This window comes from Enterobacter cloacae complex sp. 394F7 (genome assembly GCF_057320385.1).
On sequence record NZ_JBXWCS010000014.1, the window covers coordinates 57,672 to 114,411 of the forward strand.

57 protein-coding genes (2 of these 57 only partly in view) are annotated in these 56,740 nt (G+C 53.4%); 33 read left to right on the plus strand and 24 right to left on the minus strand.

Annotated elements, in window-relative coordinates; genetic code table 11:
* A protein-coding gene (locus AC2FAK_RS18905; protein ID WP_058681628.1) for a glycoside hydrolase family 127 protein crosses the window boundary here: on the plus strand, positions 1–1,738 show its 3' portion. It extends 218 nt beyond the left edge of the window; the window shows 1,738 of its 1,956 coding nt (coding positions 219–1,956); its start codon lies beyond the left edge, outside the window; the stop codon is at positions 1,736–1,738.
* A gap of 53 nt (positions 1,739–1,791) precedes the next feature.
* Here the strand turns inward: AC2FAK_RS18905 and AC2FAK_RS18910 are convergent, their stop codons facing one another.
* The 3 genes from AC2FAK_RS18910 to AC2FAK_RS18920 form a co-directional block, all read right to left on the minus strand.
* A complete protein-coding gene (locus tag AC2FAK_RS18910; protein ID WP_013094943.1) occupies positions 1,792–2,196 on the minus strand; it encodes a type II toxin-antitoxin system HicB family antitoxin in 405 nt (134 codons plus the stop codon).
* A 14-nt stretch (positions 2,197–2,210) separates the two neighbouring features.
* Complete coding sequence (locus AC2FAK_RS18915) at positions 2,211–2,396, minus strand: type II toxin-antitoxin system HicA family toxin (RefSeq protein WP_071843252.1); 186 nt, start codon at positions 2,394–2,396, stop codon at positions 2,211–2,213.
* Between the two features lie 210 nt (positions 2,397–2,606).
* Complete coding sequence (locus AC2FAK_RS18920; RefSeq protein ID WP_095455544.1) at positions 2,607–3,347, minus strand: MipA/OmpV family protein; 741 nt, start codon at positions 3,345–3,347, stop codon at positions 2,607–2,609.
* Between the two features lie 117 nt (positions 3,348–3,464).
* On the opposite strand from AC2FAK_RS18920, the gene AC2FAK_RS18925 reads away from it, so the two are divergent.
* Positions 3,465–4,430 carry a LysR family transcriptional regulator gene (locus AC2FAK_RS18925; protein WP_061771396.1) on the plus strand — a complete coding sequence of 322 codons (966 nt, stop codon included), beginning with the start codon at positions 3,465–3,467 and terminating at the stop codon, positions 4,428–4,430.
* On the opposite strand, the gene exaC is transcribed toward AC2FAK_RS18925, so the two are convergent.
* From exaC to AC2FAK_RS18955, 6 genes are all read right to left on the minus strand, one after another.
* Entirely contained in the window at positions 4,427–5,965 is a 1,539-nt protein-coding gene (exaC, locus tag AC2FAK_RS18930) for an acetaldehyde dehydrogenase ExaC (RefSeq protein ID WP_020686520.1), read from the minus strand. The genes AC2FAK_RS18925 and exaC overlap by 4 nt on opposite strands.
* Before the next feature lie 86 nt (positions 5,966–6,051).
* Complete coding sequence (gene selB / locus AC2FAK_RS18935) at positions 6,052–7,899, minus strand: selenocysteine-specific translation elongation factor (protein ID WP_058681626.1); 1,848 nt, start codon at positions 7,897–7,899, stop codon at positions 6,052–6,054.
* Entirely contained in the window at positions 7,896–9,281 is a 1,386-nt protein-coding gene (gene selA / locus AC2FAK_RS18940; RefSeq protein ID WP_058681625.1) for an L-seryl-tRNA(Sec) selenium transferase, read from the minus strand. Before selA ends, selB begins: the two co-directional genes overlap by 4 nt.
* Positions 9,282–9,384: 103 nt before the next feature.
* On the minus strand, positions 9,385–9,993 hold the full coding sequence (locus AC2FAK_RS18945) for a glutathione S-transferase (protein WP_013094937.1): 609 nt from the start codon (positions 9,991–9,993) through the stop codon (positions 9,385–9,387).
* An 89-nt stretch (positions 9,994–10,082) separates the two neighbouring features.
* Positions 10,083–11,219 carry an HlyD family secretion protein gene (locus AC2FAK_RS18950; protein WP_095455542.1) on the minus strand — a complete coding sequence of 379 codons (1,137 nt, stop codon included), beginning with the start codon at positions 11,217–11,219 and terminating at the stop codon, positions 10,083–10,085.
* A 2-nt stretch (positions 11,220–11,221) separates the two neighbouring features.
* Entirely contained in the window at positions 11,222–11,578 is a 357-nt protein-coding gene (locus tag AC2FAK_RS18955) for a DUF3302 domain-containing protein (RefSeq protein ID WP_013094935.1), read from the minus strand.
* Positions 11,579–12,237: 659 nt separating this feature from the next.
* Here AC2FAK_RS18955 and AC2FAK_RS18960 point away from each other — a divergent pair.
* From AC2FAK_RS18960 to trmL, 12 genes are all read left to right on the plus strand, one after another.
* Positions 12,238–14,145 (plus strand): PTS mannitol transporter subunit IICBA, encoded by a 1,908-nt coding sequence (locus tag AC2FAK_RS18960; RefSeq protein WP_020686515.1) that lies wholly within the window; start codon positions 12,238–12,240, stop codon positions 14,143–14,145.
* 102 nt (positions 14,146–14,247) lie between these two features.
* Positions 14,248–15,396, plus strand: a complete 1,149-nt coding sequence (gene mtlD, locus AC2FAK_RS18965; RefSeq protein WP_047024111.1) for a mannitol-1-phosphate 5-dehydrogenase — start codon at positions 14,248–14,250, stop codon at positions 15,394–15,396.
* Positions 15,393–15,983 carry a mannitol operon repressor MtlR gene (gene mtlR / locus AC2FAK_RS18970; RefSeq protein WP_047024110.1) on the plus strand — a complete coding sequence of 197 codons (591 nt, stop codon included), beginning with the start codon at positions 15,393–15,395 and terminating at the stop codon, positions 15,981–15,983. The genes mtlD and mtlR overlap by 4 nt, the downstream gene beginning before the upstream one ends.
* A 58-nt stretch (positions 15,984–16,041) precedes the next feature.
* The gene (locus AC2FAK_RS18975; RefSeq protein WP_023621173.1) at positions 16,042–16,404 is read left to right on the plus strand and encodes a YibL family ribosome-associated protein; all 363 of its coding nucleotides are present in this window, start codon (positions 16,042–16,044) and stop codon (positions 16,402–16,404) included.
* Between the two features lie 295 nt (positions 16,405–16,699).
* Positions 16,700–17,563, plus strand: coding sequence for a radical SAM protein (locus tag AC2FAK_RS18980; protein WP_058681623.1), 864 nt, complete (start codon positions 16,700–16,702; stop codon positions 17,561–17,563).
* Positions 17,560–18,267: a deoxynucleoside kinase gene (locus AC2FAK_RS18985; RefSeq protein WP_047024109.1), complete on the plus strand. Its 708-nt coding sequence runs from the start codon at positions 17,560–17,562 to the stop codon at positions 18,265–18,267. Before AC2FAK_RS18980 ends, AC2FAK_RS18985 begins: the two co-directional genes overlap by 4 nt.
* Position 18,268: 1 nt before the next feature.
* Positions 18,269–18,694 carry a nucleoside triphosphatase NudI gene (nudI, locus tag AC2FAK_RS18990; protein ID WP_047024108.1) on the plus strand — a complete coding sequence of 142 codons (426 nt, stop codon included), beginning with the start codon at positions 18,269–18,271 and terminating at the stop codon, positions 18,692–18,694.
* Positions 18,695–18,970: 276 nt separating this feature from the next.
* Positions 18,971–20,626, plus strand: coding sequence for an L-lactate permease (gene lldP, locus AC2FAK_RS18995; protein ID WP_020686512.1), 1,656 nt, complete (start codon positions 18,971–18,973; stop codon positions 20,624–20,626).
* Complete coding sequence (gene lldR / locus AC2FAK_RS19000) at positions 20,623–21,396, plus strand: transcriptional regulator LldR (RefSeq protein WP_020686511.1); 774 nt, start codon at positions 20,623–20,625, stop codon at positions 21,394–21,396. Before lldP ends, lldR begins: the two co-directional genes overlap by 4 nt.
* On the plus strand, positions 21,393–22,580 hold the full coding sequence (gene lldD, locus AC2FAK_RS19005; protein ID WP_029881910.1) for an FMN-dependent L-lactate dehydrogenase LldD: 1,188 nt from the start codon (positions 21,393–21,395) through the stop codon (positions 22,578–22,580). The genes lldR and lldD overlap by 4 nt, the downstream gene beginning before the upstream one ends.
* Before the next feature lie 181 nt (positions 22,581–22,761).
* A complete protein-coding gene (locus tag AC2FAK_RS19010; RefSeq protein ID WP_020686509.1) occupies positions 22,762–24,102 on the plus strand; it encodes an MFS transporter in 1,341 nt (446 codons plus the stop codon).
* A 45-nt stretch (positions 24,103–24,147) separates the two neighbouring features.
* Complete coding sequence (gene trmL / locus AC2FAK_RS19015; RefSeq protein WP_013094923.1) at positions 24,148–24,621, plus strand: tRNA (uridine(34)/cytosine(34)/5-carboxymethylaminomethyluridine(34)-2'-O)-methyltransferase TrmL; 474 nt, start codon at positions 24,148–24,150, stop codon at positions 24,619–24,621.
* On the opposite strand, the gene cysE is transcribed toward trmL, so the two are convergent.
* The 5 genes from cysE to AC2FAK_RS19040 all read right to left on the minus strand — a co-directional run bounded on the left by cysE (position 24,618) and on the right by AC2FAK_RS19040 (position 27,729).
* Positions 24,618–25,439, minus strand: a complete 822-nt coding sequence (gene cysE, locus AC2FAK_RS19020; RefSeq protein WP_013094922.1) for a serine O-acetyltransferase — start codon at positions 25,437–25,439, stop codon at positions 24,618–24,620. The genes trmL and cysE overlap by 4 nt on opposite strands.
* Positions 25,440–25,514: 75 nt before the next feature.
* Positions 25,515–26,534 (minus strand): NAD(P)H-dependent glycerol-3-phosphate dehydrogenase, encoded by a 1,020-nt coding sequence (gene gpsA / locus AC2FAK_RS19025; protein ID WP_057072706.1) that lies wholly within the window; start codon positions 26,532–26,534, stop codon positions 25,515–25,517.
* Positions 26,534–27,001, minus strand: a complete 468-nt coding sequence (secB, locus tag AC2FAK_RS19030; protein WP_003860835.1) for a protein-export chaperone SecB — start codon at positions 26,999–27,001, stop codon at positions 26,534–26,536. Before secB ends, gpsA begins: the two co-directional genes overlap by 1 nt.
* Positions 27,002–27,034: 33 nt before the next feature.
* Entirely contained in the window at positions 27,035–27,286 is a 252-nt protein-coding gene (gene grxC / locus AC2FAK_RS19035) for a glutaredoxin 3 (RefSeq protein ID WP_010426371.1), read from the minus strand.
* Between the two features lie 11 nt (positions 27,287–27,297).
* Positions 27,298–27,729, minus strand: coding sequence for a rhodanese-like domain-containing protein (locus tag AC2FAK_RS19040; RefSeq protein WP_013094920.1), 432 nt, complete (start codon positions 27,727–27,729; stop codon positions 27,298–27,300).
* 248 nt (positions 27,730–27,977) lie between these two features.
* On the opposite strand from AC2FAK_RS19040, the gene gpmM reads away from it, so the two are divergent.
* The 3 genes from gpmM to AC2FAK_RS19055 are packed head-to-tail and all read left to right on the plus strand — an operon-like array spanning position 27,978 to position 31,751.
* The gene (gene gpmM, locus AC2FAK_RS19045) at positions 27,978–29,522 is read left to right on the plus strand and encodes a 2,3-bisphosphoglycerate-independent phosphoglycerate mutase (protein WP_029881907.1); all 1,545 of its coding nucleotides are present in this window, start codon (positions 27,978–27,980) and stop codon (positions 29,520–29,522) included.
* Between the two features lie 33 nt (positions 29,523–29,555).
* The gene (gene envC / locus AC2FAK_RS19050) at positions 29,556–30,815 is read left to right on the plus strand and encodes a murein hydrolase activator EnvC (RefSeq protein ID WP_229060094.1); all 1,260 of its coding nucleotides are present in this window, start codon (positions 29,556–29,558) and stop codon (positions 30,813–30,815) included.
* 3 nt (positions 30,816–30,818) lie between these two features.
* A complete protein-coding gene (locus AC2FAK_RS19055; protein ID WP_057072708.1) occupies positions 30,819–31,751 on the plus strand; it encodes a divergent polysaccharide deacetylase family protein in 933 nt (310 codons plus the stop codon).
* Here the strand turns inward: AC2FAK_RS19055 and AC2FAK_RS19060 are convergent, their stop codons facing one another.
* The gene (locus AC2FAK_RS19060; protein WP_029881905.1) at positions 31,752–32,552 is read right to left on the minus strand and encodes a glycosyltransferase family 2 protein; all 801 of its coding nucleotides are present in this window, start codon (positions 32,550–32,552) and stop codon (positions 31,752–31,754) included.
* Between the two features lie 310 nt (positions 32,553–32,862).
* Between AC2FAK_RS19060 and AC2FAK_RS19065 the strand changes: the two genes are divergently transcribed.
* A complete protein-coding gene (locus AC2FAK_RS19065; protein ID WP_095455541.1) occupies positions 32,863–33,960 on the plus strand; it encodes a glycosyltransferase family 9 protein in 1,098 nt (365 codons plus the stop codon).
* 74 nt (positions 33,961–34,034) lie between these two features.
* Here the strand turns inward: AC2FAK_RS19065 and AC2FAK_RS19070 are convergent, their stop codons facing one another.
* From AC2FAK_RS19070 to kbl, 3 genes are all read right to left on the minus strand, one after another.
* On the minus strand, positions 34,035–35,615 hold the full coding sequence (locus tag AC2FAK_RS19070) for a phosphoethanolamine transferase (protein ID WP_095455540.1): 1,581 nt from the start codon (positions 35,613–35,615) through the stop codon (positions 34,035–34,037).
* 164 nt (positions 35,616–35,779) lie between these two features.
* Positions 35,780–36,805 (minus strand): L-threonine 3-dehydrogenase, encoded by a 1,026-nt coding sequence (gene tdh, locus AC2FAK_RS19075; RefSeq protein WP_095455539.1) that lies wholly within the window; start codon positions 36,803–36,805, stop codon positions 35,780–35,782.
* Positions 36,806–36,814: 9 nt separating this feature from the next.
* The gene (kbl, locus tag AC2FAK_RS19080; RefSeq protein WP_095455538.1) at positions 36,815–38,011 is read right to left on the minus strand and encodes a glycine C-acetyltransferase; all 1,197 of its coding nucleotides are present in this window, start codon (positions 38,009–38,011) and stop codon (positions 36,815–36,817) included.
* Between the two features lie 215 nt (positions 38,012–38,226).
* Between kbl and rfaD the strand changes: the two genes are divergently transcribed.
* Genes rfaD through AC2FAK_RS19105 form a run of 5 tightly spaced genes read left to right on the plus strand, consistent with a single transcriptional unit; the run spans position 38,227 to position 43,223 of the window.
* Entirely contained in the window at positions 38,227–39,159 is a 933-nt protein-coding gene (gene rfaD / locus AC2FAK_RS19085; protein WP_095455537.1) for an ADP-glyceromanno-heptose 6-epimerase, read from the plus strand.
* A 2-nt stretch (positions 39,160–39,161) separates the two neighbouring features.
* Positions 39,162–40,208 carry an ADP-heptose--LPS heptosyltransferase RfaF gene (gene rfaF / locus AC2FAK_RS19090; RefSeq protein ID WP_045294583.1) on the plus strand — a complete coding sequence of 349 codons (1,047 nt, stop codon included), beginning with the start codon at positions 39,162–39,164 and terminating at the stop codon, positions 40,206–40,208.
* A gap of 3 nt (positions 40,209–40,211) precedes the next feature.
* The gene (gene rfaC / locus AC2FAK_RS19095; RefSeq protein WP_095455536.1) at positions 40,212–41,195 is read left to right on the plus strand and encodes a lipopolysaccharide heptosyltransferase RfaC; all 984 of its coding nucleotides are present in this window, start codon (positions 40,212–40,214) and stop codon (positions 41,193–41,195) included.
* 3 nt (positions 41,196–41,198) lie between these two features.
* Positions 41,199–42,308, plus strand: coding sequence for a glycosyltransferase family 9 protein (locus AC2FAK_RS19100; RefSeq protein ID WP_038982555.1), 1,110 nt, complete (start codon positions 41,199–41,201; stop codon positions 42,306–42,308).
* 6 nt (positions 42,309–42,314) lie between these two features.
* On the plus strand, positions 42,315–43,223 hold the full coding sequence (locus AC2FAK_RS19105; protein ID WP_095455535.1) for a glycosyltransferase family 2 protein: 909 nt from the start codon (positions 42,315–42,317) through the stop codon (positions 43,221–43,223).
* Between the two features lie 105 nt (positions 43,224–43,328).
* Here the strand turns inward: AC2FAK_RS19105 and AC2FAK_RS19110 are convergent, their stop codons facing one another.
* On the minus strand, positions 43,329–44,285 hold the full coding sequence (locus AC2FAK_RS19110) for a polysaccharide deacetylase family protein (RefSeq protein WP_095455534.1): 957 nt from the start codon (positions 44,283–44,285) through the stop codon (positions 43,329–43,331).
* Between the two features lie 150 nt (positions 44,286–44,435).
* On the opposite strand from AC2FAK_RS19110, the gene rfaQ reads away from it, so the two are divergent.
* The 7 genes from rfaQ (at position 44,436) to coaD (ending at position 51,328) form a co-directional block, all read left to right on the plus strand.
* The gene (gene rfaQ / locus AC2FAK_RS19115) at positions 44,436–45,506 is read left to right on the plus strand and encodes a putative lipopolysaccharide heptosyltransferase III (protein WP_013094901.1); all 1,071 of its coding nucleotides are present in this window, start codon (positions 44,436–44,438) and stop codon (positions 45,504–45,506) included.
* Complete coding sequence (locus AC2FAK_RS19120) at positions 45,503–46,630, plus strand: glycosyltransferase family 4 protein (protein WP_013094900.1); 1,128 nt, start codon at positions 45,503–45,505, stop codon at positions 46,628–46,630. The genes rfaQ and AC2FAK_RS19120 overlap by 4 nt, the downstream gene beginning before the upstream one ends.
* A gap of 2 nt (positions 46,631–46,632) precedes the next feature.
* Positions 46,633–47,733, plus strand: coding sequence for a glycosyltransferase (locus tag AC2FAK_RS19125; RefSeq protein WP_029881896.1), 1,101 nt, complete (start codon positions 46,633–46,635; stop codon positions 47,731–47,733).
* An 11-nt stretch (positions 47,734–47,744) separates the two neighbouring features.
* The gene (locus AC2FAK_RS19130) at positions 47,745–48,734 is read left to right on the plus strand and encodes a glycosyltransferase (RefSeq protein ID WP_013094898.1); all 990 of its coding nucleotides are present in this window, start codon (positions 47,745–47,747) and stop codon (positions 48,732–48,734) included.
* 66 nt (positions 48,735–48,800) lie between these two features.
* Positions 48,801–50,075 carry a lipid IV(A) 3-deoxy-D-manno-octulosonic acid transferase gene (waaA, locus tag AC2FAK_RS19135; RefSeq protein WP_013094897.1) on the plus strand — a complete coding sequence of 425 codons (1,275 nt, stop codon included), beginning with the start codon at positions 48,801–48,803 and terminating at the stop codon, positions 50,073–50,075.
* Positions 50,075–50,845: a glycosyltransferase family 2 protein gene (locus AC2FAK_RS19140; RefSeq protein WP_095455533.1), complete on the plus strand. Its 771-nt coding sequence runs from the start codon at positions 50,075–50,077 to the stop codon at positions 50,843–50,845. Before waaA ends, AC2FAK_RS19140 begins: the two co-directional genes overlap by 1 nt.
* 3 nt (positions 50,846–50,848) lie before the next feature.
* Positions 50,849–51,328 (plus strand): pantetheine-phosphate adenylyltransferase, encoded by a 480-nt coding sequence (gene coaD / locus AC2FAK_RS19145; protein WP_020686494.1) that lies wholly within the window; start codon positions 50,849–50,851, stop codon positions 51,326–51,328.
* Positions 51,329–51,330: 2 nt separating this feature from the next.
* On the opposite strand, the gene mutM is transcribed toward coaD, so the two are convergent.
* From mutM to radC, 4 genes are all read right to left on the minus strand, one after another.
* The gene (gene mutM, locus AC2FAK_RS19150) at positions 51,331–52,140 is read right to left on the minus strand and encodes a bifunctional DNA-formamidopyrimidine glycosylase/DNA-(apurinic or apyrimidinic site) lyase (protein WP_013094894.1); all 810 of its coding nucleotides are present in this window, start codon (positions 52,138–52,140) and stop codon (positions 51,331–51,333) included.
* 74 nt (positions 52,141–52,214) lie between these two features.
* Positions 52,215–52,382, minus strand: a complete 168-nt coding sequence (gene rpmG, locus AC2FAK_RS19155; protein WP_013094893.1) for a 50S ribosomal protein L33 — start codon at positions 52,380–52,382, stop codon at positions 52,215–52,217.
* A gap of 22 nt (positions 52,383–52,404) precedes the next feature.
* The gene (rpmB, locus tag AC2FAK_RS19160) at positions 52,405–52,641 is read right to left on the minus strand and encodes a 50S ribosomal protein L28 (protein ID WP_002436699.1); all 237 of its coding nucleotides are present in this window, start codon (positions 52,639–52,641) and stop codon (positions 52,405–52,407) included.
* 217 nt (positions 52,642–52,858) lie between these two features.
* The gene (gene radC / locus AC2FAK_RS19165; RefSeq protein WP_013094892.1) at positions 52,859–53,527 is read right to left on the minus strand and encodes a RadC family protein; all 669 of its coding nucleotides are present in this window, start codon (positions 53,525–53,527) and stop codon (positions 52,859–52,861) included.
* A 172-nt stretch (positions 53,528–53,699) separates the two neighbouring features.
* On the opposite strand from radC, the gene coaBC reads away from it, so the two are divergent.
* The 3 genes from coaBC (at position 53,700) to slmA (ending at position 56,064) form a co-directional block, all read left to right on the plus strand.
* On the plus strand, positions 53,700–54,911 hold the full coding sequence (gene coaBC / locus AC2FAK_RS19170) for a bifunctional phosphopantothenoylcysteine decarboxylase/phosphopantothenate--cysteine ligase CoaBC (RefSeq protein ID WP_095455555.1): 1,212 nt from the start codon (positions 53,700–53,702) through the stop codon (positions 54,909–54,911).
* Complete coding sequence (gene dut, locus AC2FAK_RS19175) at positions 54,889–55,347, plus strand: dUTP diphosphatase (RefSeq protein WP_165466408.1); 459 nt, start codon at positions 54,889–54,891, stop codon at positions 55,345–55,347. Before coaBC ends, dut begins: the two co-directional genes overlap by 23 nt.
* A gap of 120 nt (positions 55,348–55,467) precedes the next feature.
* Entirely contained in the window at positions 55,468–56,064 is a 597-nt protein-coding gene (slmA, locus tag AC2FAK_RS19180; RefSeq protein WP_013094890.1) for a nucleoid occlusion factor SlmA, read from the plus strand.
* 83 nt (positions 56,065–56,147) lie between these two features.
* Here the strand turns inward: slmA and pyrE are convergent, their stop codons facing one another.
* Positions 56,148–56,740, minus strand: partial view of an orotate phosphoribosyltransferase gene (gene pyrE / locus AC2FAK_RS19185; protein ID WP_013094889.1) — the 3' portion only. The gene runs 49 nt beyond the window's last position; only the last 593 of its 642 coding nucleotides appear in the window; its start codon lies off the right edge, out of view — the gene reads right to left on this strand; it ends in the stop codon at positions 56,148–56,150.

The window sequence follows — 56,740 nt, forward strand, 5'->3', positions numbered from 1 at the left end:
CGTGGCGAAATGGCTGGAAGCCGTGGCGTGGTCGCTGTGTCAGAAACCCGATGCTGAACTGGAAAAAACCGCCGATGAGGTGATTGAACTGATCGCCGCGGCGCAGTGTGAAGATGGTTATCTCAATACGTACTTCACCGTCAAAGCGCCCGACGAACGCTGGACAAATCTGGCCGAGTGCCACGAGCTTTACTGCGCGGGGCATATGATCGAAGCTGGCGTGGCGTATTTTCAGGGCACCGGAAAACGCCGACTGCTGGAGGTGGTGTGTAAACTGGCAGATCATATCGACACCGTTTTCGGCCCCCGGGAAGGCCAGCTTCACGGCTATCCGGGCCACCCGGAAATCGAGCTGGCGCTGATGCGGCTGTACGACGTTACTGAGGAGCCACGCTACCTGAACCTGGTGAAATACTTCATCGAGGCGCGCGGTACGCAGCCTCACTTCTATGATATCGAATACGAGAAGCGCGGCAGAACATCGTACTGGCACACCTACGGCCCGGCATGGATGGTCAAGGACAAAGCTTACAGCCAGGCGCATCAACCGCTTGCTGAACAACAAACAGCGATTGGCCATGCGGTGCGTTTTGTCTACCTGATGGCGGGTATGGCACACCTGGCTCGTCTGAGCAAAGACGACGCAAAACGTCAGGACTGCTTACGCCTGTGGAACAACATGGCGCAGCGCCAGTTGTACATTACCGGCGGGATTGGTTCGCAAAGTAGCGGTGAAGCCTTCAGCAGCGATTACGATCTGCCCAACGATACGGTGTATGCCGAAAGCTGCGCCTCGATTGGCCTGATGATGTTTGCCCGTCGGATGCTGGAGATGGAAGCGGATAGCCGCTACGCCGACGTGATGGAGCGCGCCCTGTACAACACGGTGCTGGGCGGCATGGCGCTGGACGGTAAGCATTTCTTCTATGTTAACCCGCTGGAAGTGCACCCCAGGACGCTGGCCTTTAACCACATCTATGACCACGTCAAACCGGTTCGTCAGCGCTGGTTCGGCTGCGCCTGTTGCCCGCCGAATATCGCCCGCGTGCTGACGTCGCTGGGGCATTACATTTACACCGTTCGCCCGGATGCGCTTTTCATTAATCTCTACGTAGGGAATGAGGTCACCCTCCCTGTGGGCGATGAGACGCTTAAGCTGCGGATCAGCGGTAATTATCCGTGGCAGGAAGAGGTCAACATTGAGATCGCCTCGCCCGTACCGGTGACGCACACCCTGGCCCTGCGACTGCCGGACTGGTGCGCAAATCCTCACGTGTCGCTGAACGGAGAAGGCATGACGGGCGAGGTATCACGGGGCTATCTTCACCTCACCCGTCGCTGGCAGGAGGGCGATACGCTCACGCTAACCTTACCGATGCCGGTCCGCCGCGTGTACGGTCACCCACAGGTTCGTCAGCAGGCCGGAAAGGTCGCGCTGCAGCGCGGTCCGCTGGTCTACTGCCTGGAAGAAGCCGACAACGGCGCCAACCTGCATAATCTTGCCCTGCCTGCCAACAGTGAATTCCGGGTTTTCGAGGGTAAAGGAATTTTCGCTCATAAGATGCTGATTCAGGCGGAAGGTGTCACGCATGACGCCGCAGAAGCGGGATCGGAGGCGTTATGGCAGTACGACCGTCCTGCGGTGCAACGTCAACCCAAAACGTTGACCTTTATTCCGTGGTTTAGCTGGGCTAACCGGGGAGAAGGGGAAATGCGCATTTGGGTGGATGAGGACTGAATATCTGCGGCCTGATGCCCTCACCCCAACCCTCTCCCACGGGAGAGGGATCGTTAAGGCAGCACGCGACGCGCTGCCTCAGCAAGAAAAGCGCTTCGGTTACTAAACTGCGGATGCTCATTCACAAAAGAATCAATTTTCACCAGCAATCGACGAGGCAGGGTGATATTGATACGCTCGGCCTTACCGTCGAATTGCTTCATATTGATATCTACAAGCAACCATTGTCCGCCGATAAAATCACCCGGTGTGGCTTCAAGATGTGCTTCAACATTGCCAGGGAGAGGTAACTCTTCATCCATTTCAAATAGCGCTTCGAAGTGAGCTGTCAGTGCATCACGTGCATCCTGAAAAGCATCATCCAGAGAATTGCCGGCAAAAAAACAACCAGGAACGTCAGGAAAAAAACCGCTGGCGCTACCGTCGGGATCAGAATGAATGTAAGCCGGATAAAACATAACTACTCCTGATATCAGTGTTTGATTCCCGCCTGCCGCCAGATTTGCGCGAGGGTGCCGGGTTTTATGTCCTTTTTGGGATGTGGAACGGTCACCAACCCCGCATGTACTGGGTGGCGAAACTGATGATGGCTTCCTTTCGTTCTTACACATTTCCAGCCATGCCTGACCAGAACAGTAATGACATCCGCACTTTTCACATTCCAATCCTTCCATGATTATACACATCATACACACCATCGCTACTGGTGCAGATGACAATAGACGAAAGGAAATGCAAACGCAGCCGGGTTTTGTCTGAACAGGAAGGAGCAACGCAAAAAGAAAGGCTGAACAGGTAAATTGCAGATCAAAATACAGGCGCTATCACAACGCCGGGTAAGGCGAAGCCGCCACCCGGCTTTACAGCATCAGAAGCGCCAGCTCAGCCCGGTCATCAGCGCGAAGCTGTCGTCGCGGTCGATCATCGGGCTGTTCTTCACGTCGTCAGGCAATACGGTATAAACCGCGCTGGCGTTAAGGAACAGGTTCTGGGTTAACTGATATTTTGCCGCCAAACCCACGTATGGCGTCCAGCTGTCACCGGCGGTGTATTCATTGAGACCTGAGCGGCGAGACTCGCTGCCGGAAACCCCGTAGTAGTAGTCGTTATAGCTCTCGTCACTGTAGAAAATGCCCACAGATGGCGTCAGCGTGAGGCGTTCCATGCGGATGGGGCGGAAGTACGAAATCTCACCGACTACGCCACCGCTTTCATCCATCGCATCGCCGGAAACGGCCATTTTCAGCGAACCCCAGTTTTCATGGCGGTAATAGGCGCCACCCAGGAAAGCAGACGCTTTACGCTCATCCAGATGTTTCATCTGAGGGTCGTCGTTATCGTCGGGATCAAAATGCAGCGGCATCCACGACGCGGTCAGGCTAAATTCATTTTTTTCGTCTTTCCACAGGATCCATCCACCTGTGGTCTGGCGCACATAGAATCGGTCACCTTCATAGCTAATTAACGGAACCGCGGTGGTATTTTCATTATACCCTTTATAAGGTGACTCATTAAATACAGCCCCCGCGCCAAGTGAAAAGTCACCGGCCATTGCGGATGAGGTCGCAAATAACGTGGCAGCGATGAGTAAATTGTTTTTAATAGTCATTCCATGTAATCCATTTAAACGCCGAACAAGCGAGGCGAATAATAATGGTTACAAATTTGCGTATGCAACGCCGCTGTTTATATAATATTATATATAAAATCATATAGATGGGTGGGCATGATGAATAAATTACAACTAAAACCCCGTGAATTAAAAATAATTTCCGTCATCGCCGCTACCCACAGCATTGGTGACGCCGCCGCCCTGCTGGGCATGGCACAGGCCAACGTCAGTAAATATCTCTCTGATTTTGAAACACGAGTCGGTCTCAAGGTCTTTGAGCGCACCACCCGTCAGCTTGCGCTAACGCAGTTTGGTGAGGCCTTGCTTCCTTACGTGAACGCCACGCTGGATAAAAATAGTCAGCTTATTAATTTTATTGCCGATTATAAGCATGAAAAGCGTGGAAAGGTGACGATTTACGCCCCGACAGGCATCGTGACCTATCTCTCTCGTCATGTGATCCACCAGATAAAAGATATTGGCGATATTCGTATTTCGCTGAAAACATACAATCTGGATCGCAATGAATTTTCTGAGGGGGTGACCTTTCCGGATGACTGCGATATTTTAATTACCTATGCTCAGCCGAAAGATGAAAGTCTGGTCGCAAGTGTATTAACCCAATATTCCGTTACCGCCTTCGCGACCGAGGAGTATTTAAATCAGCACCCGTTAAACGGCCCGGAAGATTTAATTCATCACTCCTGTATTCTAATCGACTCCATGCTGGTGGATGATGCTAACATCTGGCGGTTCCGCGTTCATGGCAGTGATGATGTACAGGATTACCGGGTTACCGGGAATTATATTTGCGACAATACGCAAACTGCCCTGGAGCTGGCGAGGAATAATCTCGGTATCGTCTTTGCGCCGAAAGAGAGCCTGAGAAAAGAGTTAAAAAACGGTTCACTGGTTCCCTGCTTCCCGCATCAGGAAGAGTGGTGGCTGGATCTGACGGCCATCTTCCGCAAGCGTGAATACCAGCCATGGCGCGTGCAATATGTTCTGGATGGCGTCCTGAATAATCTTCGCCAGCAAATAGCTCAGGCCGCCCACGGACGGCCTGAGCTGGATGACTAGAACAGCCCCAGCGGTTTATCGGAGTAGCTGACCAGCAGGCATTTCGTCTGCTGATAATGCTCCAGCATCATTTTGTGCGTTTCACGCCCGATGCCTGACTGCTTATAGCCCCCAAAGGCCGCGTGCGCCGGGTAGGCGTGATAACAGTTGGTCCATACGCGTCCGGCCTGGATCCCCCGGCCCATTTTATACGCCAGATTGCCGTTGCGGCTCCAGACGCCTGCCCCCAGGCCATACGGCGTATCGTTGGCAATCTCCAGCGCCTCCTCCATCGTTTTGAAGGTGGTCACGGCCAGCACCGGTCCAAAAATTTCCTCCTGGAAAACGCGCATATTGTTTTTGCCAGACAGAATGGTCGGCTCAAGGTAATACCCTTCCTGCAGATCGCCACCGAGCACTTTACGGCGTCCACCGGTGAGGACATCCGCCCCTTCTTTTTTGCCGATATCAATGTAATTAAGGATGGTTTCCAGCTGTCCATGCGACACCTGTGCGCCCATCTGCGTCACGTTATCTAGCGGGTTACCGCTGCGGATCGACTCCACGCGGCGAATGGCCCGTTCCATAAAGCGCTCATAGATGGACTCCTGCACCAGCGCGCGGCTTGGGCAGGTGCAGACTTCGCCCTGGTTAAAGGCAAACAGCGCAAACCCTTCCAGCGCTTTATCGAAGAAGGCGTCCTCTTCCGCCATTACGTCCTCGAAGAAGATGTTCGGGGATTTTCCGCCCAGCTCCAGCGTCACCGGAATGATGTTCTGGGTGGCGTACTGCATAATCTGCTGACCCACTTCCGTCGAGCCGGTAAACGCCACTTTGGCGATGCGTTTTGAGGTCGCCAGATATTCCCCAATCTCCCCCCCGGCCCCGTTGACCACGTTAATCACCCCCGGGGGCAGCAGGTCACCGATAATGTCCATCAGCAGCAGTACTGAAAGCGGCGTTAAGCGGGCCGGTTTCAGCACAATGCAGTTCCCGGCCGCCAGCGCGGGCGCCATTTTCCAGCTCGCCATCAGCAACGGGAAGTTCCACGGGATAATCTGCCCCACCACGCCCAGCGGCTCGTGGAAGTGATACGCCACGGTGTCGCTATCGACTTCACTGATTCCCCCCTCCTGAGCACGAATACAGGAGGCAAAATAGCGGAAGTGGTCAATCGCCAGCGGCACATCGGCCGCCATCGTTTCACGGATCGGCTTGCCGTTATCCCAGGTTTCTGCCGTCGCCAGCAGCTCAAGATTTTGCTCCATCCGGTCGGCAATTTTGAACAGGATCGCCGCCCTGTCCTGCACGGAAGTCTGTCCCCATTTATCTTTGGCTTTATGCGCCGCATCCAGCGCCAGATCGATATCGCGCTTGCCTGAGCTGGCTATCTCGCACAGCGGCTGGCCGGTGACGGGGGTCAGGTTGGAATAGTATTCGCCGTCGACGGGTGCCACCCAGTCGCCGCCAATAAAGTTGTCATAACGGGGTTTTAGCTTGAGAGGGAAACCGTACTCGCCTGGCTGAATGCGTGAAGAGGGAGGATTGTTTGTCATGACCGTCTCCTTGCTGTTGGTGTACAACAAGGGTAGTACCGGCTGGTGATTTTATCGCCAGCCGGGAGTGGTGTTTACGACAGGGGTCACGCTGTTTCTGGAAAGAGCAACGAATCCCGTAATAAATGGTCGTTACCGCGACGGCGGGTAAAACCGATGCGGTTGAAATATTCCAGGATCTGAATGGCAAGCTTTCGCCCCACGTTCAGACGATCGCGGAAATCAGCCGCACAGGTGGAGCCTCGCGCCTGATCCAGTTCGCGGATCAGGCTGGCAAACGCGACGATACGATCGTTGCGGTAATAACGATCTTTCACGATCGCAACGATGAGCCCCTGCTGCGCGGCATGGCGCAATACCTGGCGCATCACCTGCTCGTCGGTATTCGTTTCACGGGCGAGATCGCGAACCCACCAGGGCTCATCGCCAAACAGAGGGGCCGCTTTTTGCCAGATTGCCTCTTGCTCTGCGGTGAACCCGGCTTTGTGATCCGGCAGATGCAGCCAGCCGTGGTGGCTTTTGATCACGCCGCTTTCACGCATGTTTTCTATCAGCAACAGCACCAGCGCATCGTCTTCCATTGGCAGCGCCATACGACGCAGGCGCTCGCGCCCCGGGCCAGGTTCATCCTGATGCTGTTCATGGTAGGTGGCAAGCGTGTTTAACACCTTTCGCTGCCAGCACGCCGCAACCGGCGCGTTCAGCAGGTTATTACCGGCCTGGATAAAACCCGGCTGCTGGGTCAGCGGGAGGAGGCCTTCGTTGCTGAGCTGTCGTGCCCAGGCGAAGTCGGTCAGGTTCACCGCACCGCGTTCAAGATGCACCTCCAGCGCAGCCTTATCGTTACTGGTCTGCGCCAGTGCCGACAGCCACTGCAAATACTCCGGTTTACGCTTCCCGCGCCGCGGCGGGTTGAGCGTCACCACCCGCGCCCCGGCCAGCGTTTCTCGCGCCGAAATATCACGCAGCACCAGACGGTCATTATCTGCCAGCCAGAGTGGCGTATCGAAAACCAGTTCAGCGAGATCGTTTTCCAGCAGCGACACGCGCCCGGTGATATGGCTGGCCGCATGGTGGATATGCAGCGGCTGCCACTGACTGAGCGGGATATGCGTCTGCAGGAAGACAATCACCCGCTCAGACGGTTCTGGCGGCGCCTCAGACAGCAGCCAGTCGCCGCGGTTTAGCTGCGCTTTCTCCGCATCGCCGGCAATATTGAGGGCGATACGCTGCCCGGCATGGGCATGATCAACGGGCTGGTTTTGTGCATGCAACCCGCGCACCCGCATCGGCTTGTTAATACCCGTCAGCCATACGGTATCGCCCACCTTCACTTCACCACTCAGGGCGGTACCGGTCACCACCAGACCCGCACCTTTAACGGTAAACGCCCTGTCGATGGCCAGACGAAAGCGATGATGGCTGGCATGTTCCCGCGACGAAAGCTGCTGCAAATGGTGGCGAAGTGCGTCGATCCCGCGCCCTTCTGTGGCGACTGTTTCAAACAGCGCAGCATCGGTAAAGCCATATTCGCGCAACGTGGCCTGCACCGCCTCGCGCACCTCGTTAATACGCGTCGCGTCCACACGATCGGCTTTGGTCAGCGCCACGGTTAGCTGTGGGTTGCCCGTCAACTGCAGGATCGCCAGGTGTTCACGCGTTTGCGCCATAACGCCGTCATCACAGGCCACCACCAGCAGGGCATGGTCAATACCACCGACCCCCGCCAGCATGTTGGAAAGAAACTTTTCGTGTCCGGGGACGTCAATAAAGCCCAGCACGCGGCCATCGGGCTGCGGCCAGTAGGCATAACCCAGATCGATGGTCATACCGCGCTTTTTCTCTTCCGGCAGGCGATCGGCATTCACGCCCGTGATGGCCTGCAACAAGGTGGTTTTTCCGTGGTCAACATGACCGGCGGTGGCAATAATCATTTCAACAGCATCTCCAGAAATCGCTCTTCATCTTCAAGACAGCGTAGATCCAGCCACATTCGGCCATCGTAAATTCGCCCGATAACCGGCGTAGGCAGAGCACGCCAGCGCGCAGAGAGCGCATCAAGCCTGCTGCCGCGGCCATCGCGCGGGGTGAAGGTCAGGGCCGCGCTGGGCAGCCGATCCACCGGTAACGAGCCACTGCCAATTTGCGACTGGCAGGACTCAATGCGCACGTCGAAATCGGCGTAATGCGACGCGACATTGGGCAACAGTAACTCGGCCTGCGCGCGAATCGAGGCGGCATCACGCGTTAACAGACGCAGCGTTGGCAGGCGTTCCGCCAGTTTCTCCGGGTGGAGATAGAGCCGCAGTGTCGCGTCCAGCGCGGCAAGCGTCATTTTATCGGCACGCAGGGCGCGCTTCAGCGGATGCTGCTGCAGTTTCGCAATCAATTCACGCTTACCGACGATGATCCCGGCCTGCGGCCCGCCCAGCAGCTTATCACCGGAAAAACTGACCAGGCTAACGCCCGCCGCAATCATCTCCTGCACCATCGGCTCTTTCGGCAGACCATACTGGCTCAGATCCACCAGCGAGCCGCTGCCGAGATCGGCAACGACCGGCACATTCAGCTCCTGGCCTATCGCCGACAGCTCGGCCTCTTCAACGGCTTTAGTGAACCCTTCGATATGATAATTACTGGTGTGGACCTTCATCAGCAGGGCGGTGTTTTCATTAACCGCCGCACGGTAATCTTTCGCATGGGTCCGGTTAGTGGTACCCACTTCATGCAGGGTACAGCCCGCCTGGCGCATCACGTCCGGGATGCGAAACGCGCCGCCAATCTCCACCAGCTCGCCACGCGAGACGACCACCTCTTTGCCGCTGGCGGTCGCTGCCAGCATCAACAGGACCGCCGCCGCGTTGTTATTCACAATGCAGGCATCTTCAGCACCGGTGAGCTGACAAAGCAGATCCGCCAGGGCCCGATCACGATGCCCGCGTCCTGCTCCGTCGAGATCGTACTCCAGCGTGACAGGCGAACGCATGGCCTGCGCTACGGCATCTACCGCCTCTTCCGCCTGCTGCGCACGCCCGAGATTGGTATGCAGGACAGTCCCCGTCAGGTTAATCACCGGGCGCAACGCGCTTTGCCCTTTCTCAACCAGCCTCTGTTCCAGCTCCTGCTCCCACGCCACGCACCAGCCGGGCAAGGCATTTTCTGCCTGAATATGGCGCCGGGCCTCGTCCTGAAGCAGACGTAACATCTCAACCGTCGCGGTATGGCCGAACCGCTCGACAGCGGAATGAATAAGGGGTTCTCGAAGGAGTCGGTCGGTAGCGGGGATCTGGCTGTACAGGGAGTGATGAGTAGTCATGAAAGCGCCTGGCGAGTAAATATCATCCCCCCTCCCGACGGGAGAGGGAGTTAACATGTGGAGGGATTGTACCGCCTCCTGACGCGAAGTGTTATAACCCGCGTCAAGCCTTTGGCGGTTCGGTACGGGCGAAGCTCTCGCGCTGGAAGAGCGTTTCGGCGAGCTTCACCAGCAGCGGACGGTCGACGCACCAGCCCGGAGAGACGCGACGAAAGTTGAGATAACCAATGGCGCAGGCGATAGCGATCGTCGCCAGATTCAGGCTATCCGTTGCTATTTTGCCCTCCTGGATGAGCTGCTCGCACCTGTCCAGGCTGCGGCTGATTTTCTCACGCTGGCGCAGCAGCTCCGTTTCAGACTGCTGAGCAACGGGCCTTGCCTGCTCGCGCACGGAAGTTAACGCCGCATCCATGATGCCATCGGCCAGCGCTTCAATTTGCTTCACTGCCAGGGCCGCCTTCGGATCTGCCGGTAACATGGCTGGCGCAACGCCGAGCAGCTCGATGTACTCAGCGATAATCGGGGAATCAAACCAGTATTCGCCCTCGTCCGTTACCAGCGCCGGGACTTTCCCCAGCGGGTTGTACTGCGCAACGCCGTTTTCGGCGTTATAGGGCTGTTCATTAACGAATTCAAATTCAATCCCTTTCTCCAGCAGGAGAATCGAGATCTTTCGCACGAAGGGACTGGTGTAGCTGCCGATGAGTTTCATTGCCTGATCCTTGATGCCAGAAAAAGTCAGTATGGATCAAGCGCTGAAAAAAGGGCAGGTATGCATGTCGCATTCCTGCCCGGCGAGGATTAATGATCAAGATAGAGATAGTGCATCCAGCTGGTCATGCGCAGCAGGACTTTACGCATCACCGAGACGTGCGCGAAATGGTCGGAATAGACCGCCACCTGCGCGTAAATACCGTCCGGCAACACATCAACGTCGGCGTTAGGCTCCAGTTCTATCAGCGCCTGCACGCCATCCGTTCCCGGTGTTACCGTTAGCGATTGCAGTGCCCCCTGCGCCTGATATGAGCCCCCTGGCACCACCGGCAGAATGCTGGTGAGCTTGCCGGAGAAGACCTGCCCCGGCAGGGCGTTAAACACCACTTCCGCTTCATCGCCCGGCTTCAGACGCAGCAGCGAGTTCTGACGGAACTGGGCCACAATCTGGCGTTTCTGTTCAGGAATAAAGACCATGACCGGGCGCAGCGGCAGCGCGGCGGCATACGTTCCCGGGCGAATCAGCACCTGGGTGATGTAGCCATTGCTCGGCGCACGTACCACGGTCTGATCCAGGTTGTATTTGGCTTCGGCCAGCTGGGCGCGTAAAGAGGCAATCTGCGACTGTTCGCCGTTCACCATGCTGTCTAACTGGCTTTTGATCTGCGTCTGTTCCGCCACTGAGCCTTTTACCAGCGCGTCCTGAGCCAGATAGTTCTGCCGCGCGTTGTCGATATCGCTCTCAGAGAACGGGTTTACCTTCGCCTGGCTGCCTTTGAGATAGCGCTGGTAATCTTTATACAGACGGTCCCGCTCGGCGGACACGCGCGTGGTGTTGGCTACTGCTTCCGACAGTTGCGCTTTGAGCACGTCGATATTGTGCGTCGCGGTCACCAGGTCGGCCTGCAGTCTGTCGACCCGTGCCTGATAGCGGTCCGGGTCAAGTTTAAATAACACTTCGCCTTTTTTAATAAGCTGGTTATTTTTATCAGTGACTTCGCTGACCACGCCGGTCACCTGCGGCGTAATCGGAATGGAAATAACCGCTTTTTGCGCCGTAAACGTATACGGGTGGTTATAGTTCATTAATAAAATGAGGCCCGCCACAATAAATACCCCACCTAATGTGGCGGTGGCGAGCGTCCACTGGTTGACCGGAATACGGAATATTTTAAAAATCGCCCAGGCAAACGCCACGTAGGTCAAAATAATCAACAGATCCATAATTAGCGCTCCAGCGTTTTCGTATCAGCAGTGGGCTGTACCGCTGCCAGCTTTTGTTCTAATTCGGCCACGCGTTTGGCCAGCGCATCCATACCCGGCACCTCATCAGGTTTGGTGATGTGGTTTTGCATGCCCCAACCGCGATCTTCCCGGTACAGCGTGGCCCAGATCCACAGGAACGGCCAGATGGCATGGAGCGTAAACAGGCTAATCCAGCCCGCCGTGTGGATTGCATCGGCATGGGGATGATTACGCTTTTTGGCCATGTTATAGGGGATGTCATGAATGGCGATGATTCCGTAAAACAGAACCAGAAAAACAAAAATCAATACGCCCAGCGCAAAATAGTTGAGAAACATATTCTCCTCACTTAAACAACGTCAACTCATTAAATTAATAAAACAGTACGTAACCTAATTAATTTATTTTTAAACATAAAAGGTAGACTGGTTATTTCAGAGCCGGGGAGTATCGGTTTTTATAATATCTCCATGCAAGTTTATAAACGTGTCAAAATATATCCTGAATAATATTATACTTAACCTTACATTATGAGCGTAATCCACGTTTTCGCTTTTCGCCATAGCACACATGAAAAGTGGTTTTTTAGCTTTGCGTGTTGCCCGGAACCATCGTGACGCTCATTCGTCAGGCAGAATTTGCCGCCGATCACAGCCGGAGAAATCCGTATAAAAATTTTTTGTGAATTAAATCACAACTCAGAAACAAACCCGCGACAACTAAATGTGATTCATCTCACAAAAACAGGGGTGTTTTGCCGATTTTCTCCCCATTGTGTTTTTTTTAGACTGTGATTTTGTGATTAAGATCACCTCATTTCCCGCCACACCCCCTGCATTTACGTGATTGTGATCACACAATTTTTCGCCGTCTGGACAGTTGAACGATTCAGTGCCAGATTTCACAGCATCAGAACAGGGCCCGGCTACCTCTGCCGCCTCATTAACAATAAACCTCGGGCCGCAAGCCTAAGCGTAAACAGAAGAAGGGGTGTTTTATGTCATCCGATTTCAAGATCAAAGTTCAAAGCTTTGGTCGTTTCCTCAGCAATATGGTGATGCCAAATATCGGCGCGTTTATCGCGTGGGGTATCATCACTGCATTATTCATTCCGACAGGGTGGTTGCCTAACGAAACGCTGGCGAAACTTGTTGGCCCAATGATTACTTACCTGCTGCCGCTGCTCATCGGTTATACCGGTGGTCGTCTGGTGGGCGGTGACCGTGGTGGCGTAGTGGGTGCCATCACAACCATGGGTGTTATCGTCGGTGCGGATATGCCGATGTTCCTCGGTGCGATGATCGCCGGTCCTCTGGGTGGCTGGGCGATTAAGAAATTCGACGTTTGGGTTGATGGCAAAATCAAATCCGGCTTCGAGATGCTGGTGAACAACTTCTCTGCGGGCATCATCGGGATGATCCTCGCAATTCTGGCGTTCCTCGGCATTGGCCCGGCAGTTGAAGTCCTGTCCAAGATTCTGGCGGCGGGCGTTAACTTCATGGTGGCGCACGACATGCTGCCGCTGGCGTCTATCTTTGTTGAACCGGCGAAAATCCTGTTCCTGAACAACGCCATCAACCACGGTATCTTCTCACCGCTGGGTATTCAGCAGTCTCATGACCTCGGCAAGTCCATCTTCTTCCTGATTGAAGCGAACCCGGGTCCGGGTATGGGCGTTCTGCTGGCGTACATGTTCTTTGGTCGCGGCAGCGCGAAGCAGTCTGCTGGCGGTGCGGCTATCATTCACTTCCTGGGTGGTATTCACGAAATTTACTTCCCGTACGTGCTGATGAACCCACGTCTGATCCTGGCCGTTATCCTCGGCGGTATGACCGGTGTGTTCACTCTGAGCGTGCTGAACGGTGGTCTGGTTTCTCCGGCGTCTCCGGGCTCTATCCTGGCGGTACTGGCGATGACGCCGAAAGGTGCCTATTTTGCTAACATCGCGGCTATCTGTGCGGCAATGGCAGTCTCCTTCGTGGTCGCTTCTATCCTGCTGAAAACCAGCAAAGTGAAAGAAGATGACGATATCGAAGCGGCCACCCGTCGTATGCACGACATGAAAGCCGAGTCCAAAGGCGCAACGCCGCTGTCAGCGGGTGATGTTTCTAACGACCTGAGCCACGTGCGTAAAATCATCGTTGCCTGTGATGCCGGTATGGGTTCCAGCGCAATGGGTGCCGGCGTGCTGCGTAAGAAAGTGCAGGATGCGGGCCTGACCAATATCTCAGTGACCAACAGCGCCATTAACAGCCTGCCACCGGATGTTGACCTGGTGATTACGCACCGTGACCTGACCGAACGCGCCATGCGCCAGGTACCGCAGGCACAGCATATTTCGCTGACCAACTTCCTCGACAGCGGCCTGTACACCAGCCTGACTGAACGTCTGGTGGCCGCACAGCGTCACGAAGACAACGAAGTGAAAGTGCGAACCAGCCTTCAGGACAGCTTTGACGAGAGCAATGCTCACCTGTTTAAGCTGGGTGCTGAGAACATCTTCCTCGGTCGTACCGCAGCCACCAAAGAAGAGGCAATTCGCTTTGCCGGTGAGCAGCTGGTTAAAGGCGGCTACGTTCAGCCTGAATATGTCGACGCGATGCTGGAACGCGAAAAACTGACGCCAACCTACCTGGGCGAATCCATCGCGGTGCCGCACGGTACGGTGGAAGCGAAAGACCGCGTGCTCAAAACCGGCGTGGTGTTCTGCCAGTATCCTGATGGCGTGCGCTTCGGTGAAGAAGAAGACGACATTGCCCGTCTGGTGATTGGTATCGCCGCTCGCAATAACGAGCATATCCAGGTGATTACCAGCCTGACCAACGCGCTGGATGATGAGTCCGTCATCGAGCGTCTGGCACAGACTGAAAGCGTTGAAGAAGTGCTGGCACTCCTCAACAAATAACAGCGTATCTTCCCTCTCCCCTTAGGGGAGAGGGCTAGGGTGAGGGGTAAACGTTCCTCACCCCAGCCCTCTCGGGTAAAAACATTGATAAAGGTTAACACTATGAAAGCATTACATTTTGGCGCAGGTAATATCGGTCGTGGCTTTATCGGCAAACTGCTGGCAGACGCGGGCATTACGCTGACATTCGCCGATGTGAATCAGGTCGTTCTGGATGCCCTGAATGCCCGTCATAGCTACCAGGTACACGTGGTGGGAGAAAACGAGCAGGTTGAAACGGTCTCTGGCGTCAACGCGGTAAGCAGCATTGGCGACGATGTTATCGACCTCATCGCCAGCGTTGACCTGGTGACCACCGCGGTGGGCCCGGTGGTACTTGAGCGCATCGCGCCTGCGGTCGCAAAAGGCCTGGCAAAACGTAAAGCGCAGGGCATCGATACCCCGCTGAACATCATTGCCTGTGAAAATATGGTGCGTGGCACCACGCAGCTGAAAGGCCACGTTCTGGCCGCCGTTGCGGACGAAGACAAAGCCTGGGTGGAAGCGCACGTTGGCTTCGTGGATTCCGCCGTTGACCGCATCGTTCCGCCGTCAGAATCTGCAACTAACGACCCGCTGGAAGTGACGGTAGAAACCTTCAGCGAGTGGATCGTGGACAAAACCCAATTTAAAGGCGCGCTGCCGACCATTCCAGGTATGGAATTAACGGATAACCTGATGGCATTTGTGGAACGTAAACTCTTCACGCTGAACACGGGTCATGCTATAACCGCGTACCTCGGAAAATTGGCCGGTCATCAGACTATTCGTGATGCGATCCTCGACGAGAAGACCCGCGCGGTGGTAAAAGGGGCAATGGAAGAGAGCGGCGCGGTGCTGATCAAACGCTACGGTTTTGATGCTGATAAACACGCAGCATACATCCAGAAAATCCTCGGTCGTTTTGAAAACCCGTATCTGAAAGATGACGTTGAGCGCGTGGGCCGCCAGCCATTGCGTAAGCTGAGCGCGGGCGATCGCCTGATTAAGCCGCTGCTGGGTACGCTGGAATACGGCCTGCCGCACGCCAACCTGGTGAAAGGGATTGCCGCCGCGATGCACTACCGCAGCGAGCAGGATCCGCAGGCGCAGGAGCTGGCTCAGCTGATTGATGACCAGGGCGCACAGGCTGCGCTGGCGCAGATTTCCGGTCTGGACGCCAACAGCGACGTGGTTGCGGAGGCGGTTAACGCATATAACGCAACCAAATGATGCACAGTGAGGCGCAGGCAATCCTGCGCCCTGATTACAGATTGTCAGATATGCAGGCAATAATGGAACAAACCCAGGCCTTTGAAAATCGTGTGCTTGAGCGTCTGAATGCTGGCAAAACCGTACGAAGTTTCCTGATTACCGCCGTCGAGTTGTTAACCGAGGCGGTGAATATCCTGGTACTTCAGGTGTTTCGCAAAGACGACTACGCGGTAAAATATGCTGTAGAACCGTTACTGGACGGCGACGGACCGCTGGGCGATTTATCCGTGCGTCTGAAGTTGATTTATGGTCTTGGCGTGCTGAACCGGCAAGAGTATGAAGATGCGGAGCTGTTGATGGCGCTGCGCGAAGAGCTCAATCATGACGGTAATGAGTACACCTTTACCGATGACGAGATCCTTGGCCCTTTCGGCGAGCTGCATTGCGTTACCGCGCTCCCCCCTGCCCCCCATTTTGATAACAGCGACCCGGAACTGTACGCCATGCAAAAGCTGCGTTATCAACAGATTGTCCGTTCCACGATGGTTCTTTCCCTGACTGAGCTGATTTCCCGAATCAGCTTAAAAAAAGCGTTTCAGAAGTAAGCCTGCTCACATTGGTGTATCCTTCCCTCTAAATTCCCCGTTTTCAGAGTTATTTGTCATGAAAGAAGTCGAAAAGAACGAAATTAAACGCCTGAGCGACCGCCTGGATCTGATCCGCCATCAGATGGCCGGTCTCTCGCTGGTAGACTCCGCCGAGAAGTACGCCGAGCTTGAGAAAGAGACCGCGAAGCTGGAAGCGGAGATCGAGCGCCTGCGCGAAGTGAAAAGCCAGAAGCTGAGTAAAGAAGCGCAGAAGCTGATGAATATGCCGCACCGCCGCGCCATTACCAAAAAAGAGCAGGCCGATATGGGCAAGCTGAAGAAAAGCGTACGGGGTCTGGTGGTGGTCCACCCGATGACCGAGCTTGGCCGCGAGATGGGCCTGAAAGAGATGACGGGTTTTTGTAAGACGGCTTTCTGATAATCCGAAGCTAAATTATCTTGGCCAATGCATTCATAACAAGAATGCATTGGGTTTTTATCTAACTCATTCCATTTTCGATTCGAATAAAGTTTATCTGTCATATCAAACTCCTTCCATGAGTAAGCACAGCCATTACAAGCATTGCAACCACAAAACTCAAAATTGGTGATAAGGCTAGCCGCAATAAATGGACAGATTTGCTTTTAATTTAACCAGCCAAAGAGTATGCTCACCAATAACCATGCAATATGAGTGGTTATTGGCTTTCAACCAACAAATCTGAGGAAATATAATGGACATTAGCACATTGCTTCTGGATTTTAGGATAACCTCACACTGCAATCTCGGATGTGATCTATGCTTCCGTAACCCTGGAATTAACGACTCCTCTCTCTCCAGCGCCCTTAATGTCATTGAACGTATGTATAAAATAGGTTTCCGTCGTATTGGTTTTACAGGTGGTGAACCGACGTCAAGAGCGGACTACATTGATTTAATTGAATATGCGAAACAGATGGGTTTTATGACCTATCTCTCAACCGTCGGACATCGCTTTACGATAGATCATGAGCGTTTAAATTCGATTCTGGACTGGGTGGGGATACCGATTGATGGTATAGATAAACTGGTCAATGCAGATATTCGCAGTGATAAAATGAGTAATCAGCACAGAGTTGTAAAAAATATATTATCATGGCTTCCAAATAACAATCAGATTAATATCAAACTTACCACTGTAGTTTCTCAAGCAAATATTAACATACTGGGTGACATCGTTAATTGGGTTGAAAATCTTCCCTATAAAATACAAGCATGGAGATTTTATCAATTTTGCCCTTTGGGTGTAGGAAAAGAAAAAAGGGATAAATTAGAAATTAACACAGAATTGTTTTTATATAAAATGAATATACTTGAAAAGCAACATCCTAATATGCCCATTAGTTGGGCTACTTTCGAAGAGAGAGATAAAGCAAATGTTGTTATGGAACCCAATTTCGACATCATCATACCTGATGGTGAAAAATATACTTTGCTGGGGAATATGCTAACCGACTCACCAGATAAAATCATTCATTCCATTTTTGGAAATAAAGAGATCATGAGGAAATGCGAGAACAACCGATTCTGGCTTGAGAATAGGGAATATACTGCATGAGATATAATTTTCTTTACATGGATCCCTGGTCGGCAGATAAGCAAGTATATAACAAGGACAGATGCCCTCTATATATATGTTTATCAGGTAACTCAGGGGTGGGTAAAAGCACGCTTCTGAAGAAATTGTCTACTCATCTTTTTAAGCAGGATTCATATACAATCGCTGTAGATGAAAAAAGTGTTCACCATTCTCTTCTTCCTTACCTTTTCGATGATACAAAAAACTACGGCTATCTTATTCAGATCAACTTTATGATACAGCGAGCGTTGATCATAAAATCATGGCTGGATAAGGGATACAATCTAATAATGGAGCGTTCCCATATTGAGGATTATATTTTTATTAATTTCATGTTTAAAGCTGGCTATATTAATAGGACTCAGCACGACTCTTACATTCAACTCTGGGAAAGAATAAGTGAATTACTAGCAGAACCCGATATCATAGCTTTCATTGATTATCCAGTAGAGTATTCACTTGCTCACCTAAAGAACGATGAAATGCATGGTATAAGGCCAGAAGAGTTTCCGGATGAGGAGATGAAAATTAAATGGATAACAGGCTGGCATGCAGAATACCAAAATTATATCGAAAATCTTCCAGATCATCTTCGCCAGCGCGTACTAGTTTGTAATCGTCCTGATGATATTGAAGTCTTTTCTGATATGATTATTCAGAAAGCTATTTTTTTAAGGAGATAAAATGCGCCAGAGAGTAATTGTGTGCCCTGTTATCCAAAACAACGGAGAGTATCTGCTCTGTAAAATGGCACCGGACCGTGGAGTTTTTCCAGGACAGTGGGCGCTACCAGGTGGCGGTATTGAACCGGGTGAGACGATGGAAACCGCACTGAGGCGAGAAATCATGGAAGAGTTAGGTGAAGAACTTAATATCACAGACATTCAACCATGGGCATTTCGTGACGATATCCGTACTAAAACGTATCAGGATGGCACTACCGAAGAAATTTACATGATTTATCTTATCTTTGACTGCATGAGTGCTAACCGGAATGTTACCTTCAATGAAGAATTTCAGGAAATAACCTGGGTTAGCCCTGATAAACTTAAAAACATGGACTTAAACGAGGCCACTCTGATTACTTTTTCCCAAAAAGGGCTCATTTAACAGTTGGCTGTTGTTTGACGAACGCGGGGTTAGCTTGGTCACGGCCAGCCCCGCTTCAAAATTGGCCCAACCAATCCCCCCTTTCTTTCTTCCGTGGCTCACAAATCCATTATTTCCGCTCACAAAAACATTGCCAGCCCATAACATCTGGTTAACCATTTGTTGTCATTACCCCTACAACACAATATTGGCAGGACCACTTTTACACAGACTGTGACGCAGAGATGAGCGGAGACTCACCCGCAGCATAGGCTGTCTGGTCCCCAGGAGACCTGCATGAGCCTCTGGCAACAAAACTACGACCCGGCCGGAAATATCTGGCTGTCCAGCCTGATCGCATCGCTGCCGATCCTGTTCTTCTTCTTTGCGCTGATTAAGCTCAAGCTGAAGGGCTACCTCGCCGCGACGTACACCGTCGCCATCGCGCTGCTGGTGGCGCTGTTCTTCTACAAAATGCCGATCGATCGCGCGCTGGCCTCCGTGGTGTATGGCTTCTTCTACGGCCTGTGGCCGATTGCGTGGATCATCATCGCCGCGGTCTTTGTCTACAAAATTTCGGTGAAAACCGGGCAGTTCGACATCATTCGCTCGTCGATTCTCTCCATCACGCCGGACCAGCGCCTGCAGATGCTGATTGTCGGCTTCTCCTTCGGGGCGTTTCTGGAAGGGGCGGCAGGGTTTGGTGCGCCGGTGGCAATCACCGCCGCGCTGCTGGTGGGGCTGGGCTTTAACCCGCTCTATGCCGCCGGTCTTTGCCTGATCGTTAACACCGCGCCGGTGGCGTTTGGTGCGATGGGTATTCCGATTCTGGTCGCAGGCCAGGTGACTGGCCTGGACAGCTTCGAGATTGGTCAGATGGTTGGCCGCCAGCTGCCGTTCCTGACCATTATCGTGCTGTTCTGGATCATGGCGATTATGGACGGCTGGCGCGGCGTGAAGGAGACCTGGCCTGCGGTGATGGTGGCGGGCGGTTCGTTCGCGATTGCCCAGTATCTCAGCTCCAACTTCCTTGGCCCGGAGCTGCCGGACATTATCTCTTCGCTGGTCTCGCTGGTCTGTCTGACGCTGTTCCTGAAACGCTGGCAGCCGGTACGTATTTTCCGCTTTGCCGATATGGGCGCGTCGCATGTGGATCAAACCCTGGCGCGTACCGGCTACAGCGCCGGGCAGATCGTTCGCGCCTGGTCGCCGTTCCTGTTCCTGACCGCCACGGTAACGCTGTGGAGCATCCCGCCGTTTAAGGCCCTGTTTGCCCCAGGCGGTGCGCTGTACGACATGGTGATTAACATCTCCGTGCCGTTCCTCGACAAGATGGTCGCCCGTATGCCGCCAGTGGTGCACGACGCCACGCCGTACGCGGCGGTATTTAAGTTTGACTGGTTCTCCGCCACCGGCACGGCCATCCTGTTTGCCGCACTCCTCTCTGTGGTGTGGCTGCGCATGAAGCCTGCGGCCGCGGTACAGACCTTTGCGGCGACCATTAAAGAATTGATGCTGCCGATCTACTCCATCGGCATGGTGCTGGCGTTCGCGTTTATCTCGAACTACTCCGGCCTGTCATCAACGCTGGCACTCGCGCTGGCCCATACCGGCCACGCCTTCACCTTCTTCTCGCCGTTCCTCGGCTGGCTGGGGGTGTTCCTGACCGGTTCAGATACCTCGTCTAACGCCCTGTTCGCCGCCCTGCAGGCAACGGCGGCTCAGCAGATTGGCGTCTCTGACGTGCTGCTGGTGGCCGCGAACACCACTGGCGGCGTGACCGGGAAGATGATCTCTCCTCAGTCCATCGCCATTGCCTGTGCGGCAGTAGGGCTGGTGGGTAAAGAGTCCGATCTGTTCCGTTTTACCGTGAAACACAGCCTGATATTCACCTGCATGGTCGGGGTGATCACCACCCTGCAGGCCTATGTCTTAACCTGGATGATCCCATGATAGTTATGCCCAGACGCCTGTCCGACGAGATTGCCTCTCGCGTGCGGGCGCTGATTGAAGAACAACAGCTGGAAGCAGGCATGAAATTGCCCGCTGAACGTCAACTCGCCGCCCAGCTTGGCGTGTCGCGCAATTCCCTGCGTGAAGCGCTGGCGACGCTGGTCAGCGAAGGAGTACTGGTAAGCCGTCGCGGCGGCGGCACCTTTGTGCGCTGGCAACATGACGACTGGTCCGAGCAAAACATCGTCCAGCCGCTCAAAACCCTGATGGAGAATGACCCGGACTACAGCTTCGACATCCTCGAAGCCCGTCACGCCATCGAAACCAGTACCGCCTGGCATGCGGCCATGCGGGCAACCGAAGCCGACAAAGAGAAGCTCAGGGCCTGCTTCGACGCCACGCAAAGCAGCGACCCGGATATCGCTTCGCAGGCGGATGTCCGCTTTCACCTGGCGATTGCCGAGGCGTCGCACAACGTGGTGCTGCTCCAGACCATGCGCGGTTTTTTCGACCTGCTGCAATCCTCCGTGAAGCAGAGCCGCCAGCGCATGTATCTGGTCCCGCCGGTCTTTGCTCAACTGACCGAACAGCACGAGGCGGTGCTCAACGCCATTCTGGCCGGTGATGCCGAGGCCGCACGCAAGGCGATGATGGCGCATCTGGGCTTCGTCCACACCACCATTAAACGATTTGATGAAGATCAGGCCCGACAGGCGCGTATTACCCGTCTGCCTGGCGACAGTGATATATCCAGGGAGAACAAAGCATGATTATTTCAGCAGCCAGTGACTACCGCGCCGCGGCGCAGCGTATTTTGCCGCCGTTCCTGTTCCACTATATCGACGGCGGGGCCTATGCCGAATATACCCTGCGCCGTAACGTGGAAGATCTGTCGGAGGTGGCTCTGCGTCAGCGCGTGCTGAAGAATATGTCGGATCTGAGCCTTGAGACGAAACTGTTTAACGAAACGCTCTCCATGCCAGTAGCGCTTGCCCCGGTCGGGCTGTGTGGCATGTACGCCCGTCGCGGTGAAGTGCAGGCCGCAGCCGCGGCGGATGCCAAAGGCATCCCGTTTACCCTCTCCACCGTGTCTGTCTGCCCGATTGAAGAGGTCGCCCCGACCATCAAACGCCCGATGTGGTTCCAGCTGTACGTCCTGCGCGATCGCGGCTTTATGCGTAATGCGCTGGAGCGCGCCAAAGCGGCGGGCTGTTCCACACTGGTCTTTACCGTTGATATGCCCACCCCCGGCGCGCGCTACCGTGATGCCCACTCCGGCATGAGCGGCCCGAACGCTGCCCTGCGTCGTTACTGGCAGGCGGTAACACATCCGCAGTGGGCGTGGGATGTGGGCCTGAATGGCCGTCCACACGATCTGGGTAACATCTCGGCTTATCTCGGTAAACCTACCGGGCTGGAAGATTATATCGGCTGGCTGGCGAACAATTTCGATCCGTCCATCTCCTGGAAAGACCTGGAGTGGATCCGCGAATTCTGGGACGGCCCAATGGTGATCAAAGGGATCCTCGACCCGGACGACGCCCGCGACGCGGTGCGTTTTGGCGCAGACGGGATAGTGGTCTCGAACCACGGCGGACGTCAGCTTGATGGCGTGCTCTCATCCGCACGCGCCCTTCCGGCGATTGCCGATGCGGTTAAAGGCGACATCGCTATCCTCGCCGACAGCGGTATTCGTAACGGGCTGGACGTGGTGCGTATGATTGCGCTGGGTGCCGACAGCGTACTGCTGGGACGCGCTTACCTTTACGCGCTGGCCACCAGCGGCCAAGCAGGGGTAGCAAACCTGCTTAACCTGATTGAGAAAGAGATGAAGGTTGCAATGACTCTCACCGGGGCGAAAACAATCGGCGAGATCAGCAAGGATTCTCTGGTGCAGGAGCTGAGCAAGATCCCTGCGGCACTGGCACCGCTTACCCACGGAGACGCGGCCTGATCCCCTCCCCTTAACCTGCCTTACTCACGCGTCCGATCTCCTCCATCGGGCGCGTTTTTGTGTCGTAAATAACATCTATACAACATATTAGATAAGAATATTTGACATCCCCTGCCACACGCAATTGTATAGACAAGCAAATACAAGAACACAAAAACAACATCACATCAGAGAGGAGCGTATGGCCTATTCAGGTAAGGTGGATATTCAGCAGGTAATCGACGACAGTTCCTTTTCATGGTTTCACTGGCTACTCATTGTGCTGGGCTTTCTGGTGCTGGCAATCGATGGTTTCGATACAGCGGCAATGGGCTATATTGCCCCGACGCTCTCGGCAGAATGGGGGATCCACAAACAGGATCTGGGGCCGGTACTGAGTGCCGCGCTGCTGGGACTGTCGCTGGGTGCGCTGATCGCAGGTCCGGTATCGGACCGGATGGGCCGCAAGCGCGTACTGGTCTTTTCGTGTTTATTCTTTGGTCTTGCAAGCCTGGGCGCCGCCTGGGCGCAAACCCTGAACACCCTGACGCTGTGGCGATTTCTCACCGGCCTGGGTTTGGGTGCGGCAATGCCTAACGCCATCACGCTGATCTCAGAGTTTGCCCCTAAGCGCTGTCGCGCCATGGCGATCAATACCATGTACTGCGGTTTTCCTCTGGGCGCGGCGGGCGGTGGGGCAATCTCCTCCTGGCTGATTCCTCACCACGGCTGGCGAAGCGTACTGCTGACCGGCGCAATTGCCCCGCTGATCCTGACGCTGCTGCTGGCGCTGTTTTTGCCGGAGTCGGTGAAGTTTCTGGTTCAGCGTGGAAGAGACGTGATGCAGATCCGCCGTATCGCCAGCCGCTTCGCCCGCGGCACGCTGGATGGCGTGACCGGCTTTTTCCTGGCGGAGGAGCGGGTCGCGTCTAAGAAAGGGAGCGTGGCACAGCTGTTTTCTATGCCCTGGCTGCCCGGCACCCTGATGCTGTGGGTGACCTACTTTATGGGGCTGGTGATTTATTACGTCCTGCTGAGCTGGATGCCGACGCTGATGCTGGGGATGGGTTATCCGCTGGCGGAATCTGCCTGGCTCACCTCGCTGTTCACCTTCGGCGGTACCGCAGGCATTCTTCTCGCCGGGTGGATGATGGACCGCTGGGAGGCGCACAGGGTGGTGGCAGGTGGGTTTATGCTGACCATGGCGCTCATCCTGCTGCTCGGCATGGAGCATAATCACATCGCCCTGTTTGGCGGATTGATTTTCCTGATGGGGATCGCCATGAACGGCGCGCAATCAGGGATGCAAACCCTGGCCGCCACCTTCTACCCAACCGAATGCCGCGCGACGGGTATCGCGTGGATGCAGGGAATTGGCCGTTTTGGTGGCGTGGCGGGTACCATGACCAGCGCGCAGCTTCTCTCCATGCAGTGGCAGGCAGACAGTATTTTGATGATCCTCAGCCTGCCCGCGCTGGTGGCCGCGGGTGCCACCGTCTACAAAATGCTGCGCTGTCGCCCACAGGAACCCGGCGTCGCGTAGTGCCCGTCATTTCTGCTATGCTGCCCCCGCAATTAAGGGGGCAGCATGCTTAACATCGTTTTATTCGAACCAGAAATTCCGCCTAATACCGGCAACATTATCCGCCTTTGCGCCAACACCGGGTTTCGCCTGCATATTATCGAGCCGATGGGCTTTACGTGGGATGACAAACGCCTGCGTCGTGCGGGGCTGGATTATCATGAATTTACCGCGGTGGTTCGCCATCATGATTACGCCGCGTTTCTGGAAAGCGAAAAGCCAGAGCGCATGTTTGCCCTGACGACCAAAGGCACGCCCGCGCACAGCGCCGTGAGCTACCAGGCAGGTGACTATCTGATGTTTGGCCCGGAAACCCGCGGCCTGCCGGCCACGATTCTGGACGCCCTGCCCGCTGAGCAGAAAATCCGTATTCCGATGATGCCGGACAGCCGTAGCATGAACCTGTCGAACGCGGTGTCCGTGGTGGTGTATGAAGCCTGGCGCCAGCTGGGGTATCCGGGCGCCATTCTCAGAAGTTAAATGCCGTCACCATACTCAAACGTATGGTGAATGCCGTTGAAGTGCTGATCCATGTCCATCGATGGTTTATCACTGTCTGGCTTACCGACGATGCGCGCCGGTACGCCAGCGGCGGTGGTGTGCGGCGGCACGGGCTGCAGCACCACAGAGCCCGCGCCGATTTTCGCGCCGCGGCCCACTTCGATATTACCGAGGATTTTGGCACCCGCGCCAATCATCACCCCTTCACGAATTTTCGGATGGCGATCGCCGCTGGTTTTGCCGGTACCGCCCAGGGTAACCGACTGCAGGATCGACACGTCATCTTCAATGACCGCCGTCTCACCCACAACAATCCCGGTGGCATGGTCGAGCATGATCCCCCGGCCAATTTTGGCCGCCGGGTGAATATCAACCTGGAAGGTCACAGAAACCTGGTTTTGCAGGAAAATTGCCAGCGCGCGGCGGCCTTCCTTCCATAACCAGTGGCCGATGCGGTACGCCTGTAAGGCATGGAAACCCTTCAGGTACAGCAGCGGCGTAGAATATTTATCGACCGCCGGATCACGCGTGCGCACGGCCTGAATATCACAGGCAGCAGAGGCGATCATTTCCGGGTCTGCGGCGTAGGCCTCTTCCACCACTTCACGAATGGCGATGGCGGGCATGATTGAAGACGCCAGCTTGTTGGCGAGCATATAGCTCAGGGCACTACCGAGGTTTTCGTGCTTGAGTAACGTTGCATGGTAGAAACTGGCCAGCATCGGCTCACAGTCGGCCAACGCCCGGGCTTCGGCTTTAATATTATTCCAGACGATATCCAGTTCTTCACACGGCATTGCTTACTCCAGACGATAGTATAATGACCAGCCAGTTCTGCGCTGGCTGGGTCATTCAGGTGACAATGGTTCCGACTAGTTACTGCTGCGCTCGTCCTTGCGCGCACGACCTAATAAGGTCAATGCTGCCTCGCGCGCATTTTTTCCGCAATACAATACCTGATAAATTTCCTCGGTTATTGGCATTTCGACACCAAAACGGTGCGCCAATTCGCGGACTTCTTTGGTATTGCGGTAGCCTTCAACCACCTGACCAATCTTCTCCTGCGCGCTTTTTACATCCATGCCCTGACCGAGCATCATGCCAAAGCGGCGGTTACGCGACTGGTTGTCGGTACAGGTCAGCACCAGATCGCCTAAACCCGCCATCCCCATAAAGGTGGCCGGATCGGCACCCAGAGCCGCCCCGAGACGGGACATCTCGGTTAACCCACGGGTAATCAGCGCAGTACGTGCATTGGCACCAAAGCCAATGCCGTCGGACATCCCGGCGCCAATGGCGATGACGTTCTTCACCGCACCGCCCAGCTGCACGCCGATAAAATCGGGGTTGCTGTAGACGCGGAAGCTCTTGCCGCAGTGCAGCAGCTGCTGGAGATCGTCGGAGAAGGCCTGGTCGGTGGATGCCAGCGAAATCGCTGTCGGCAGGCCAGCGGCCAGCTCTTTGGCAAACGTTGGGCCGGAGATAACCGCCAGCGGGATCTCGGTACCCAGCACTTCGCGGGCAACGTCCTGCAACAGACGACCGGTTTCGGCTTCCAGCCCCTTCGTTGCCCACACAATGCGTGCATCCGGGCGCATCAGCGGCTTAATCTGCTGTAGCACGTCGCCAAACACATGGCTCGGCACCACAATCAAAATATTGCGGCTGGCTGCCAGCGCGGTCGCAAGGTCGCTTTCCAGGTGCAGGGAGTCAGGGAACGGAACGTCAGGAAGGAACGCCACGTTGCAGCGGTCGTGCTGCAGCGTTGCGATATGTTTTGGGTCGTGGCCCCACAGGACCACCTCGTGACCATTTCTTGCCAGCGTGATGGCAAGAGCGGTGCCGTAAGAGCCGGCACCGATCACAGTCATTGACGCATTAACAGTGCTCATCAGGCATCCTGATGTTGTTCAGCACCTTCGCCAGCCTGCTGCTGCAGATAGTTCATGAACAGCGCATCAAAGTTAACTGGCGCAAGGTTCAGTTGCGGGAATGTACCGCGAGAAACCAGGCTGGTGATGCATTCACGCGCATACGGGAACAGGATGTTCGGGCAGTATGCACCCAGGCAATGCGCCATCTGGTTGCCTTCAATACCGCCGATGGAGAAGATACCGCCCTGCTGTACTTCACACAGGAATGCAGTTTCTTCGCCCAGAGAGGCGGTCACGGTCACACGCAGTACGACTTCATACACGTCATCAGCCAGCTGGGTTGATGCGGTATCCAGATCAAGTTTAACCTCTGGCTGCCAATCTTTCTGGAAAACATGTGGCGCATTTGGCGCTTCGAAAGAGACATCCTTGGTGTAGATACGCTGGATCTGGAAAGTCATTTCGGTGTTGTTTTGTTCTGACATGGAAAAACCCTTTTTAAATTGTCCTAAAGTCTCTTAGCTCAGCAGGGGATCGAGTCCACCACGGGCGTCGAGCGCATACAAGTCATCACAGCCGCCAATGTGCTGCGCATCAATAAAAATCTGCGGAACCGTCGTGCGACCACTACGTTGAATCATCTCTTCGCGTTTTATCGCGTCACCATCGATCGGCAGTTCCTGGAACGTTACGCCTTTGCTGTTCAGCAGCGCTTTCGCACGGTGACAGAACGGGCAGGTCGCTTTGGTGTAGATCTCGATATTGGCCATCACTGAACTCCTTATTTACCGCGCACCAAAGGAAGGTTTTCTCCGCTCCAGCCGGAAATGCCTTCTTTCAGTACAGAGACGTTTTCGAAGCCTGCTTTATGAAGCAGGCTAGCAGATTCCTGCGCCTGCATGCCGGTACCGTCAACAACGATAATCGGCTGGGCTTTATGCTTCTCAAGCTCGCCCACGTTGTTGGCTTTGATTTCAGCTGGCAGCAGGTTGATAGCGCCTGCAATGTGCCCTTTGCGGAAATCGTCACGCTGACGCAGATCGACCACGACGGCATCTTCTTTGTTAATCAGACGCGTCGCTTCACCACGGGTGATAACCTTAATCTTAGACGTCAGGCCCTTAAATGTGGTGAACAGCACAGCGGCCAGCAGGCCAATCCACGCGATGCTCAGAACCGGATGGCGGCTAACGAATTGCATAATTTCTTGCATGGAGGGTAACTACTCCCGACTTAGTGATTAAAAAAACCAGGACAGGAGTATACCTGTGCGTTGTGGCAAATACAGCCAGCGACCCTAAGCTAATCCATTTTCTGCGGCATGCCACCTAAAAAAATGCCTCAAAATGGTCGGAGAAGCATCTTGCCCCTGCCCTTTCTTTGATCTTCTGCGGCTATTTGAACGATTCAGCTGTAGTAAAATTACGCAAATTTTTGACTCTTGAGCATGAGGTTGTCGCAATGTCGGTTTCTAAAAAACCTATGGTACTGGTGATTCTGGATGGCTATGGCTACCGTGAAGATCAACAGGATAACGCCATTTTCAACGCTAAAACCCCGGTCATGGATGCGCTGTGGGCGAAACGTCCCCACACTCTGATTGACGCATCCGGCCTGGAAGTGGGTCTGCCGGACCGTCAGATGGGTAACTCTGAAGTCGGTCACGTCAACCTGGGGGCCGGGCGTATCGTCTATCAGGATCTGACGCGTCTGGATGTTGAAATCAAAGAACGCACCTTCTTCGCCAACCCTGTGCTGTGTGGTGCAGTGGATAAAGCCGTTGCCGCAGGCAAAGCCGTGCATATCATGGGTCTGCTGTCTGCCGGCGGCGTTCATAGCCATGAAGATCATATTATGGCGATGGTTGAACTGGCCGCTGAGCGCGGTGCGGAAAAAATCTACCTGCACGCGTTCCTGGATGGCCGCGATACGCCACCGCGTAGCGCTAAAGGTTCGCTGGAAGCCTTCGAAGAGAAATTTGCCGCACTGGGCAAAGGCCGCGTGGCATCTATCATTGGCCGCTACTACGCCATGGATCGCGATAATCGCTGGGATCGAGTGGAACAGGCCTATGACCTGATGACGCTGGCAAAAGGCGAGTTCCAGTTTGCGACTGCCGTTGAGGGCCTTGAAGCCGCGTACGCGCGCGATGAAAACGACGAATTCGTGAAAGCGACCGTCATTCGCGCAGAAGGCCAGGCTGATGCCGCCATGGAAGATGGCGACGCGCTGATCTTCATGAACTTCCGTGCTGACCGTGCGCGTGAAATCACCCGCGCATTCGTTAACAGCGATTTCGACGGTTTCGCCCGTAAGAAAGCGGTGAACATCAACTTCATCCAGTTGACCGAATACGCCGCTGACATCGACGCCCCATGCGCTTACCCACCAGCTTCACTGGCCAATACCTTCGGTGAGTGGATGGCGAAAAACGATAAGACGCAGTTGCGTATCTCCGAAACCGAGAAATATGCCCACGTCACCTTCTTCTTTAACGGCGGTGTAGAAGAGCCGTTCAAAGGCGAAGATCGCATTCTGATTAATTCACCAAAAGTCGCTACCTATGACCTGCAGCCAGAGATGAGCTCTGCGGAATTGACCGAAAAACTGGTTGCGGCGATCGTTAGCGGCAAATACGACACCATCATCTGTAACTATCCGAACGGTGACATGGTGGGTCATACCGGGGTGATGGAAGCGGCTATTAAAGCGGTTGAAGCGCTGGATCACTGCGTTGAGCAGGTTGCCAAAGCGGTTGAATCCGTTGGCGGCCAGCTGCTGATTACCGCTGACCACGGTAACGCAGAACAGATGCGCGACCCGGCAACCGGACAGGCGCACACCGCCCACACCAACCTCCCGGTTCCGCTGATTTATGTAGGTGATAAAGCACTGAAAGCAGTGGAAGGCGGCAAGCTTTCTGACATCGCGCCAACCATGTTGTCGCTGATGGGTATGCCGATCCCTGAAGAGATGACTGGTAAGCCGCTGTTCATCGTGGAATAATCGCTCCCCATGAGGGGAAAGGCGATTTTTTCAATCACATGGGTCGTGAAACCGCTTAGGTTATCAGTCAGACCTCTGTTTTACGCCAGCGCACTCAGCGCTGGCGTATTGCTGTGCGCCGCATCCGCCCACGCGGACGATCGCGACCAGCTGAAATCCATTCAGGCCGATATCGCCGCCAAAGAGCGTGCGGTACGTCAGCAGCAACAGCAACGCGCGTCGCTGCTTGCTCAGCTTAAGCAGCAGGAAGAGGCGATCTCCGCCGCCGCACGTAAGCTCCGCGAAACACAAAACACCCTCTCCCAGTTGAATAAACAGATCGACGAGATGAACGCGTCGATTGCCAAACTGGAACGTCAGCGCGATGCGCAGGAACGTAATCTTGCGGCGCAACTTGATGCCGCATTCCGCCAGGGTGAACACACCGGCCTTCAGCTGATCCTCAGCGGTGAAGAGAGCCAGCGCGGTCAGCGCCTGCAGGCCTATTTCGGCTATCTGAACCAGGCGCGTCAGGAGACTATCGCGCAGCTAAAACAGACGCGCGAAGAGGTCACCACGCAAAAAGCCGAGCTGGAAGAGAAGCAGAGCCAGCAGCAGACGCTGCTCTACGAACAGCAGGCCCAGCAGGCAAAGCTCGAGCAGGCTCGCAACGAACGTAAGAAAACCCTTTCCGGGCTTGAATCCTCCATTCAGGCTGGTCAGAGCCAGTTGAGCGAAATGCGCGCCAACGAATCGAAGCTGCGTAACAGCATCGCCCGAGCGGAGGCCGCGGCAAAAGCCCGCGCCGAAAAAGAGGCTCGCGAGGCGCAGGCCGTTCGCGATAAGCAGCAGGAAGCCTCCCGTAAAGGCACGACCTATAAACCAAGCGAAAGCGAACGCTCGTTGATGTCACGAACCGGTGGCCTGGGCTCCCCTCGCGGTCAGGCTTACTGGCCCGTTCGCGGTACAATTCTGCATCGTTATGGCGAACAGCTGCAGGGTGAACTACGTTGGAAAGGGATAGTTATCGGTGCGTCTGAAGGTAGCGAAGTGAAAGCCATCGCCGATGGCCGCGTGATCCTGGCCGACTGGCTGCAGGGTTACGGGCTTGTGGTAGTGGTTGAGCACGGTAAAGGCGACATGAGCCTCTACGGTTACAACCAGAGCGCACTGGTCAGCGTTGGCACTCAGGTGCGCGCGGGTCAACCCATCGCCCTTGTGGGCAGCAGTGGCGGTCAGGGCCGCCCGTCACTCTATTTCGAAATTCGTCGCCAGGGTCAGGCGGTCAATCCACAGCCGTGGTTGGGAAGATAAGTTTTGCTTCAATTTCGTCGAATTGTTCTCTCCGTCGCCAGCGCACTGGCGCTGGTCGCACCGGTATACGCCGGTAAACTCGCCATTGTGATTGATGACTTCGGTTATCGTCCGCACTATGAAAATCAGGTGCTGGCTATGCCAGCAGCCATTTCTGTCGCCGTCCTCCCGAATGCGCCACACGCGCGTGAGATGGCGACCAAGGCCCACAACAGCGGCCACCAGGTATTGATCCATCTGCCGATGGCCCCCATCAGCAAACAACCGCTGGAAAAAGATACTCTGCGCCCTGAGATGAGCAGCGATGAGATCGATCGCATTATCCGCGACGCTTACAATAAAGTGCCGTATGCCGTGGGGTTAAACAACCATATGGGCAGCGCGATGACATCCAGCCTGTACGGGATGCTCAAAGTGATGCAGGCGCTGGAGCGTTACAACCTCTACTTCCTCGACAGCATGACCATCGGCAACAGTCAGGCGATGCGTGCCGCGCAGGGAACGGGGGTGAAGGTGATTAAGCGCAAGGTGTTCCTTGACGATACGCAGAACGAAGCGGACATTCGCGTGCAGTTTAATCGCGCTGTGCAGCTGGCCCGCCGCAATGGCTCCGCGATTGCCATCGGCCACCCGCATCCGTCGACCGTTCGCGTCCTGCAGCAAATGCTGCCGACCTTGCCTTCGGATATCACGCTGGTCCGCCCGAGCGATCTCCTGAACGAACCACAGGTTGATACGTCGACGCCGAACCAGGGGAAACCAGGGTCGTCAGCGCCGCGTAACCCGTTCCGCGGCGTAAAACGCTGTGTGCCGAAACATGCCCCTGAACCGGTTTATGCGACCCGGTTCTTCTCTGTGATTGGTGAAAGCATGAGCCAGAGTACGCTGGTGCAATATTTTCAACATCAGTGGCAGGGCTGGGGTAAGAAAGCGTAACTATTTTATAAGGTGAGAGTCCGTGTGCTCCCGTGCAGCGGACTCACGTTCATCCTGATACTGATACCAGGCTTTGAAATATTTTAAAAAACTGTACAAGGTGGCATAGAGCCCTGTCACTACACCAACTTTCCCCTGCCGCCATGCCCCGCTAAACAAGTACCATTTAAAGAAAGCCCCAATAGCACTCACCACACCACGTGCGATTGACGGCCTGAGCGTCTGATATTTTACGACTCGGGTGGTATAGACATTCAGCTTATTAAACACTTCATGCAGGGAATAAAATGTGTCGTGCCGGACATGGCCAGGTATACGTGTCACCCGCGCCGCACCTATCGCCTTATCATCCACTGGTCGATTGTTAAATCTGACATGCTGGCGGTTGAACAATCTTAATGGGAAATCTGGAGAAGAAATCGGATAGATGGTTCGTGTGCGCTCGCCTAAGACATACCAGTAGCGTGACAGGCTCCATCCGCAATCAGCGGGCGGCTCCTCTCCAGACTTTAACGCCAGGATATAGTGTATAGTGTCTTCATCGAGTATTTCGTCACTATCCATACATAACACCCAGTCGTTAGATGACCGGGAAATGGCAATATTCATCTGCTCACCGTGCATTGCATACGGATGAAATATTGGTGTAATGGCATATTCCTGAAGGATAACTAATGTCTCATCTGAACTACCAGAATCAACAACAATAAACTCATCTGCAATACTCATTAACGGCGTTAACACCTTATGTAACAAGCGGGCAGAGTTGTATGTCAAAAGACATACGGTTAGTTTAAACATGTGGTCTCCTGAACTCAGTCAAGTCATTCCTGACAAGATAGTGCCAGCTATCACTGTTGTCACTTCCGAATCTGTATCTTATTTTTTATGGAAAAGCTGGCAAAGCTCACTTTGGTCAATAAAAAACTCTATAACATGATAGTCATCCCAGAAAAAATGACGGAACTCACAGAGTGAAAAAATGCATTAACTTATTGTTAAGTAACAGTAAAATCTTTGTCGCGTTGTTCTATTTCCTCAGACATTCCTTTTCGTTGTCGTTAAGATTATACTACCCACAGTAAAATGCTTAATTTGGTTTAGCGTGGTTATGAAGAAAATAATTGGTTATTTAAAGGAAATTAACAGGCAGCGAAACTATAAAACTAAAGAATTAAAAAGACGGCTACAGTTGCTTTCTTTATCGCGACAATTACAGGATAAGCGACAAGAAAAAATTGACGTCTCCAGCGTTAAAAAAATTCTTTTCCCTTTTGTTGATCTTGGAATTGGCGATGCGGTATGCCATACAGGAACCTGGCGTAATCTGAAAGATGCAGGCTATCAACTTCAGGTCATTGTTGAAGAACGAAATCGCGATCTCTTCGAGAAGATGACTGACATTGATGAAGTTTATGTTGTCGATATCAACAATATCAAAAAAATGAAAGATATCGAGACAGATCTGGTGATTAGTCATTATTCATGGATGAAGAGAAAGGAATTATTTAACACACAACTTCTGGCAAAAATTCATTATAAATATGCGATTGGATTTGGTGGCTGGCTGGATAAACCCTATAACTTAATGTTACCGGTGAGTCCTGAGTTTCATATTACACATCCCCAAAAAAAAATACTTAACGCTTTAAGTATTAAGCCCGCATCTCTTAGCTACTCCTTACCTGTTTTACCCGAGCATGAAGTTTTTATTGATGATTTTCTACAACCTCATGCTGGTAAAAAGATCGTTGTGCTTAATCCCTTCGCGAGCGTAGCCGAACGCAGTCTTTCTCTGCCTCAACTGGAAAAACTGGCGATTGATATTGTGCAGCACCCGGATACACAAGTTTTCATCATTGGTGAAGGTAAAAAACTAGCAGACCTTGCCTTCGATGATGAGAAAATTACTGTCTGTCGATTTAAATCGCTTTGGGATGCTATCACGCTCATAAAAAAAGCCGATTTAGTGGTCTCTGTTGATACGGCCATTGTTCATATCGCCTGTGCGTTTGATAAAAAAATTATTGCCATCTATTTTTCAATGCTGCTTGATCATAATAAAAACTTTGAAGGCAATACTATTTTCTCCCCAGTAGGCAAGAATTCAGAACAACTGATATTTGACAAGCGCAACAATAAAATAAACATTGATGATATCTCATCAAAAGTATTGAATAAACTTAGTAACGATAGTTCTGCGATCTAATAATAAAAGGGGGCCTCAGGCCCCTTTTATTATTTTACATCACCTTGATGTGCAGTAGATATCACACGTCCGGGCTAACGTATATTGCTCCAGTAATAGGTCTTACCTGTGGTATCCAGTACTGAAACATTTTTATCGTAACCGGCAAGCCATGAGTTTACCGACTGGACAGGTTGACCCTGACGATGGATCCCCAACCACAATTCAGCAAGCGTATTAACATCATCAGCAGACCAGACGGTGTCATAGTCTCCTGTGTATTGCCTGGCTTTATCAACCTGTTGCCCATACCAGATAAACACAGGGATGTGCAGAGCCTCTCGTGGAGGGTTCACATTACCGTGAGAGTAAACGACAGCGCGCTGCGGATCACGAATCAAACCATGATCGGAAAAATACATAACCGAAGAACGCGAGTTGGTCAGCATACTAAACATCTTGCCCATCAATGTGTCTGTATACCGTACCGAGTTGTCATAACAGTCATCGGCCTCATTGGTACCATGTAACACCGCCTGGTTTGCCGGAAAGCGCGTACAGGATGGTTCATGGCTGCCGTATAAATGCAAGACGATCACTTTTTTACCCGGGGCTTTTAATGCATTCTGCAACAGAGGTAGAAGATCTTCATCGTAACCGCCTTCGAGCCATTCATGCTGTTTCGTATTCATCGCAATCCCGGTGATGACGTTGTTATGCGCCCCGCCTTTACCCTGATGACTAAACCAATAAGTTTCATAGCCTGCTTTATTGGCAATATTAATAACATTATCACCATATTTTTTCGGATCGCGAATATTCACTTTATCAGCGGTCATGGCCAACGGTACGGCCATAATCGTGACCGGCGCTGGCGCTACAGCATTACGGAACAGCAAGAGCTGCGATTTCTGCTTTTCCAGCTCCGGCGTAGTATCTCGTTGATAACCATAGATGCCCATATTCGCCGCTCGCTCAGACTCACCGATAACCAGTACGTAGTTCTCAATACCGGTATCCGAAAGCGTGAGTTTGTAATCAGGAATGTTGTTACCGATATTGGCAATGACCGCGTTATCTTCAAAAGCCTGCATAAAAACTTTTGCCGTACTGACTGGTGTCGCCTGAACCACGCGCTGCGCCAGACTTTCGACGCTGCTTTTCCTGAGCTGGTGCTGTAGTGCCTGACCATAGAAAGCCAACAACGTCACGCCAAGCACAATGGCAGGCCAGCGACGAAATCGCGGTGCAACGGGCCATGCACCCGTATTTGCGGTATAAATAAAAAAAGCAGAGAGTGTGATAAAAATAATGCATTCACGCCAGTACACGCTGAGCATTGAACTTGCTTCATCCGGTGTGGTGTGGATTATGCTCATTGCAAACCCATAACTAAACGCAGAATCGAAATTTCTCCATGCATATAGCTGGAGAGAAATATCTGCCGCAACTGGAATGAGAAGTACAATCGCCAGTACATTGCGTATTAATTTATTGTCTATGCACTTGAGCATCAACAACATCAATAAAAAAACAAACGATCTGTTAATTACCAAATTATATCGGGCATGTAAAATATTTACAGCCATAAGTATTAAAAGAGAAATCGCCAGATTTAAAAAAGAGGTAAACCGTGAAGTTGTATCAACCAGCTTCAGCGAAAGGTGCGTAGACATAATGTTTTGACAAGCCTGACAGTGTCTTCCTGACGTAATTATTATTAATAAACGCGTGGAGAAGAAAGATTGGTATTTTATTGAAAAGTAACAAGAAAACTCCGAAAAGTCAAACTACCATAATTAGCACTGGCACCCGTTTATACGGGTGCCAGCTGGCAGGTTTAATCCCAGCTCAAAATAACTTTCCCGGACTGGCCCGAACGCATCGCGTCAAAGCCTTTCTGGAAATCATCAACGGAGAAACGATGTGTAATAATCGGGGACAGATCCAGACCAGACTGAATTAATGCCGCCATCTTATACCAGGTTTCGAACATTTCACGGCCATAGATGCCTTTAATGAACAGCCCTTTGAAGATTACTTTATTCCAGTCGATAGACATATCCGACGGCGGAATACCCAGCATCGCAATACGACCGCCGTGGTTCATGGTATCCAACATAGCACGGAACGCCGGTGGTGCGCCGGACATCTCCAGACCCACGTCAAACCCTTCGGTCATGCCCAGCTCTTCCATCACATCGGCCAGGCTCTCTTTAGAGACATCCACCGCACGGGTGACGCCCATCTTGCGGGCCAGCGACAGACGGTATTCGTTCACGTCGGTAATCACCACATTACGTGCGCCCACGTGCTTCGCCACTGCTGCGGCCATAATCCCGATAGGGCCCGCGCCGGAGACCAGCACATCCTCGCCGACCAGGTCGAAAGAGAGCGCCGTATGTACCGCGTTGCCGAACGGGTCAAAGATGGAGGCCAGATCGTCAGAAATGTTGTCCGGAATTTTGAACGCGTTAAAGGCCGGGATCACCAGGTACTCGGCAAAGCAGCCCGGACGGTTCACGCCCACGCCAATGGTATTACGGCACAGGTGCGTACGCCCACCGCGGCAGTTACGGCAGTGGCCGCAGGTGATGTGTCCTTCACCCGAGACGCGGTCGCCAATGTTAAAACCTTTCACTTCCTGACCAATCCCAACCACTTCACCAACGTATTCGTGGCCGACAACCATGGGTACTGGAATGGTTTTTTGCGACCACTGATCCCAGTTGTAGATATGAACGTCAGTGCCGCAAATGGCGGTTTTACGAATTTTGATCAGCAGATCGTTATGACCGACTTCCGGCTCCGGCACGTCGGTCATCCAAATCCCTTCTTCCGCTTTCAGTTTGGATAACGCTTTCATCACACGTCCTCAGGCAATTACGCCCAGCTGTTTACCGATGCGGGTAAAGGCTTCCACCGCACGTTCAATTTGTTCAGGCGAATGCGCCGCGGACATCTGGGTGCGGATACGCGCCTGGCCTTTTGGTACGACCGGGAAGAAGAACCCGGTCACGTAAATGCCTTCTTTTTGCAGCTCACGGGCAAAGTTCTGCGCCACGACGGCATCACCCAGCATGACCGGGATAATGGCGTGGTCAGCACCGGCCAGGGTAAACCCTGCCGCACTCATTTTTTCGCGGAACAGGCGCGCGTTGGACCACAGACGGTCGCGCAGTTCAGCCCCGGATTCCACCATCTCCAGCACTTTGATGGAGGCGGAAACAATGGCCGGCGCGAGGGAGTTGGAGAACAGGTACGGACGGGAACGCTGGCGCAGCCACTCCACCACCTCTTTACGCGCAGCGGTATAGCCGCCAGACGCGCCACCAAGCGCTTTGCCCAGCGTACCGGTGATGATGTCCACGCGGCCCATCACGTCACAGTATTCATGCGAGCCACGGCCGTTTTCACCCACAAAACCGACCGCGTGCGAGTCATCGACCATCACCAGCGCATCGTATTTATCCGCCAGGTCACACACGCCCTTCAGGTTGGCAATCACGCCATCCATAGAGAACACGCCGTCGGTGGCGATAAGCACATGGCGAGCCCCCGCTTCACGCGCCTCTTTCAGGCGTGCTTCCAGTTCAACCATATCGTTGTTGGCATAGCGGAAACGCTTCGCTTTACACAGGCGCACACCATCAATGATGGAAGCGTGGTTAAGGGCGTCGGAGATAATGGCATCTTCTGCACCCAGCAGCGTCTCAAACAGACCGCCGTTGGCATCGAAGCAGGAGGAGTACAGAATTGCGTCTTCCATGCCTAAGAAGTTCGCCAGCTTTTTCTCAAGCTGCTTGTGACTGTCCTGCGTGCCGCAGATAAAGCGTACGGAGGCCATACCAAAACCGTGGGTATCCATACCGCTTTTCGCCGCAGCAATCAGCTCAGGGTGATTCGCAAGACCCAGGTAGTTGTTCGCACAAAAGTTGATCACATGGCTGCCATCGGCAACGGTGATGTCCGCCTGCTGAGCAGACGTGATAATACGCTCTTCTTTAAACAACCCTTCCGCACGCGCGGTTTCAAGGTCGCTGTTTAACTGTTTGTAAAAATCACCACGCATTGCAATTCTCCAGACTCGGCAAATTTCGGCACATATTACCCAAACCTATAGTTCATGACGAGATGACACATTATCTCTTCTCGTTTTTGCAGCATAAATCACGTGTACCCTTGCGCTATGTCGGTGAATGGCTGAAGGGCAGCCATACTAATGATATGATAGAACCATTAGCGTCCGGGATTGTCCCCGGACTCCACACTTCAAAGGTTACAGTTATGATCATCGTTACCGGCGGCGCGGGCTTTATCGGCAGCAATATTGTTAAAGCTCTCAATGACAAAGGCATCACCGACATCCTGGTGGTTGACAACCTGAAAGACGGCACCAAGTTCGTCAACCTGGTGGATCTGAACATCGCTGACTACATGGATAAAGAAGACTTCCTTATCCAGATTATGGCAGGTGAAGAGTTCGGCGAGATCGAAGCCATCTTCCACGAAGGGGCATGCTCCTCCACCACAGAGTGGGACGGCAAGTACATGATGGACAACAACTATCAGTACTCTAAAGAGCTGCTTCACTACTGTCTGGAGCGTGAAATTCCTTTCCTGTATGCCTCTTCGGCGGCCACCTACGGCGGACGTACCTCTGATTTCATTGAATCCCGCGAATATGAGCAGCCGTTGAACGTTTACGGTTACTCCAAGTTCCTTTTCGACGAGTATGTGCGTCAGGTGTTGCCAGAAGCGAACTCCCAGATCGTTGGTTTCCGCTACTTCAACGTCTACGGGCCGCGCGAAGGCCACAAAGGCAGCATGGCGAGCGTGGCGTTCCATCTGAACACTCAGCTGAATAATGGCGAAAGTCCAAAACTGTTCGAAGGCAGCGACGGCTTTAAGCGTGACTTCGTCTACGTAGGCGACGTTGCCGCCGTGAACCTGTGGTTCTGGGAAAATGGGGTATCCGGTATTTTCAACCTTGGCACCGGCCGCGCGGAATCTTTCCAGGCCGTGGCTGACGCAACGCTGGCGTATCACAAGAAAGGCAGCATTGAGTACATTCCTTTCCCGGACAAACTGAAAGGCCGCTACCAGGCATTCACCAAGGCCGATCTGACTAACCTGCGCGCAGCGGGTTATGACAAGCCGTTCAAGACCGTTGCCGAAGGCGTAACGGAATATATGGCCTGGCTGAACCGCGACGCGTAAGTATGAGAATTCTGGTGATCGGCCCGTCATGGGTGGGCGACATGATGATGTCGCAAAGTCTCTATCGCACGCTCAAGGCGCGTTATCCCCAGGCGATAATCGACGTGATGGCACCCGCATGGTGCCGTCCGTTGTTATCGCGTATGCCGGAAGTGAATGAAGCCATCCCAATGCCACTCGGCCACGGGGCGCTGGAGATTGGCGAACGTCGTAAACTCGGCCACAGTCTGCGCGAGAAGCGTTATGACCGTGCTTACGTGTTACCCAATTCGTTTAAATCCGCGCTTGTGCCCTTCTTCGCCGGTGTGCCGCACCGTACCGGCTGGCGCGGTGAGATGCGCTACGGTCTGCTGAATGACGCACGCGTGCTGGATAAAGAGGCCTGGCCATTAATGGTGGAGCGCTATGTGGCGCTGGCCTACGACAAAGGCGTAATGCGCAGCGCAAAAGACCTGCCGCAGCCGCTGCTATGGCCACAGCTACAGGTCAGCGAGGGTGAAAAATCCCAGACCTGTAACGCGTTTGGTCTTTCCTCTGAACGGCCGATGATTGGCTTCTGCCCGGGCGCAGAATTCGGCCCGGCAAAACGCTGGCCGCACTATCACTACGCAGAGCTGGCAAAGCAGTTGATTGACGAAGGTTACCAGATCGTTCTGTTCGGCTCGGCCAAAGACCACGAGGCGGGGAACGAAATTCTTGCAGCCCTCAGCACAGAACAGCAGGCCTGGTGCCGCAACCTGGCCGGGGAAACCCAGCTTGAGCAGGCGGTGATTTTACTTGCTGCCTGTAAAGCCGTAGTCACCAACGACTCCGGGCTGATGCACGTCGCCGCCGCGCTCAACCGCCCGCTGGTTGCGTTGTACGGTCCAAGTAGCCCGGACTTCACGCCGCCGCTCTCAAATAAGGCGCGCGTTATTCGTCTGATCACGGGTTACCATAAGGTGCGTAAAGGCGATGCCGCGGAAGGTTATCACCAGAGCCTGATCGACATCACGCCGCAGCGCGTTCTCGAAGAACTCAACGAACTGCTGCTGAGCGAAGAAGGATAACGAATGCGGGTACTGATCGTTAAAACCTCTTCGATGGGTGATGTGCTGCATACGCTTCCGTCGCTGACGGACGCCATGCGGGCCATTCCAGGCATTCGTTTTGACTGGGTGGTGGAAGAGGGTTTCGCGCAGATCCCTACCTGGCATGAAGCGGTCGACCGCGTGATCCCGGTGGCCATCCGCCGCTGGCGTAAAGCGTGGTTTTCCACACCGATTAAAGCCGAGCGCAAAGCCTTCCGCGATGCGGTGCAGGCGCAGCGTTACGACGCCATAATCGACGCGCAGGGGCTGGTCAAAAGCGCCGCGCTGGTAACGCGCCTGGCACACGGTGTTAAGCACGGCATGGACTGGCAAACCGCCCGCGAACCACTCGCCAGCCTGTTCTATAACCGTCGTCACCATATTGCAAAGCAGCAGCACGCAGTGGAACGCACCCGCGAGCTGTTCGCAAAAAGTCTCGGTTACACAAAGCCGGAAACCCAGGGTGATTACGCGATCTCGCAGCATTTTCTGCGTGATGCAGAGAAGCCTGCGCAGCCTTGGCTGGTTTTCCTGCATGCCACAACGCGCGATGATAAGCACTGGCCGGAAACGCACTGGCGAAGACTCATTGAACTAATGCAACCTGCCGGCATCCATATTAAACTGCCGTGGGGTGCTGAACATGAGCGCCAGCGTGCTGAACGTCTGGCAGCCGGTTTTTCGCACGTCGAGGTTTTACCTAAACTCACGCTGGCGCAAGTTGCTGCAGAGCTGGCCGGAGCTAAAGCTGTCGTTTCCGTTGATACGGGTTTAAGCCATTTAACCGCGGCGCTGGATCGTCCAAACATCACGATTTTTGGCCCGACCGATCCCGGTTTGATTGGGGGTTACGGTAAAAACCAGCATAAAATGGTCAGCCCGACTCAACAAACGAGGGACATTAGCGCAGATGCCATTTTTTCATTTTTACAGGACAGCCACTGGCTTTCCGACAGGGATATCTAACGAATGAGTTACGTATTTCTGCTGATTTTACTCCTTCCGGTGAAGCTTATCCGGAAGCTGTTCCGCAAAGATACAGGTAAAAACCTGGTCATTCAGACAGCCAAAATCGGTGATTTTGTTAATGCGACGCCCCTGCTGGCATACCTGCAAAAAAGTGATGTGCTCATCAGTCGCAGCGTAGGTGCGCTGGCGAAGCATGACGAAACGATCGAAGAGATTTTTTTTATCGAGCAGCATAAGCGTAGTCTGTGGCGTAAGCTCAGCTTTGCCTGCCGCATCATGAACCGCTACGACAACGTCTATCTTCTGCAACCCAACAGTGTAAATCTCTTTTTTGCCGCCGTCTGTAATGCCAAAAACAAACAATTTTTAAGCATTTACACCCGCAGATGGTATCACGGGATTTTCTATCTCACCGCCGACGGTACCGTTGAGCACGGCAAAAAAACGCTATCAGTGACCAATTACCTGAAGCTGGCCGACCGTTCGTTGACGTGGCAGGACTCGCCCAAGCACGCCACAAAGCCGCTGTTCAAACCAGCGACCTACCCGGCAATTCTCGACAAACCTGATGTGATCCGCATCGGCATCAGCATTGCCGCAGGTAATAAAGCCAAAACAGTGCCTCCGGTCATCTGGAAGCGAATTATTGATCGTCTCGCCGACCTGCCCTGCGAGTTTTATGTGTTTGGCGCCCCTGATGAACAGTCGTGGCTGGATGATATCACCCGTGCTTACGGTGACATTCCTAATGTCGTTAACCTCATCGGCAAAATCCCTCTTGAAGATCTTCCGTGGGCGATTTCCAGGATGGATTGTTATATCGCGTCTGATTCAGGCAATGTCTATATTGCCGATGCAGTAGATGTACCCGTAGTGCTGCTGTTTGGCCCATGCTGCCACTATGAACAACGCCCACTTGGAAATGTGATGCTGATAGGTAACGACGACAATATTTGTTCTTATGTTTTTGAGACTAAATACTATTTCTCGCAAGACAGGGAAGAACTCTTTGCTGTAACAGACGAATCCTTAAACGAACTCAAACGTTTCATTTGCGCGTTACCAAAAGCTACCGCAACCCCATATACCTTTGATGCCCTGGGAAACTAATTTTTTATGGCTTTTCTAAGCATCATTATTGCTGCACATAACGCCGAAGATACCCTTCACACAACGTTAGAAAGCCTGCACGATGCCATCGATAATGTGGGCGACGATGTTGAGGTGATTATCTTTAACGACAGCTCCGATGATTCCACGCAAGATATTATTGAGACGTGGTTGCCAGCGTTTCCGAATGTACACTCCCGGCACGTTCAGTTTCGTAATGTAGGCCTTGTTCGCAATAGCGCATTCTCTCTGGCATCAGGTGACTACATTACCATGCTGGATAGTGATGACCGGCTGAAACCGGGTAGCATCAGGGACGCTGTAGCATTCCTCAAGACAGAGCGTCCTGATATGCTGCTGACGCGCCTGCTAGAAATTCGTGATATCAAAAAAATCACCCCCAACTGGCAAGGATTTTCTCCCGTTGCGTTGTCGCAACGGGAGGCTATAAAACGTTTCCTGCTGCATAAAGATTTCCAGGCACATCTCATTGGTCAATTCATTCATCGCAAGTTATACGAAAGTAATCCGATTCCTTCATTGGTGTGTTATGAGGATTTTGCGGTATTCCCTGGCATGTTGATGCAATCGAGTAAAATAGCCTATCAACGTCGCGGGCACTATTACTACATCAAGCGTAGCGACAGTTTGTCGAGCAAACTCGACGCGAGCAAAATCAAAACGCTTGTGGAATGCACATTGCTGATGGAAAAAACATTCCCGCAGCCGTTTCAACATCTCATAAATTGTCATTGGTTTGATATTTACAGTAATCATCGGCAACATCTGACCGACCAGCATTTCCAGCTTGTTAAACAACGGGTAAAAGCACTTTATTCTCTCTCATTTTTCTTATCCAGCGATGTTCGCTTCAGCTATAAAAAAAGGGTTATTGAGGCATTATGGAAAAAATAAAATTGCGACTCTATCGAGTGACGCTAATTTTGAGACTTATTTCGTTGTCCTCGACATTACTTATTGTTGGTAACAGCGTTAATCATAATGCCCGCGATGCGGGCATTAATTTTTCTTGTATTGATAAAACTCCGCCAGCGTCATCCCTACCGTCTTATCGGATAACCAGCTAAAGAGCACTTCCAGATCCTGATACAACCCTTCAATCGCCGCCTCATCTTTAAACGTAGGACTTCCGCCCGGCATAAATTCCGAGGAATGCAGCATAAACTCCACGTAGTCATGTCCCTGAGACAGGCATTGCTGTGCGACCTGAATCATCTGCGACGCATTACCACCGGACGGTCTCAACCAGTTTACGGACGGTGATCGATATTTACCGCGCAGGCGATCGTAGCCCTGTTTGACGGTGTTCAACCAGGCCGGATGCTTATACTGGATGCTCATCGGCACTTCGAGTAAGGGGCTATTGCCCGCTCGTGAGATATCGTCTGTATCAATATAGTAGGCGTGGTCTGGAAAGTGCTGATAATTGGTTCCGCCATTCCCCTGCGGGGCGCCTTTCGCGTTACGCCAGTTCACGCGCGGCGTAACAGAGCAATCAACCTGGTAGCCCAGTTCGATCAGCAGTCTGGCGTAACGGCTATCAAAGGCCCAGCGCCCGGCGCGATGGCTTAACATTTTGGTCTGGAAGGTCTCTTCCAGCAGACGGGTCATGAACAACACTTTCTCGCGCATAACCTCATCTGAAAATTCAATCAAATACGGCTGCCAGCGCCAGTCATCTCCGGTGAGATCGTGTTCAGGAGGGCTATTCCACGCGTGAAGGTGCATCCCGACTTCACCCTGACCGCGGGCGATCACATCTTTGGCAAACTCAATGAAAACCGGCTCAATCGCCATCTCATAATTTGTCAGCCATACGGGTTTGAAACCGAAACGCTCACAAAGCGTCTGGAATCGCGCCAGATAGCGCGCATTCTCCGTTTTAATGACGCGGTGATTTTGCCAGAGATTATCGCCTTCAGTATCAATCGTGATGATAAACGCTGGTTTTTTCATAATGAGTCCGCAAGACAGGAAAGTTAGCGCTATGTTACGCACTCACCGAAGCATGAGTAAACCCTTCCAGGGAATTTCCTGAGATTATGGAGAAAGAGTGCAAGTCGCTATCAGGTCTATTAGAATTGCCAACAGTACAACGCCAATAAGATGATGATGAATAACTTACCTGACACGCCTGATTTGCGCATTTTACTTATCAAACTCCGCCATCATGGCGACATGTTACTGACCACTCCCGTCATTGATTCGTTACGTCAAAAATGGCCGCAGGCACAGATTGATGTGCTGTTGTATGAAGAAACCCGCGATATGCTCGCCGCACACCCGGCGATCGGTACTGTTTACGGGATCGACCGTAAATGGAAGCAGCTGGGCACGCTGAAACATCTGCAAAAAGAGTGGCAGTTGCTCTGTGCGTTAAGGAAACAGCATTATCACCTGGTGATTAATCTTGCCGATCAGTGGCGCAGCGCTATCGTTACCCGTTTCACCGGCGCACCGGTACGACTCGGGTTCGCTTTTAATAAGCGCAACAACGCATTCTGGCGGTTTTGCCATAGCGATTTGGTCTCTGTGGCCGGGCACAACGCGTTGCACACTGTCGAACAGAACCTCTCTATTTTGTCGCCATTACCGGTCACCGCTCAACCTGCCGTGACCATGGCCTACCATGCTGAAGACTGGCACGAGGCTCACCAAAAGTTGATGCAAAACGGTGTGGGAGACAACTACATCGTGATTCAGCCTACGTCGCGCTGGTTCTTTAAATGCTGGGACGAAGGCAAAATGGCGCAAACCATCACGGCGCTGCAGCAGGATGGCCACACTGTCGTCCTCACCGCCGGGCCGGATAAAAAAGAGCTGGCGATGATCGATCGCATTCTCGCCGCCTCGCCAGAGACGGGGGTCGTCTCGCTGGCAGGTCAGCTCACGTTGCGTCAACTGGCTTCGCTTATCGATCATGCGTCTCTGTTTATTGGCGTTGACTCCGTTCCGATGCATATGGCCGCTGCGCTTCAGACCCCCTGTGTGGCATTGTTTGGCCCATCAAAACTCACCTTCTGGTCACCCTGGCAGGTTAATGGGGAAGTCATCTGGGCAGGTGATTACGGCCCGCTGCCCGATCCAGACGCCATTGATACCAAAACAAAAGAACGCTATCTCGACGCCATTCCCGTTGATGCTGTCGTCTCCGCCGCAAGGAGATATCTGTCATGAAACACCATCGCCTGGCGATTGTTCGCCAAAAGTATCGCCCGGATGGCGGGGCAGAACGCTTCGTGTCTCGCGCCCTTACCGCGCTGAGCAACCAAAATCTCGAGCTCAACGTCATCACGCGCGAATGGCAGGGTGAGAAACAGGACGACTGGCATATTCATATTTGCGATCCGCGCAAATGGGGCCGCATCAGCCGCGAGCGCGGATTTGCGCATGCCGCACGTGCGCTCTGGCAGCAGCAGCAGTTTGATATTGTGCAAAGCCACGAGCGCATTCCGGGCTGTGACATTTATCGTGCAGGCGACGGCGTACACCGACGCTGGCTCCTGCAGCGCGCACGCATTCTGCCTGCCTGGCGTGCAAAACTGCTGATGCATGATCGATATCACCGCTATGTGATGAATGCCGAACGTGAAATGTACCAGGCGCCGGAGTTAAAGGCGGTTATCTGTAATGCGGAGATGATCAAGCGCGAAATCGTCGAAGACTTTGATATTGACGCAAAAAAAATACATGTGATTTATAATTCAATTGATTCCACCCGTTTCGTTCCGGCAGAAGAGGCACAACGTATTGCATTGCGTCAGCAGTTTGGTTTGCCGACCGATGCCGTCATTTTCTGCTTCGTAGGGTCAGGATTTGAACGAAAAGGATTGGCCAGCGCTATACGCGCCGTTGCGGGTACTGCGGCGTGGCTGATTGTGGTTGGGCAGGATAAAGCAGAACGTCGCTATCGCGACCTCGCCCGTTCATTAGGCTGCGAGGGGCAAATCCGTTTTCTGGGGATGCAAAAAGAGACGCTGCCATTTTATCAGCTATCTGATGGTTTACTGCTACCAACGCTGTATGATCCTTTCCCTAACGTCATTCTTGAAGCGATGGCCTGCGGTTTGCCGGTCATTACATCAGAGAGTTGCGGTGGGGCAGAATTTATTCAGCAAGGCCAGAACGGATTTTACTGTGACGCACTTGATATCAGCACCCTGAAGGAGGCGGTAGCGGCCACCCCTTCGCTGGAAAAAAATAACGATATGGGACGAGCGGCACGTGAACGTGTAAAAGACGCCACCCCCGAAAAACTGTCAAGTCAGCTTATTTCGCTTTATCAAAAATTACTGGATTAAAAATGCGCATCCTAATGATTATTGATGGTTTACCCGGTGGAGGAGCTGAAAAAACGGTTCTTACACTCTCCAGCGGATTAACAGAGATGGGGCATCAGGTCTCTCTCTTCTCGCTGCGGAAAGTGTGCGACTACGCCATTCCGGAAGGCATCGATTATCAGGTCGTTCAGGATACCTGCAAAAAACCGTGGCGGAAGCTAACGGAGATCCCACGCCGCGCCAGGCTGCTGGATCAGGCTATCGAGCGGGCGGAGCGCAGCGGCAAATTTGATGTGGTGTTCTCGCATCTGCACAAAACTGACCGCATCGTGGCGCACTGCCGCGCCCTGGAGCGCGATAAAGTCTGGTTCTGCGTGCATGGCATGTTCTCATTCTCCTACCTTCGTCATCGCCGTGGGCTTTCACGCTGGTTTAAACACACTAAGATTCGCCATACCTACGAAAACCGCAACGTGGTCGCCGTCTCAGGCGCCGTGTTGAAAGATCTTTCAGAAACGCTGGCCCTGAATCTCCGACGCACGGCGGTAATCCATAATCCTTTTGATATTCCTGAAATCCAGCGTCTGGCGGACGCCCCCTTTGAGATGCAGGGAAAGGATTACATCATTCACGTCGGCCGCTTCCATGAACACAAGCGCCACGATCGCCTGCTACGGGCGTTCGCGCTGAGTCAGCTCAATACCACGCTGGTCATGATGGGCAATGGCTCTGAGGCTAAAATTCAAAAGCTTAAGCAGCTTGCCCGCGAACTGGGCATTGAAGACAAAACGGTTTTCCGTCCGTTCGAACCTAATCCTTATCCCTGGATTAAAGGGGCACGCCTTTTAGTGTTAAGTTCTGACTGCGAAGGTTTTGGTAATGTGCTGGTTGAATCCATTATCTGCCAGACGCCACCCGTCAGTACACATTGTCCAGGTGGCCCCGCCGAAATCCTCAAGGGAGACTTATCCCGCGGTCTGGCAGAGATGAATGACGAGTCTCTGGCAAAAACGCTGGCGGATATTTATACCTCTCCACCGGTCGTTGATCGCGCAACCATTGCATCGTTCGGTATCAAGGCCATTTGCCAGCAATATATTGCTTTGGTCGACAATCAAAAATAATCAGGTTTCTTATGCAAAATTCAGCGCCATTATTAAGCGTGGTGGTAGCCGTTTATAACGGTGAAGCGTTCCTGGATCAGTTCTTTACCTGCCTTGTGGATCAACGCATCGACAGTATGGAAGTCATCATCGTCAATGACGGCTCCACGGACCGTTCGATGCAGATCGTCGAAAACTGGCGCGAAAAGCTGCCGCAGATGCAGGTTATTGAGCAGCAAAATCAGGGCGTATCCATCGCGCGTAATACCGGTCTGGCCGTCGCGACGGGCCAATATCTTTCTTTCCCTGATATTGATGATGTCTTTAAACCCGGCATGTATCAGCACCTGCTTGATATGGCTGTTACGCAACGTCTTGATGTCGCTACCTGTAACGGCAACTACGTCTGGGAAAATAATAAGAAGCCTTCACGCCCTATTTTCCCTGAAGACAAACTGGCATCAACGGGCGTCATGTCCGGCCCTGCATGGCTCAAAATGGCGCTCGACTCCCGTAAGTTCCTGCACGTGACCTGGCTGAACATCTATCGTCATGACTTTATTCGCGAGCACGGTTTTCACTTTGAACCGGGGTTGCGCCATCAGGATATTCCGTGGACCACAGAAGTACTGCTGGCGGCGGAGCGGGTGCAGTACACCAGTGAACGTTACTACGACTACTACATTCACTCTGCGTCGGTGTCTCATATGCCGGACAATGACGACACGCTCATTCGCTCGGCGCGTCACTACATGAAAATCCTGCAGATGCTCGATGCCATTAATCAGCGCTACCCCGATAAAGTGAAAGGGATCCCTGCTTGCCACTGGCAAATTGCCAAAGAAGGGCTGGGCATCATTCATACTTTCGACAACATGAAAGATGAGCAGAAAAAGGCATTTATTATCAAAGAGTTTTTCGATAAAGGGATCTGGAAACTCATCTGGAAAAATGCAAAAAGTCCCCGATTGCGCTGGCGACTGGGCCGTCGTTACTTCCGTTTGAAGCGCTATGTGGCATAAGAGATAGCTTTACCTGGCCCAAATGCTTAGAATTTGCCCGCCGAAACTAAAAAGACGGATAATCGCTTGGAATTGTTGTATACCGCCCTGCTCTATATCATTCAGCCACTGGTGTGGCTGAGACTGCTGCTTCGTAGCCGTAAAGCGCCTGCGTACCGAAAACGCTGGGCTGAACGCTATGGCTTCTGTCGCAATAAAGTTGCCCCGGACGGTATTTTGCTGCATTCCGTTTCTGTTGGCGAAACGCTGGCAGCGATCCCGCTGGTTCGCGCCCTGCGTCACCGTTATCCGTCGCTACCGATCACCGTCACGACCATGACGCCGACCGGCTCTGAGCGCGTGATGTCCGCCTTCGGTAAAGACGTGCATCACGTCTATCTGCCCTACGACCTTCCCTGCGCCATGAACCGTTTTCTGGAAACCGTTCGCCCTAAACTGGTGATCGTGATGGAAACCGAGCTGTGGCCGAATATGATTTCCGCTCTGCATGCCCGTAAAATTCCACTGGTGATCGCTAACGCGCGTCTGTCAGAACGTTCGGCAAAAGGCTACGGCAAGCTGGGGAAATTTATGCGCCGCCTGCTCAGCAAAATCACACTGATTGCTGCGCAAAACGAAGAAGACGCAGCGCGCTTTATCTCGCTTGGCCTGAAACGCAACCAGCTGGCGGTGACAGGCAGCCTCAAATTCGATATCTCCGTCACGCCTGAACTTGCCGCCCGTGCTATCACGCTGCGCCGCCAGTGGGCACCGCGTCGCCAGGTCTGGATTGCGACCAGCACCCATGATGGCGAAGAGGCGATTATCCTGCAGGCGCATCGTAAGCTGCTGGAGAAATTCCCCGATTTGCTGCTGATTCTGGTACCTCGCCATCCCGAGCGTTTTAAAGACGCCCGTGAAATGGTGCAAAAAGGCGGCTTCAGCTTCACCCTGCGCAGCAGCGGTGAGATCCCCTCCACCAGCACGCAGGTGGTTATTGGCGATACCATGGGTGAGCTGATGCTGCTGTATGGCATCGCTGATCTGGCCTTTGTTGGCGGCAGCCTGGTGGAGCGTGGTGGCCATAACCCGCTGGAACCAGCGGCCCATGCCATTCCCGTGCTGATGGGTCCACATACCTTCAACTTCAAAGATATCTGTGCGAAATTGCAGCAAGCGGAAGGGCTAATTACCGTGACCGATGCGGATTCGGTGGTCAAAGAGGTCTCGACTCTGCTGACCGACGAAGATTACCGCCTGTGGTACGGTCGTCATGCCGTCGAAGTGCTGCATCAGAACCAGGGTGCCCTCACCCGTCTGCTGCAGCTTCTGCAACCTTATCTGCCGCAGCGGAGCCACTAATGTCAACGCGCCTGTCGGTCGTTCTGATCGCCAAAAACGCTGCCGACCTGCTTCCGGATTGCCTGGCCTCCGTTGCCTGGGCTGACGAAATTATCCTGCTCGACTCCGGCAGTGAAGACAACACGGCGGACGTTGCCCGCGCAGCGGGTGCAAAAGTCTATACCAACACCGACTGGCAAGGGTATGGCATCCAGCGCCAGCGTGCGCAGGGATATGCCACCGGTGATTATGTACTGATACTCGACACAGACGAGCGCATCACGCCGGAGCTGCGTCAGGCTATTCAGGCGGTGCTCGCCGCACCAACGCCGGGCACGGTCTACAGCATTGCGCGTCGTAACTATTTCCTTGGCCGTTTTATGCGTCACAGCGGCTGGTACCCCGACCGGGTCACGCGCCTCTACGAGCGCGAGCGGTATCAGTACAATGATAATCTGGTCCATGAATCCCTGGCCTGCGACAGTGCGCCAGTCGTCCCGCTGACGGGCGATCTTTTGCACCTGACCTGCCGGGATTTCGCCAGCTTCCAGCGTAAACAGCTCAACTATGCCACCGCCTGGGCACAGGAGCGCCATCAGCGCGGCAAGAAAGCCACGCTGACAGGTATCTTCACCCATACGCTGGGGGCATTTCTGAAAACGCTGCTGCTGCGTGGCGGCGTGCTGGACGGTAAACAGGGCTGGTTACTGGCCGTGGTAAATGCCCAGTATACTTTCAACAAATACACCGAGCTGTGGGCGCTCAGCCGCGGCTACTCAGAGAAAACGTGAGCCATGAGCACAAAAGCGATTTATCCAGGTACCTTTGATCCGATCACCAATGGTCATCTTGATATCATCACCCGTGCGTCGTGCATGTTCGACAAGGTGATTCTGGCGATTGCTGCCAGCCCCAGTAAAAAACCGATGTTTGACCTGAACGAGCGCGTCGCGCTTGCCACCGAGGCCATTGCGCACCTGCCGAACGTGGAAGTGGTGGGCTTCAGCGATCTGATGGCCAACTTTGCCCGCGCCCAGCAGGCGACGATTCTGATCCGTGGCTTACGCGCGGTGGCAGACTTCGAGTATGAGATGCAGCTGGCGCATATGAATCGTCATTTGATGCCGGAGCTGGAAAGCGTATTTCTGATGCCATCCAAGGAGTGGTCGTTCATCTCTTCCACGCTGGTGAAAGAGGTGGCGCGTCATCACGGGGACGTTACCCATTTCCTGCCGGTTAACGTCCACCAGGCGTTGATGGACAAGCTAAAGTAGCGCTATTTCTGGCACTGACGGCAATAGAATGTGGCGCGCTGGGCATGCTTTGTTGCGATGATCGGCGTTCCACATACTCTGCACGGCTCGCCTTTGCGGCCATACACCTGCAGCTCCTGAGCAAAATAGCCTGGCTTACCATCGCTTTGCAGGAAGTCCTTCAGCGTCGTTCCCCCCTGCTCAATTGAGCGAAGCAGCACCGCTTTAATCACCCGTACCAGCAGCTCACACTCCTGCGCCGACAGCGAAGAGGCCAACCGATCGGGATGGATCCCGGCTGCAAACAGCGATTCGCTGGCATAGATATTCCCCACGCCGACCACCAGCTTGTTATCCATCAGCCAGGGTTTAATCGGGGTTTTCTTTTTCGCACACTTCGCTTTCAGGTATTCCGCGTTAAACGCTTCTGAAAGCGGCTCTGGCCCCAGATGTGCCAGTACGCTATGTCCTTCCAGTTCTTTGGTCCACAACCATGCGCCAAAGCGGCGGGGATCGGTATAACGCAACACTTTGCCGTTACTCATCACCAGATCGACATGGTCATGCTTTTCCGCAGGCAGCTCTTCAGTGAGGATCCGCAGGCTGCCGGACATGCCAAGATGAATGATGATCCAGCCATCGGGCAGCTCCAGAAGCAGATATTTCGCGCGGCGCTGGACGCTGAGGATCGGTTTATCGCTTAACGCATGGATCTCATCAGAAACCGGCCAACGGAGGCGACCGTTACGCACGGTAGCATGAAGAATAGTCGCGCCGACCAGATGCGGCTCAATACCGCGGCGGCTGGTCTCCACCTCAGGTAATTCAGGCATGATTCCTCCGTAGTAAGATGCAGAATGCAAAAAACCCCGCAGTTGCGGGGTTTTTCAATACAAGGAGGCTAAAATTATTTGATTTTAGCTTCTTTGTACATTACGTGCTGGCGTACAACTGGATCGAATTTTTTCAGTTCCAGTTTTTCCGGCTTAGTACGTTTGTTCTTCGTGGTGGTGTAGAAGTGACCTGTACCAGCAGAAGAAACCAGCTTGATTTTCTCGCGAATACCTTTAGCCATGATTTATTTCCTCTTTAAGTACTTAGTACTTTTCGCCACGGGCACGCAGTTCGGACAGAACTGTATCGATGCCTTTCTTATCAATTACACGCATACCTTTAGCAGATACGCGCAGGGTGACAAAACGCTTCTCGCTCTCAACCCAGAAACGGTGAGAGTGCAGGTTCGGCAGGAAACGGCGTTTAGTCGCGTTCAGTGCGTGGGAACGGTTGTTACCGGTCACCGGACGCTTGCCAGTAACTTGGCAGACTCGGGACATGTCTATTCTCCAAAAATCAAATTAGCTCGAGCTTCGTATGGGGTATCGGCGCCTCGTCAGGCTTTACAGCCCGGTCATCGCATAGTTCTATTGAACTCTCGATTGCCAGGCCCAAATGCCAAACCCGAGATTCTCAAAGGTGGCGTAGTATACGCTGACTCGGCGGTGTGCTCAAGTCCCGAACAGACAAAGATCCCGATGGATCGCGAGAAATAGCCTAAATCCAGCCATGTTCTGCAAAAGAAAGGTACTCTCCGCGGCCAATTATCAGATGGTCCAGCACACGAATGTCCATGAATTGACAGCATTTGACAATGCGGTCGGTGATCTCTTTGTCAGCTCTGCTTGGTTCTGCACAGCCAGAAGGGTGATTATGCGCGAGTATCACGCCGGCTGCATTCAATTTTATTGCTTCGCGCACAATTTCACGCGGATGAACCTCAACATGGCTTAGCGTGCCCGAGAAAAGGTGGCTATGCTTGAGCACCCGGTTCCGGTTGTCGAGAAAGATCACCATAAAGATCTCGCGTTCAATATCGGTTAACTGACTTTGCAGAAACTCGCGCGTCATCGCAGGAGTCAGTATCGGGTCCTCCTCCTGCATACGAACACACTGAAAACGGCGGGCCAGTTCGGCAATCCCTTTAAGCTGGGCATATTTCGCCACACCGATACCCTCCACATGCGCAAACTCCGCCAGTTCCGCCGTCATCAAACCGTAGAGTGAACCAAAATGGCCTATCAGATCTTTTGCCAGCGTAAAGACCGTTTTGCCCGGCGTACCGGTGCGCAAAAAAAGCGCCAGCAGTTCTTCATCCTTTAGCAAGGTGACGCCATAGCGCAGCAATTTTTCGCGCGGCAAGAGCAGTTCATCCTCGTCTTCCATGCTTTTTCTCCCTGTTTTTTGCCCATCTTGCCATAGGCTACTCAGGTACCTGACTCTCGCGTCTCGTTCTTGCGTAACGCCTCGCAAAGTGACCGAAGGACAAGATCACCCCGTTTTTGGGATTGTGATAAAATGCCCGCTCTCTGGTGAAACCCAACAGGAAAGAATCATGATGAGCCTGGCCGGTAAAAAAATCGTTCTTGGCGTTAGCGGCGGCATTGCAGCCTATAAAACGCCGGAACTGGTGCGCCGTCTGCGCGAGCGCGGGGCCGACGTACGGGTCGCGATAACCGAAGGCGGAAAAGCCTTTATCACTCCTCTGAGCCTGCAGGCCGTTTCAGGATACCCGGTATCTGACAGCCTGCTTGACCCTGCCGCAGAAGCCGCGATGGGCCATATTGAGCTTGGGAAATGGGCAGACCTGGTTATCCTTGCCCCCGCCACGGCCGATTTAATTGCCCGCGTTGCCGCCGGGATGGCGAACGATCTGGTTTCGACCATTTGTCTGGCCACGCCCGCTCCTGTTGCCGTTGTGCCGGCCATGAATCAGCAGATGTATCGCAATGCCGCGACCCAGCATAATCTACAGACGCTGGCCTCACGCGGCCTGCTGATCTGGGGGCCGGACAGCGGGAGCCAGGCCTGTGGCGATGTCGGCCCAGGTCGTATGCTTGATCCATTGACTATTGTCGATATGGCCGCGGCCCATTTTTCGCCTGTCAACGACCTGCAACATCTCAACATCATGATTACAGCCGGCCCAACGCGCGAGCCGCTGGATCCGGTACGTTACATTACCAACCACAGCTCCGGTAAAATGGGCTTTGCGATTGCGGCCGCAGCGGCGAAACGCGGCGCGAACGTCACGCTGGTCAGTGGCCCGGTCTCGTTACCTACGCCGCCTTTTGTGCAGCGTATTGACGTCATCACCGCGCTGGAAATGGAGGCCGCGGTACAGGCCCATGCGCAAAACCAGCAGATTTTTATCGGTTGTGCTGCCGTCGCGGACTACCGCGCAGAGACCATTTCCGATGCCAAAATCAAAAAGCAAGGCGATGAATTAACACTAAAAATGGTGAAAAACCCGGACATCGTTGCTGGTGTCGCCGCGCTGAAAACCCATCGTCCTTACGTTGTTGGGTTTGCCGCAGAAACAAATAATGTGGAAGAATATGCCCGGCAAAAACGTACCCGCAAAAACCTCGATTTGATTTGCGCGAATGACGTATCGCTGGCCACGCAAGGATTTAACAGCGACAGCAACGCACTGCACCTTTTCTGGCAGGATGGAGATAAAATCTTACCGCTTGAGCGCAAGGAACTCCTGGGCCAACAATTACTGGACGAGATCGTTACCCGTTATGATGAAAAAAATCGACGTTAAGATTCTGGACCCGCGTGTTGGCGAGCAATTCCCGCTGCCAACCTATGCCACCTCCGGCTCTGCCGGTCTTGACCTGCGCGCCTGTCTCGATGACGCCGTAGAACTGGCTCCGGGTGCGACCACCCTGATCCCAACGGGCCTGGCGATTCACATTGCTGACCCTTCACTGGCGGCGGTGATCCTGCCACGTTCAGGCCTGGGTCATAAGCATGGTGTTGTGCTGGGTAACCTGGTCGGCCTGATCGACTCTGACTACCAGGGCCAGCTGATGGTCTCCGTCTGGAACCGAGGTCAGGACAGCTTCACCATTGAACCGGGCGAGCGTATCGCGCAGATGGTCTTTGTACCTGTGGTGCAGGCAGAATTTAACCTGGTGGCAGACTTTAATGCCACCGACCGTGGCGAAGGCGGCTTCGGCCATTCCGGGCGCAAATAACCGCCCGACAGACACGCATCTCACAGCGTCATAATGTCATAACAAACCGCAAACGCCAGTTTGCGGTCGCTGTGTGGATGCCAGCCTGACAAGTGCTTATTTTCAGGGGTATTTTGCAACATGGCAGAAAAACAAACCGCGAAAAGGAACCGTCGCGAAGAAATACTTCAATCTCTGGCGCTGATGCTTGAATCCAGCGATGGCAGTCAACGCATCACCACCGCAAAACTGGCCGCCTCTGTAGGCGTGTCTGAAGCGGCGCTGTACCGTCATTTCCCGAGCAAAACCCGGATGTTCGACAGCCTGATCGAGTTTATCGAAGACAGTCTGATCACGCGTATCAACCTGATTCTGAAAGACGAAAAAGACACCACTGCGCGTCTGCGTCTGATTGTGCAATTGATTCTGGGATTTGGAGAACGTAACCCGGGCCTGACCCGTATTCTGACTGGCCATGCGCTGATGTTTGAGCAGGACAGACTGCAGGGCCGCATTAACCAGCTATTCGAGCGTATTGAAGCGCAGCTGCGCCAGGTACTGCGTGAAAAGAAAATGCGCGAAGGCGAAGGTTACAGCACGGATGAAACGCTGCTGGCAAGCCAGATCCTGGCGTTTTGCGAAGGCATGCTCTCCCGTTTTGTACGCAGTGAGTTCAAATACAGCCCAACGGACGATTTCGACGCCCGTTGGCCGTTAGTGGCGGCGCAGTTGCAGTAACGTCGTTGCCGGATGGCGGCTTCGCCTTATCCGGCCTACGAATTGCGCAGGCCCGGCAAGCGACGCGCCACCGGGCGATTCCGTTACACGCCAAACTCTTCGCGATATGCCCGCACCGCAGCCAGATGATCCGCCATCTCTGGCTTCTCTTCCAGATACGCAATCAGGTCTTTCAGGTTGATGATTGACGTCACTTTGCAGCTGTAATCACGTTCAACTTCCTGAATGGCCGAGATTTCACCACGACCCCGTTCCTGACGGTCCAGAGAAATCAACACGCCAGCCAGCGTCGCGCCGTTGGCCTGGATAATCTCCATGGATTCGCGAATGGCGGTACCCGCGGTGATGACGTCGTCCACCAGCATCACGCGCCCCTGCAGTGGGCTGCCGACCAGGTTGCCGCCTTCACCGTGGGTTTTGGCCTCTTTACGGTTAAAGCAGTACGGCACGTCGCGGTCATGGTGTTCTGCCAGCGCAACCGCGGTGGTGGTCGCAATCGGAATGCCCTTATAGGCCGGGCCAAACAGCAGGTCGAAATCAATCCCTGAATCCACCAGAGCTTCGGCATAGAAACGGCCTAACAGCGCCAGATCGCGCCCGGTATTGAACAGCCCGGCATTGAAGAAATAGGGACTCTTGCGCCCGGATTTCAGCGTAAACTCGCCAAACTTGAGGA

Excerpts from the sequence above, each read along its gene's own strand:
- AC2FAK_RS18910 (WP_013094943.1), bottom strand. The coding sequence starts at position 2,196 with ATGTTTTATCCGGCTTACATTCATTCTGATCCCGACGGTAGCGCCAGC.
- AC2FAK_RS18920 (WP_095455544.1), bottom strand. The coding sequence starts at position 3,347 with ATGACTATTAAAAACAATTTACTCATCGCTGCCACGTTATTTGCGACC.
- AC2FAK_RS18925 (WP_061771396.1), top strand. The coding sequence starts at position 3,465 with ATGATGAATAAATTACAACTAAAACCCCGTGAATTAAAAATAATTTCC.
- exaC (WP_020686520.1), bottom strand. The coding sequence starts at position 5,965 with ATGACAAACAATCCTCCCTCTTCACGCATTCAGCCAGGCGAGTACGGT.
- selB (WP_058681626.1), bottom strand. The coding sequence starts at position 7,899 with ATGATTATTGCCACCGCCGGTCATGTTGACCACGGAAAAACCACCTTG.
- selA (WP_058681625.1), bottom strand. The coding sequence starts at position 9,281 with ATGACTACTCATCACTCCCTGTACAGCCAGATCCCCGCTACCGACCGA.
- AC2FAK_RS18945 (WP_013094937.1), bottom strand. The coding sequence starts at position 9,993 with ATGAAACTCATCGGCAGCTACACCAGTCCCTTCGTGCGAAAGATCTCG.
- AC2FAK_RS18950 (WP_095455542.1), bottom strand. The coding sequence starts at position 11,219 with ATGGATCTGTTGATTATTTTGACCTACGTGGCGTTTGCCTGGGCGATT.
- AC2FAK_RS18955 (WP_013094935.1), bottom strand. The coding sequence starts at position 11,578 with ATGTTTCTCAACTATTTTGCGCTGGGCGTATTGATTTTTGTTTTTCTG.
- AC2FAK_RS18960 (WP_020686515.1), top strand. The coding sequence starts at position 12,238 with ATGTCATCCGATTTCAAGATCAAAGTTCAAAGCTTTGGTCGTTTCCTC.
- mtlD (WP_047024111.1), top strand. The coding sequence starts at position 14,248 with ATGAAAGCATTACATTTTGGCGCAGGTAATATCGGTCGTGGCTTTATC.
- mtlR (WP_047024110.1), top strand. The coding sequence starts at position 15,393 with ATGATGCACAGTGAGGCGCAGGCAATCCTGCGCCCTGATTACAGATTG.
- AC2FAK_RS18975 (WP_023621173.1), top strand. The coding sequence starts at position 16,042 with ATGAAAGAAGTCGAAAAGAACGAAATTAAACGCCTGAGCGACCGCCTG.
- AC2FAK_RS18980 (WP_058681623.1), top strand. The coding sequence starts at position 16,700 with ATGGACATTAGCACATTGCTTCTGGATTTTAGGATAACCTCACACTGC.
- AC2FAK_RS18985 (WP_047024109.1), top strand. The coding sequence starts at position 17,560 with ATGAGATATAATTTTCTTTACATGGATCCCTGGTCGGCAGATAAGCAA.
- nudI (WP_047024108.1), top strand. The coding sequence starts at position 18,269 with ATGCGCCAGAGAGTAATTGTGTGCCCTGTTATCCAAAACAACGGAGAG.
- lldP (WP_020686512.1), top strand. The coding sequence starts at position 18,971 with ATGAGCCTCTGGCAACAAAACTACGACCCGGCCGGAAATATCTGGCTG.
- lldR (WP_020686511.1), top strand. The coding sequence starts at position 20,623 with ATGATAGTTATGCCCAGACGCCTGTCCGACGAGATTGCCTCTCGCGTG.
- lldD (WP_029881910.1), top strand. The coding sequence starts at position 21,393 with ATGATTATTTCAGCAGCCAGTGACTACCGCGCCGCGGCGCAGCGTATT.
- AC2FAK_RS19010 (WP_020686509.1), top strand. The coding sequence starts at position 22,762 with ATGGCCTATTCAGGTAAGGTGGATATTCAGCAGGTAATCGACGACAGT.
- trmL (WP_013094923.1), top strand. The coding sequence starts at position 24,148 with ATGCTTAACATCGTTTTATTCGAACCAGAAATTCCGCCTAATACCGGC.
- cysE (WP_013094922.1), bottom strand. The coding sequence starts at position 25,439 with ATGCCGTGTGAAGAACTGGATATCGTCTGGAATAATATTAAAGCCGAA.
- gpsA (WP_057072706.1), bottom strand. The coding sequence starts at position 26,534 with ATGAGCACTGTTAATGCGTCAATGACTGTGATCGGTGCCGGCTCTTAC.
- secB (WP_003860835.1), bottom strand. The coding sequence starts at position 27,001 with ATGTCAGAACAAAACAACACCGAAATGACTTTCCAGATCCAGCGTATC.
- grxC (WP_010426371.1), bottom strand. The coding sequence starts at position 27,286 with ATGGCCAATATCGAGATCTACACCAAAGCGACCTGCCCGTTCTGTCAC.
- AC2FAK_RS19040 (WP_013094920.1), bottom strand. The coding sequence starts at position 27,729 with ATGCAAGAAATTATGCAATTCGTTAGCCGCCATCCGGTTCTGAGCATC.
- gpmM (WP_029881907.1), top strand. The coding sequence starts at position 27,978 with ATGTCGGTTTCTAAAAAACCTATGGTACTGGTGATTCTGGATGGCTAT.
- AC2FAK_RS19060 (WP_029881905.1), bottom strand. The coding sequence starts at position 32,552 with ATGTTTAAACTAACCGTATGTCTTTTGACATACAACTCTGCCCGCTTG.
- AC2FAK_RS19065 (WP_095455541.1), top strand. The coding sequence starts at position 32,863 with ATGAAGAAAATAATTGGTTATTTAAAGGAAATTAACAGGCAGCGAAAC.
- AC2FAK_RS19070 (WP_095455540.1), bottom strand. The coding sequence starts at position 35,615 with ATGTCTACGCACCTTTCGCTGAAGCTGGTTGATACAACTTCACGGTTT.
- tdh (WP_095455539.1), bottom strand. The coding sequence starts at position 36,805 with ATGAAAGCGTTATCCAAACTGAAAGCGGAAGAAGGGATTTGGATGACC.
- kbl (WP_095455538.1), bottom strand. The coding sequence starts at position 38,011 with ATGCGTGGTGATTTTTACAAACAGTTAAACAGCGACCTTGAAACCGCG.
- rfaD (WP_095455537.1), top strand. The coding sequence starts at position 38,227 with ATGATCATCGTTACCGGCGGCGCGGGCTTTATCGGCAGCAATATTGTT.
- rfaF (WP_045294583.1), top strand. The coding sequence starts at position 39,162 with ATGAGAATTCTGGTGATCGGCCCGTCATGGGTGGGCGACATGATGATG.
- rfaC (WP_095455536.1), top strand. The coding sequence starts at position 40,212 with ATGCGGGTACTGATCGTTAAAACCTCTTCGATGGGTGATGTGCTGCAT.
- AC2FAK_RS19100 (WP_038982555.1), top strand. The coding sequence starts at position 41,199 with ATGAGTTACGTATTTCTGCTGATTTTACTCCTTCCGGTGAAGCTTATC.
- AC2FAK_RS19105 (WP_095455535.1), top strand. The coding sequence starts at position 42,315 with ATGGCTTTTCTAAGCATCATTATTGCTGCACATAACGCCGAAGATACC.
- AC2FAK_RS19110 (WP_095455534.1), bottom strand. The coding sequence starts at position 44,285 with ATGAAAAAACCAGCGTTTATCATCACGATTGATACTGAAGGCGATAAT.
- rfaQ (WP_013094901.1), top strand. The coding sequence starts at position 44,436 with ATGATGATGAATAACTTACCTGACACGCCTGATTTGCGCATTTTACTT.
- AC2FAK_RS19120 (WP_013094900.1), top strand. The coding sequence starts at position 45,503 with ATGAAACACCATCGCCTGGCGATTGTTCGCCAAAAGTATCGCCCGGAT.
- AC2FAK_RS19125 (WP_029881896.1), top strand. The coding sequence starts at position 46,633 with ATGCGCATCCTAATGATTATTGATGGTTTACCCGGTGGAGGAGCTGAA.
- AC2FAK_RS19130 (WP_013094898.1), top strand. The coding sequence starts at position 47,745 with ATGCAAAATTCAGCGCCATTATTAAGCGTGGTGGTAGCCGTTTATAAC.
- AC2FAK_RS19140 (WP_095455533.1), top strand. The coding sequence starts at position 50,075 with ATGTCAACGCGCCTGTCGGTCGTTCTGATCGCCAAAAACGCTGCCGAC.
- coaD (WP_020686494.1), top strand. The coding sequence starts at position 50,849 with ATGAGCACAAAAGCGATTTATCCAGGTACCTTTGATCCGATCACCAAT.
- mutM (WP_013094894.1), bottom strand. The coding sequence starts at position 52,140 with ATGCCTGAATTACCTGAGGTGGAGACCAGCCGCCGCGGTATTGAGCCG.
- rpmG (WP_013094893.1), bottom strand. The coding sequence starts at position 52,382 with ATGGCTAAAGGTATTCGCGAGAAAATCAAGCTGGTTTCTTCTGCTGGT.
- rpmB (WP_002436699.1), bottom strand. The coding sequence starts at position 52,641 with ATGTCCCGAGTCTGCCAAGTTACTGGCAAGCGTCCGGTGACCGGTAAC.
- radC (WP_013094892.1), bottom strand. The coding sequence starts at position 53,527 with ATGGAAGACGAGGATGAACTGCTCTTGCCGCGCGAAAAATTGCTGCGC.
- coaBC (WP_095455555.1), top strand. The coding sequence starts at position 53,700 with ATGAGCCTGGCCGGTAAAAAAATCGTTCTTGGCGTTAGCGGCGGCATT.
- dut (WP_165466408.1), top strand. The coding sequence starts at position 54,889 with ATGATGAAAAAAATCGACGTTAAGATTCTGGACCCGCGTGTTGGCGAG.
- slmA (WP_013094890.1), top strand. The coding sequence starts at position 55,468 with ATGGCAGAAAAACAAACCGCGAAAAGGAACCGTCGCGAAGAAATACTT.